Below are 57,671 nucleotides of genomic sequence, written 5' to 3' on the forward strand. Positions count from 1 at the left end.
GGATTTTTGCACAACTGCCGGATCGGTCAACCGATCCTTAACTGATCGGCATTACCGCTTACGCGACCCTTTTCAGAATGTGTGACCCGCAGATTATGCGTAGCCGTAGCTCATCAGACGCTGATAGCGACGATCCAGCAGTTCTTCTTTGCTCAGCACGTCGAGATCGGCCAGATCGGCCAGCAGCTGTGCTTTCAGAGATTCCGCCATCACTTCCGGATTACGGTGTGCGCCGCCAAGCGGCTCCGGGATCACGGTATCGATCAGCTTCAGCTCTTTCAGACGCGGCGCAATAATGCCCATGGCGTCTGCGGCAATCGGCGCTTTATCGGCGCTTTTCCACAGAATGGACGCGCAGCCTTCCGGCGAAATTACCGAATAGGTGCTGTATTGCAGCATGTTGACTTTGTCGCCCACACCAATCGCCAGCGCGCCGCCGGAACCGCCTTCACCGATAACGGTGCAGATGACCGGCACTTTAAGACGCGACATTTCACGCAAGTTACGTGCGATAGCTTCAGACTGGCCGCGCTCTTCCGCGCCCACGCCCGGGTACGCGCCAGGGGTGTCGATGAAGGTGATAATCGGCATGTTAAACCGTTCAGCCATTTCCATCAGACGCAGCGCTTTGCGATAGCCTTCCGGTGCCGGCATACCAAAGTTACGACGGATCTTCTCTTTGGTTTCACGGCCTTTCTGATGGCCGATGATCATCACCGGACGATCGTCCAGACGCGCAATACCGCCAACGATGGCTTTGTCATCCGCATAGGCGCGGTCGCCAGCCAGTTCGTCGAAATCGTCGAAAGCTAAACGCAGATAATCGAGGGTATACGGACGTTGTGGATGGCGCGCCAGCTGCGCAACCTGCCATGCCCCCAGATCGGCGAAGATTTTACGCGTCAGTTCTACGCTTTTTTCACGCAGACGATGCACTTCTTCGTCGATGTTAATATCCAGTTTTTCATCCTGACGGCTTACTGCGGTCAGGGAATCGATTTTCGCTTCCAGCTCGGCAATCGGCTGTTCGAAATCAAGGAAATTCAGACTCATAATATTCCTGTATTAGTCAAACTCCAGTTCCACCTGCTCCGAACCTATCAGGCCACGCAAATCGTTAAGTAAACGATCGCTCGGAGAGACACGCCACGTTGCGCCAAAACGCAACCTCGCGCGCGCATCCGCCCTCTGATAGTAGAGATGTACTGGAATGGTTCCCGAACGATGGGGTTCCAGAGACTGACGGAGTCGGTTTAAAAGCTGGTCATCAATTTGCCTGTCCGTCAGCGAGATAGCAAGCCCACGCGCATACTTTTCGCGGGCGTCTGCAATGTCCATCACTTCGCGGGCGGTCATTTTAAGGCCTCCGCTGAAGTCATCAAAGCTGACCTGTCCGCTGACGATTAGGATCCGGTCTTGTTCCAGCAGATGCTGGTATTTCTCCAGCGCATCGGTGAATAACATCACCTCAAGACGCCCGGAGCGGTCATCCAGGGTACAGATGCCGATACGATTGCCGCGCTTGGTGACCATAACCCGCGAAGCAATCACAAGCCCCGCAGCCGTGATAACTTTACCACGCTCTGTCGGGTGCATATCTTTCAGACGCATGCCGCCGACATAGCGTTCAATTTCTTTCAGATACTGATTGATGGGGTGCCCGGTCAGGTAAAGACCCAGGGTTTCCCGCTCGCCGTCCAGTACCGTTTGCTCCGGCCACGGCTGGCAGTTAGCGTAAGATTTTTCAATCTGTTCCGGCTCTTCCGCCAGTACGCCAAACATATCCGCCTGACCGATGGCTTCGGCTTTAGCGTGCTGATCCGCCGCTTTTAACGCGTCGCCCAATGAGTTCATCAGCGCGGCGCGGTGCGGGCCCAGGCGGTCAAATGCCCCGGACATAATCAGCTTTTCCAGCACCCGGCGGTTGAGCTTTTTGGTGTCGGTGCGCGCGCACAGGTCAAACAGTTCGCGGAAATAACCGTCCTTGTTACGCGCCTCAATGATGGCTTCAATTGGCCCCTCGCCCACGCCTTTAATCGCGCCGATGCCGTAAACAATCTCCCCGTCATCGTTAACGTGGAAATGATACAGCCCGGAGTTGATGTCCGGCGGCAGGATTTTGAGCCCCATGCGCCAGCACTCATCCACCAGTCCCACCACTTTGTCGGTGTTATCCATATCCGCCGTCATTACCGCCGCCATAAACTCCGCCGGGTAATGCGCCTTCAGCCAAAGCGTTTGGTAGGATACCAGAGCATAGGCCGCCGAGTGCGATTTGTTAAATCCATAACCCGCGAATTTCTCCACCAGGTCGAAGATTTTCATCGCCAGTTCGCCGTCAACGCCGTTATTTTTCGCGCCGTCTTCAAATACCGAGCGCTGTTTGGCCATCTCTTCGGGTTTCTTTTTACCCATGGCGCGACGCAGCATATCCGCGCCGCCCAGGGTATAACCCGACAGCACCTGAGCAATCTGCATCACCTGTTCCTGATACAGGATGATGCCATAGGTCGGCTCCAGAACTGGCTTCAGGCTTTCATGCTGCCACTGGATATCCGGGTAGGAGATGGCTTCACGGCCATGTTTACGGTCGATAAAGTTATCCACCATGCCCGATTGCAGCGGCCCCGGACGGAACAGCGCCACCAGTGCGATCATATCTTCAAAGCAGTCAGGCTGAAGACGCTTAATCAGATCTTTCATGCCGCGCGATTCAAGCTGGAATACCGCCGTGGTTTCCGAGCGTTGCAGCATATCGAAGCTTTTCTTGTCATCGAGCGGGATGGCGGCGATATCGATGGGCTCCAGGCCCTGCTTCGCCCGGCGCGGGTTGATCATCTTCAACGCCCAGTCGATGATGGTCAGCGTGCGCAGCCCCAGGAAGTCGAACTTCACCAGGCCCGCGTATTCCACGTCGTTTTTATCGAACTGGGTGACCGGATGCTGGCCCATTTCGTCGCAATACAGCGGCGCGAAGTCGGTAATTTTGGTCGGCGCAATCACCACGCCGCCCGCGTGTTTACCGGCGTTACGGGTGACCCCTTCCAGCTTGCGCGCCATGTCGATCAGCGCCCGGACCTCTTCGTCAGCTTCATAAATTTCAGGCAGTTGCGGCTCGGCCTCAAACGCTTTCGCCAGCGTCATACCCGGATCGGGCGGCACCAGCTTGGAAATGCGGTCAACGAAGCCGTACGGGTGGCCCAGTACGCGGCCCACGTCGCGGATCACCGCTTTCGCGGCCATGGTTCCGAAGGTGATAATCTGCGATACCGCCTCGCGCCCGTACATCTCCGCCACGTGATCGATAACCTGATCGCGCTTCTCCATACAGAAATCGACGTCGAAGTCGGGCATCGAGACACGTTCCGGGTTCAGGAAGCGTTCGAACAGCAGATCGAATTCCAGCGGGTCGAGGTCGGTGATTTTCAGCGCATAGGCCACCAGCGAACCTGCGCCGGAGCCACGGCCAGGACCAACCGGCACGCCGTTATCTTTCGACCACTGGATAAACTCCATCACGATCAGGAAGTAGCCAGGGAAACCCATCTGGTTGATCACCTGGAGTTCAATGTCCAGACGTTCATCGTATTCAAGGCGGCGCTTCGCCCGTTCTTCCGGGTCCGGGAACAGGAATTCCAGACGTTCTTCCAGACCTTCTTTTGACTTCGCCACCAGGAAATCTTCGGTGGTCATGTCGCCGGTGGGGAACTGCGGCAAGAAATACTCGCCGAGGCGCACCGTGACGTTACAGCGCCGGGCAATCTCAACGCTGTTTTCCAGCGCTTCCGGGATATCCGCGAACAGCTCGCACATCTCCTCTTCGCTGCGCATATATTGCTGCGTTGAGTAGTTGCGCGGGCGTTTAGGATCGTCGAGGGTAAAACCGTCATGAATGGCGACGCGGATTTCATGGGCGTCAAAATCACCGGTATCGATAAAACGCACATCGTTGGTGGCGACAACCGGCACGCCCTTCTCTTCCGCCAGCGCGACGGCGGCGTGCAGATAGCGCTCTTCATCGGTGCGCCCGGTGCGGATCAGCTCCAGATAAAACCGGTCGGCAAAATACTGCTGATAGAAACCCAGGCACTGATCCACCAGCGCCATATTGCCGCGCAGCAAACTTTTCCCGACGTCGCCGTTGCGCGCCCCGGAGAGCAGGATCAGGCCATGATTAAGTTCCGCCAGCCAGTCGATGTCGATAAACGGCCCGGCGGCACCATAGCCGCGCTGGTAAGCGCGCGAGATAAGTAACGTAAGATTCTGGTAGCCGTCATTGTTCGCGGCCAGGACGGTAATTTCATTAAGCTCATCGCCCATGATTGGGTTATGAACGTTGAAATCCGCGCCGATAATCGGCTTCATGCCCGCGCCGTGTGCGCCCCCGTAAAACTTAACCAGACCGCACAGGTTGGTGAAGTCGGTGATCGCCAGCGCAGGCATCCCCAGAGAGGCCGCCTTTTTCACCAGCGGCCCCGTCTTGGCAAGCCCATCGATCATGGAATAGTCACTGTGCACCCGCAGGTGCACAAAACGAGGTTCAGCCATCTTAGTATCCGAATAATTCTGTGCGTGGTGCTTAAGACACCAGATTGAGAGCGCGTTTCACCGGCGCGAAACTGCGGCGATGATGTTCTGTCGCGCCGTGCTCAGCCAGCCTTTCCAGATGGAAGGCGGTAGGGTAGCCCTTGTGTTGAGCAAAACCGTATTGCGGAAAGCTGATGTCCAACGCCGCCATTTCCGCATCGCGCGTGACTTTGGCAAGTATTGATGCTGCACTGATTTCCGCCACCCGGCTATCGCCTTTCACTACTGCCATTGACGGCATCGGCAGTTGCGGGCAACGGTTTCCGTCGATCAGCACATACTCTGGCGTCACCGACAGCCCGGCAACCGCGCGCTGCATCGCCAGCATGGTAGCGTGCAGAATATTCAACTCGTCGATTTCATGCGGTTCAGCCCGGCCCAGGCTCCAGCACAGCGCTTTTTCTGTGATTTCATCAAACAGCGCCAGACGACGCTTTTCAGATAACTTTTTGGAGTCGGCAAGCCCGGGGATCGGCCGACTGGGATCTAAAATCACCGCCGCCGTAACCACTGCGCCCACCAGCGGGCCGCGTCCGACTTCATCCACACCTGCCACAAGCTGGGTGTGCGGATAGATAAATTCGATCATTGGGCTAACTCCAGTACCGCATCCGCCGCCTGCTCGTCGGCATTGCAACGAATTTGCTGATGCAACTGACGGAAGGTTTCATGCATCTGCTCGCTCTTCGCGCCGCGGTCTAACAATGGCAGCAACGCGGCGTACAAGTTTTGCGGGGTACATTCGTCCTGAAGCAGTTCTTTAACCAGTTCGCGCCGCGCCAGCAGATTAGGCAGCGAGACATAATCGGTTTTGACCAGGCGCTTCGCCAGCCAGAAGGTGAACGGCTTCATGCGATAGCCCACCACCATCGGGCACTTCGCCAGCATACACTCCAGCGCGGCGGTGCCGGACGCCAGCAACGCGGCATCGCTGGCGATCATCGCTTCGCGCCCCATGCCATCCAGCAAATGGATTTGCATATCTGGCGCGACGTCCTGCTTAATTTTTTCAAACTGCTCGCGGCGCTTCGCATTGACCAGCGGAACGACCACCTGCAAATCGGGGAAGCGTTCGCGCAGCAGCAGCGCTGTTTTCAGGAAATCAGCGCTAAGCATTTCCACTTCTGCGCCACGGCTACCCGGTAACAGCGCCAGGCAGTGAGCATCCTCAGGAATGCCCAGCACCGCGCGGGCCGCCTGTTTATCCGGGTCCAGCGGCATCGCATCAGCCATAGTATGACCAATAAAACGGCACGGCACATTGAAGCGATCGTAAAACGCTTTTTCGAAAGGCAGAAACGCCAGCACCAGGTCGGTTGCTCTGCCGATTTTGAAAACCCGTTTTTGACGCCACGCCCACACTGATGGGCTGACGTAATGAATGGTTTTGATACCCTGCTTTTTCAGGTTGCCTTCAAGGGTAATATTGAAATCCGGCGCATCAATGCCGACAAACACATCCGGCTTAAGCTCGGTGAAACGGCGGGTGAGATCGGCACGAATATGCAGCAGGCGGCGCAGGCGGCCTAATACTTCCACCACGCCCATCACGGCCAGCTCTTCCATTTCGTACCAAGCTTCACAGCCTTCTGCCTGCATACGGGGACCCGCAACACCGACAAAGCGCGCATCCGGAACGCGCGCTTTTAATGCGCGGATCAGGCCAGCACCAAGAATATCGCCGGAGGTTTCTCCGGCGACGAGGGCAATCGTTAAGGGTCGTTTTACAGCCATTAACGAATCAGACCGCGCGTTGAACGTTCAAAGAACTCGGTGAACGCCTGCACGTCGGGATGTTGCTCCGCCAGCGCGGCGATCTCCGGTTTTGCTTCATCCAGCGTTTTCCCGCTGCGGTACAGTAATTTGTACGCGTTGCGGATCGCGATAATTGCTTCACGACTAAAGCCGCGGCGCTTAAGCCCTTCAATGTTGACGCCAAACGGCGTCGCGTGGTTACCCTGGGCAATCACATACGGAGGGACGTCCTGGGCAACGCCGGAGCAGCCGCCGACCATCACGTGCGCGCCAATGATGCAGAACTGATGCACCGCTGTCATGCCGCCGATGATAGCGAAATCACCCAACGATACGTGCCCGGCCAGCGTCGCATTGTTAGCCAGGATACAGCGGTTACCTACAGTACAATCATGCGCAACGTGTGCGTTGATCATCAACAGGTTATCGCTGCCTACCTTCGTCAGGCCGCCGCCTTGCTCGGTTCCACGATGAATGGTTACGCTTTCGCGGATGCGGTTACGGTCGCCGATTTCCACACGGGTTGGTTCGCCAGCGTATTTTAAATCCTGGTTTACTTCGCCAATGGATGCGAACTGATAGATCTCATTATCACGACCAATTTTGGTATGGCCGTTAACGACGACATGAGACTTCAGAACAGTACCTTCACCGATCTCAACATATGGACCGACGATGCAAAACGGACCAATGTGAACGTTAGCGCCGAGAACGGCACCGTCTTCCACAATGGCAGAGGGATGAACAAAGGCAGTTTTATCAATCACGTATCAGCTCTCCCGGCTGCGCGCGCACATCATCGTCGCTTCGCAGACAACTTTGCCATCGACCAGAGCGACGCCCTTAAAGCGCGTCAGGCCTCGGCGGGTTTTCTCAAAGGTGACTTCCATAATCATCTGGTCGCCCGGCACTACCGGACGTTTAAAACGTGCTTCATCGATACCCGCAAAGTAGTAAAGCTCGCCCGGTTCCAGTTTACCCACGCTTTTAAATGCCAGGATACCGGTGGCCTGCGCCATCGCTTCCAGAATCAGCACACCTGGGAAAATCGGTTTACCAGGGAAGTGGCCCTGGAAAAACGGTTCGTTTACCGTAACGTTTTTGACTGCCCGCAGGAAGCGACCTTCTTCAAAATCCAGCACGCGATCCACTAAAAGGAACGGAAAACGGTGCGGGAGAAGCTCTAAAATCTCTTCGATGTGCAGAGTATGAGTGTCAGTAGTCAAGATACTGGTCCTGTCTAAATATACTAAATGGCAATAATAACACGGCCTGCGGCAATCCAGAGAATGCCAACAGGCCGCTTAACTTTGTCGTATGCAGGCGTTAGCCAGAGGGCGTCAGTCTTCTTTAATGACTTTCCGCTCAACAGCTTTCAGGCGTTTATTCATTTCATCAATGTTCATTACCAACGCTGCTGTTTTACGCCAAACCTTATTAGGCTGTAGCGGAATACCTGAAGAATACACGCCAGGCTCAGAAATAGGACGCATCACCATGCCCATACCGGTCACAGTAACTTTGTCGCAAATTTCCATATGACCGTTGATTACGCTGGCACCGCCAATCATGCAGTAACGACCAATTTTCAGGCTACCCGCCATAATGACGCCACCCGCAACCGCGGTATTGTCGCCAATCACGACGTTATGCGCAATCTGACACTGGTTATCAATGATCACGCCGTTGCCGATAATGGTGTCATCCAGCGCGCCACGGTCAATGGTGGTGCATGCGCCGATCTCAACGCGATCGCCGATGATTACCCGTCCAAGCTGCGGGATCTTAATCCAGTTGCCGCGATCGTTAGCGTAGCCAAAGCCATCCGCGCCGATCACAGTGCTGGACTGGATCAGGCACTGTTCGCCGATCTGGATCTCATGATAGATGCTGACATTCGCCCACAGACGCGAACCCGCGCCAATGCGTGTATTTTTACCGATGAAGCAACCCGCGCCAATAATCACGTTATCGCCCAGCTCTACGCCGGATTCGATAACCGCATTCGCGCCAACGGAGACGTTGTTGCCCAGTTTCGCGCTGGCGTCAATGACTGCGCTGGGCGCGATATTCTGCGCAGGCTGAGGCGTGGTATCAAGAATTTGGGCCATGCGCGCATAGGTCAGGTAGGGATTTTTCACTACCAGCGCCGCGCTTTTGGCGAAAGGAAGATCGTCTGCGGTCATCACAACGGCAGACGCCTGGCATGCAGCCAGATGTTCACGGTAACGGGGATTTACCATGAAGGTGATTTGACCCTCACCCGCAGATTGCATTGAAGCAACGCCAGTGATGGCGATATCGCCATCACCGTGCAGTTCTGCATCCAACTGTTGGGCTAAATCAGCCAGTCGAATTGAAGGCATTACTTATTTAACCTGTTTCAGTACATCAGCGGTGATGTCTTTTACATCGCTACCGTTATACACAACGGTATTGGCGTCCAGCACCAAATCGACATCCTGGTCGGCTGCAACTTTTTTCACTGCTGCCTGAATACGGGAAACCAGCTTGCCACGTTCTTCGTTAGAACGGCGCGCACGGTCCTGCTCAAACTGCTGGGCTTTAGTACCGAAAGCCTGGCGCTGAGACATGATGTCTTTTTCCAGCTTGGTACGATCGCTCGCTTTCATCGTGGAACCGTCACGCTGTAAACGCTGCATTTTGGTCTGCAGATCGCTTTCTTGACGTTGCAGTTCGCTTCCGCGGCTTTTGAACTCATTTTCCAGCGTTTTAGATACGCCAGTGTTTTGAGCAACCTGCTGAAACAGACTTTGCATGTTCACAACAGCAACTTTATCTGCCGCCTGAGCGGACGCTGCCATTGCTAAACCGAGACCTGCAGCACATAACCACTTTTTCACAATAAACTCCTTACCATCCCATTAGTACCCGAAGGTACCGTTCTTTGCGTGGCCTGACGGGTGAAACACCCGTCTCAAGTCATCGCTACACTGCCAATGCATTCCTTCGCAACAAACAATTACCAGGTTTTACCGATGTTAAACTGGAACTGTTCTGCACTGTCTCCATCATACTTTTTAAACGGCTGCGCGTAAGAGAACACCAGCGGACCCAATGGTGACATCCACTGTAAGGCTATACCCGCAGACATACGGATGTTGGCGGGATCGCTGTAGTCCGGGACGCCTGCCGCACGCATATCCGCGGTGTTATCCCAGTTGGTATCCCACACGGTACCTGCATCAACAAACAGCGAAGTACGTACCGAGTTCGCATATTTATCGCTGAGGAACGGCGTCGGGGTGATGAATTCGAGGCTGGCGACACCCATCGCGTTCCCACCTACCGCATCGTCAGATGAACAGTATGCGCTATTTTCGCAGTTATCTTCGTTCGGGCCTTTATAAACCGCTTTAGGACCGATGTTGTTAGACTGGAAACCACGTACGGTGCTGGAACCACCCGCATAGAAGTTTTCATAGAACGGCATTTCTTTGCCGCCCAGTCCATCGCCATAGCCCCAACGGGTACGGCCCAGAACCACCCATTTGTGGTCATCGTCAATCGGCACATAGGTCGCCGTATCGAGAGTGAGCTTATAGAACTCGTTATCCGAGCCCGGGATCGTAACTTTACCGTTCAGGTTAACGCGCGAACCCTCGGTCGGGAAGAAGCCGCGGTCCAACTTGTTATAGGTCCAGCCGTAGTTGAAGGTGAAATCATCGGCGGTAAAGCCGCGATCGCTGCCATCTTTCTGGCCAAGCGAATCAAGATAACGATCCATCGCAACCTGCGGCTGCATGTTCGACAGGTCGTTATGGACGTAGCCTACACCTGCACGCAACGTGTTGTATTCGTTGATCGGGAAGCCCAGCGTGCCATCCACACCATAACTTTTGTTGGTGTAGGAGGACAGATCGGCGTCGTCCGCTTTAAAGTCATTATAGAAAATACGTCCGCCAAGACTAACACCATCTACCGTGAAGTACGGGTTAGTGACGGAGAATTCAGAATAGGTCTGATAGTCGTTTTTGGTGCCGTTAATGCCGACAGAATAGCCGGTACCTAGCCAGTTATCCTGCTGCACACCCACCTGGAAGCTGACGCCGCTTTCGGTACCGTAGCCCACACCAAAGTTGAAGCTACCGGTGTTACGCTCTTTCACTTTATAGACCACGTCTACCTGATCCGGCTGGCCCGGCACACGTTGGGTGTCGGTATCCACAGTTTCAAAGTAGCCCAGACGGTTCAAACGCTCTTTACCCTGGTCGACCAAATCGCTGCCCAACCATGCGCCTTCCATCTGGCGCATTTCACGACGCAGAACTTCATCTTTAGACGTGTCGTTACCTTCAAAACGGATTTTGCGCACGTAGAAGCGGTTGCCCGAATCGACGTTCACATGCAGTTTAACCGTTTTGTCATTTTCGTTAATTTCAGGCTGGGTTTGCACGCGCGGGTAGGCGTAACCATAGCGACCAAGAAGCTTTTTAATGTCATCTTCCATTTTGGTCACTTTGGTGCCGTTATAGAGCTCGCCCGGCTGCATTTTGGTCAGCGTTTCGATTTCTGCGGAGTGACCGGCCAGGTTGCCGCTCACTTCAACGCCGGAAATTTTGTACTGATCGCCTTCGGTGACGTTAACGGTCACGTAGATGCTCTTCTTGTCCGGCGTCAGGCTAACCTGGGTCGAATCAATGTTGAAACGCGCATAGCCGCGATCCAGATAGTAACTGCGCAGGGTTTCAAGGTCGCCCTGGAGTTTTTGCTTCTGGTATTTACGATCGCCCACCACGTTCCACCACGGCACTTCGTCGCGCAACTGGAAGTGAGAAATCAGTTCTTCGGTGGTGAACGCGTGGTTACCCACAATGTTGATTTGCTGGATGGTGGCGGAAACGCCTTCCTGGAAGACCAGTTTCAAGTCCACGCGGTTACGCGGCAGCGGAGTGACAACGGCTTTAACGCTCGCACTGTATTTACCCACGCTGTAGTAGAAATCTTCCAGACCCTTTTCGATGTCGGCAAGGGTGGTGCGGTCAAGAGATTCGCCGACGCGTACGCCGGAAGCCTCCAGGTTCTGCTTCAGCATGTCGTCTTTAACCGACTTGTTGCCGGAGAACGTGATGCTGGCAATGGTAGGCCGTTCCTTTACCTGGACAAGCAGCGTATCGCCGTCGCGCAGTACGCGAACGTCTTCAAAGTTGCCTGTGGCAAAGAGCGAACGGATCGTGTTACTGATGTCTTCATCATTAACCGTATCACCGACGCGGACCGGCATGCTGAGGAGGGCCGCACCAACGGCGACTCGCTGCAGCCCTTCGAAATGAATATCTCTCACTACGAAACCGTCTGCACCGTATACAGTAGCGCTGCTGAACAGCAGCGACGCTATGAGCAATTTTTTAATCGCCATCGTTGTAATGCGCTCTTCCTAACCTGGCTCTCTATAACCGAGAGAAATCATTGAAAAGTGCAAGCCCCATTAACAGCACCAGCAAAATAGAGCCAATGCGATAACTAAAGTCTTGAACTCGCTCGGAAACCGGCCCGCCCTTCAGCTTCTCTATCGCTAAAAAGAGCAAATGCCCACCGTCCAAAACGGGTAACGGGAACAGATTGATTATCCCTAAGTTCACGCTAATCAGCGCTAAGAACATCAGGTAATAAATCAACCCATACTCCGCTGACATCCCTGCCCCTTGAGCAATCGAAATTGGCCCACTGAGGTTGTTCAGTTTGACATCACCGGTTATCAATTTCCCCAGCATATTGACCGTCAGCTTCATCAACTGCCAGGTTTTGTCCGTGGCTTCGATAATAGCGGCAAACGGCCCATACTGGCGCACTGTTTTATACTCTTCTGGCAGCGGGATCACTTTCGGCACCACGCCGGCAAACCCTTCAGCCTTCCCATCACCGGCTTTTGTATCCGGGATCAGGGTTAACGACAAGGGACTCCCCTGCCGTTCAATCTCTACCACCAGCTTCTGCGCGGGGTTATCGCGCACCAACGTGACGAAAGCCATCCAGTTCGCCAGCGGCTGACCATCGACTTTAACGATCCTGTCGCCCGCTTGCAAACCCGCTTTACTGGCAGCGGAATCCTGTTGGACTTCAGCCAGCACCGGTTCAATCTTCGGCCCGTAGGGACGGATGCCTAAAGAAGCCACCGGATCTTGTTTATCGGGTTCAAAATGCCAGTTCTTCAAATCCAGCGTTTTGTCGGTTTGTTGGTGGCTGCCAAACGGTCCAACGCCTAACTTAACGCTGTCATCGCCGATTTTTGCCACCAGCTCAAGACGAACGCTATCCCAATCAGGCGTTTCGATACCCTCAACGGATTTAAGTTCCATGCCAGGCGCAATTTGTGCCTGGGCCGCGATAGAGTTGGGCGTTATTTCGCCAATTACCGGTTTAACGCTGGGAATGCCGATCATGAAAACCAGCCAGTAAGCGAAGATAGCAAACAGGAAGTTCGCTATCGGACCTGCTGCGATAATCGCTGCGCGCTGACCGACGGTTTTGTTGTTGAAAGCCTGGTGGCGCATTTCCGGAATAACCGTTTCAACGCGCTCATCCAGCATTTTGACATATCCCCCGAGAGGGATAACGGCAATAACGTATTCTGTGCCCTGGCGGTCGGTACGGCGCCACAGGGCTTTACCGAAGCCGATAGAGAAGCGTTCAACACGTACGCCCGCTTTGCGAGCCACCCAGAAATGGCCAAACTCATGCACGGTAATCAGAACACCCAGTGCGATGATGAAAGCGGCCAAATTCCAGAGAATGCTCAACATAGATTATTCCGTTAAATCGTTCTGAAAACTAACAGCATCAGACACGCGAACACCGGTACGGCAGCCGTCAGGCTATCGATACGATCGAGAATGCCGCCGTGGCCGGGGATCAGATTTCCACTGTCTTTAATCCCGGCTTCGCGCTTGAACATGCTTTCCGTTAAATCGCCCAGTACTGAAGCCAGCGCGGCAACCACCGAGCAGATAAGCAGGGTAGACAGCGTGACTTCAAGATTGAACACCATGCCGTAAATCCAGGAGATCACCGCTGCAGTAAACAGCCCGCCGATAAAGCCTTGCCAGGTTTTCCCCGGGGAAACTTTGGGTGCAAGCTTATGTTTGCCGAACAGTTTACCAAACATATACGCGCCGGAGTCCGCACCCCATACCAGGATCATCACGTACAGTAGCCATACTGCGCCATAGTAATGATTGGTATCGTAATGCCAGCCGCGCAACGCCACCATACCCCAGAAGAAAGGCACGATGGTCATTAATCCGAAAGCGAGTCGCAAGGCTTTAGAGTTACGCCAGAAGGCGGCAGAGGCTGGATAAAAAAGCACCAACAGTAACGCAGCAACCCACCAGAAAAGCGAAAGCCACAATGAACCCTGTACTACCGCGAGGTCGACCCCATGGGAATACTCAGGCAGTGTGAACAACATCAATGAAAGCAAGAGGCCACAAAGCACCGCCAGCCATACCCGCTGCGTACGGTTAACAAACCCGCTCAGTTGCCCCCACTCCCAGGCCGCCAGCATGCACACCACCAGCGTGGTGATAGCAAAGCCAATCAGCGGCAATAAGAAAAGTGCGGCAATGACGACCGGAATTAAAATGAAAGCAGAAATCAGGCGATACTTCAGCAAAAGCTACCCCCATCAGGCTTCATTGTCACCGGACACAGTCCCACCAAACCGACGCTCACGATTGGCAAAGGCATTCAATGCACCTTCAAAGTCTTGTTCATCAAAATCAGGCCAAAGAACATCGGTAAAATAAAGTTCCGCATAGGCAATCTGCCAAATCAGAAAGTTACTAATACGATGCTCTCCCCCTGTCCTAATCACTAAATCAACGGGAGCCAGCTCATGCATGCAGATCTGCTCGCTGAGCAAATCCTCACTAATCTGATCGGGGCGTAACAGCCCTTCCTGCACTTGCTCAGCTAAACGCTGTACTCCCTGAATAATATCCCAACGTCCGCCATAATTCGCGGCGATGTTGAGCGTAAGGCCGGTATTTTTACTGGTTAAGGCTTCGGCTTTATGAATACGCTCTTGCAAACGGGTGTTGAATCGACGGGTATCGCCAATAATGCGCAGGCGAACGTTATGACGATGTAAGTTCTTCACTTCACTGTCTAATGCCCAGACAAAAAGCTCCATCAAGGCGCTCACTTCCTGAGCCGGTCGATTCCAGTTTTCACTGCTGAATGCATACAGAGTCAGCGCATCAATACCATGATTCGCAGCAAACGAAACGGCGCGGCGAACCGACTTCGCCCCCGCTTTATGGCCAAAGGCGCGGATTTTTCCTTGCCGTTTCGCCCAGCGCCCGTTGCCATCCATAATAATAGCGACGTGGCGGGCCCCTGAAGCAGGCAGATTTTCGTTTACTGGTTGATTCGCAGACAACATAACGCGTTCTTATTTCCCGATAAGGAGTAAACGGTACTCAGAAATACTGAAGCCTCTACACAAAAACGCCGTGTTTACCACGGCGAACCCGGCCTTTACAGCCTTTTACCCCCTATTAGGGTGGCGCAGACTATATCACTGAAGCCAGACGCTAACAAATAGCACGGCCTTTGTGGGATGAATAATCATCAGCTTGCGAAGCGCATCACTTCCTGATGCGCAACCTTGCGCGCTTCCTCATCAACGCTTACTACCGCGTCCACCGAGGTGGGTTCAGACAACGCCATCATGCCCAAAACCTGGGCGTTAAGCGCAGCGATGTCAGTGAAGCGAATCTGCTTTTCGAGGAAAGCCTGCACGGTAATTTCATTCGCGGCGTTCAGGGCGGTGGTTGCCGCCTGGCCTTGCTCAAATGCATCCATCGCCAGTTTTAAGCACGGGTAGCGCTGGTAGTCAGGCTCAATGAAACTTAACGGACCCGCTTTGCAGAAATCCAACGGTTTCACGCCGGAACTGACGCGCGCCGGCCAGGCCATGGTATGGGCGATAGGGGTGCGCATATCCGGCTCCCCCAGTTGTGCAAGCACGCTGCCATCCACGTAGCGAACCATCGAATGAATCACAGACTGCGGATGGATCAGCACTTCCATACGACTGGCTGGCGCATTGAATAACCAGCGGGCTTCAATATATTCGAGACCTTTGTTCATCATCGTGGCGGAATCAACGGAGATTTTACGCCCCATTGACCAATTCGGATGCCGACAGGCTTGATCCGGCGTCATACCTGCCAGTTCAGCCAGTGCGGTTTCGCGAAAAGGCCCGCCCGACCCGGTAAGGATAATCGACGAAATGCCATTTTCCTCAAGGTCAGCGTACCCCAGTTGGCGCTGGATTGTTTCCGGTAAACTCTGAAAAATGGCGTTATGCTCGCTGTCTACCGGCAGAAGGCGGGCGCCGCTCTGCTTAACGGCATCCATGAACAATCGGCCACAGGTAACGAGCGATTCTTTATTCGCCAGCAAGATCGCTTTACCGGCGCGGATCGCCGCCAGCGTGGGTAATAATCCGGCCGCGCCGACAATCGCCGCCATCACCTGATCGACGTCATCGAGCGCGGCCATATCGCAGGCCGCCTGCCGCCCGGACAGCACCTTGGTCGCACTCCCCTTTTCACGCAGCAACGATTTCAGCGCCATAGCGCTGGCGTCATCATCCATTACCGCAAAGCGCGGGGTGAATTCCAGGCACTGCTCGGCCATACGCGTTACGTTTTTGCCCGCCACCAGCGCGGTAACGGCAAACTGTTGTGGGTTGTGGCGAACAACGTCAAGAGTGCTGCAACCGATAGATCCGGTAGAGCCAAGAATGGTCAAATGCTTCATCAGGCGCTCGGTGAGGAAAAGGGAAAAGTCATCACGCGTTTTAGGCGTGGATTAAATGCAAAACGCCGTAAGAAAACACCGCTAAGCGGCTTTCCTGTACGGCGTTCACATTCGCAAGACGAGAAATTAGAACTGCATTAACTCAGTTTCTTTCTCTGCCAGCGCGGCATCTACTTTCTTGATAGCGGCATCAGTAGCTTTCTGAACGTCGTCCTGGGAACGGCGATCGTCGTCTTCACTGATCTCTTTATCTTTCAGCAGCGCTTTCACTTTATCGTTGGCATCACGACGCACGTTGCGCACCGCAACACGCGCCTGCTCGGCTTCGCCGCGCACCACTTTAATCAGGTCTTTACGACGCTCTTCGGTCAGCGGAGGCAACGGAACACGGATATCAGAACCTGCAGAACTTGGATTCAGACCGAGGTCAGACGCCATAATCGCTTTCTCAACCGCAGGACCCATTGAACGATCAAATACGTTGATCTTCAGAGTACGGGTGTCTTCTACAGTAACGCTCGCCAGCTGACGCAAAGGCGTTGGCGTGCCGTAGTATTCTACGATGATACCATCCAGCAGGCTTGGGGAAGCACGGCCAGTACGGATTTTGCTGATTTGGTTTTTGAATGCTTCGACGCATTTTTCCATACGCACTTCAGCATCTTTTTTGATTTCGCTAATCACGTTACGAGTCCTTGAAAACTGATAGTTGGGCAGGCCACACACGCTCGCCTGACGACGTGAAACGCAGTGTGATAAGTATAGCCCGATTAATTCATGGCACCCGGCAGATAATCCGCCAACTGAACCGACAATGAAACGGAATTTTACCCGGAATTGTCGCTTACGGAAATTATTCCGTGATTAATGTGCCTTCTTTTTCACCCATCACCACCCGGCGCAGCGCGCCCGGCTTGTTCATATTGAACACGCGGATTGGCATTTTGTGGTCACGGGCCAGCGTAAACGCCGCTAAATCCATGACTTTCAGTTCTTTTTCCAGCACTTCCTGATAGCTCAACTGATCGTACAGGGTCGCCGCTGGATCTTTCATCGGGTCGGCGGAGAACACGCCGTCCACTTTGGTGGCTTTCAGTACCACATCGGCTTCGATTTCGATGCCGCGCAGGCAGGCTGCGGAGTCGGTGGTAAAGAACGGATTGCCGGTGCCCGCAGACAGGATCACCACGCGATTGTTGCGCAGCAGGCTGATGGCTTCCGCCCAGCTGTAATTATCGCATACGCCGTTCAGCGGAATGGCGGACATCAGGCGCGCGTTAACATAGGCGCGGTGCAGCGCGTCGCGCATCGCCAGGCCATTCATCACAGTCGCCAACATACCCATATGATCGCCAACCACACGGTTCATGCCCGCTTTCGCCAGCCCTGCTCCACGGAACAGGTTACCGCCACCGATCACCACACCGACCTGGACGCCGAGCTCAACCAGCTCTTTAACTTCCTGCGCCATGCGATCCAGTATGCTCGCATCAATACCGAAGCCCTCTGCCCCTTGCAGTGCTTCGCCACTCAGCTTGAGCAGAATGCGTTTATAGACGGGTTTTGCATTGGTAGCCATGTTTCTTTCCTGGAACTGTCAACGAATGGGATGGTTTGGAGGCGACATGATATGCCGCTTTTCAGTTCGCGCGCATTGGGAGCAAACTGAATGTTTAACTGATAAAACAGAGCCGCCCTCAGGCGGCTCCTTACTGCATTAAGACTGCTTGGACATTGCAGCAACTTCTGCTGCGAAGTCAGTCTCAACTTTCTCGATGCCTTCGCCCACTTCGAAGCGGATGAAGCCAGTTACGTCAGCGTTGTGCTCTTTCAGCAGCTGGGCAACAGATTTGCTCGGGTCCATTACGAACGGCTGGCCAGTCAGAGAAACTTCGCCGGTGAATTTCTTCATGCGGCCTTCAACCATTTTCTCTGCGATTTCTTTCGGCTTGCCAGACTGCATGGCGATGTCCAGCTGAACCTGGTACTCTTTTTCTACCACTTCAGCAGACACGTCTTCCGGCTTAACGAATTCCGGCTTGCTTGCAGCGATGTGCATAGCCAGCTGTTTAACCAGCTCTTCGTCAGCGCCTTTAGCAGCAACCAGAACGCCGATACGCGCGCCGTGCTGGTAAGAACCCAGAACGTCGCCTTCCAGGGAAGCAACGCGACGGATGTTGATGTTCTCACCGATTTTAGCAACCAGGGCAACACGCTCTTCTTCGAACTGTGCTTTCAGAACTTCAACGTCAGTGATTTTGCCTGCAACCGCTGCGTCCAGAACTTTGTTCGCGAACGCCTGGAAACCACCGTCTTTAGCAACGAAGTCAGTCTGGCAGTTAACTTCCAGAATGATACCGTAGTTGCCGTCGATCTTAGTGATGATCACGCCGTCAGCGGCAACGTTACCTGCTTTTTTCGCCGCTTTGATCGCGCCGGATTTACGCATGTTTTCGATTGCCAGCTCGATGTCGCCGTTAGCTTCAGTCAGCGCTTTTTTGCAATCCATCATGCCTGCGCCAGTACGCTCACGCAGCTCTTTTACCAGGGATGCGGTAATTTCAGCCATTCTAAAATCCTCGGGAGATTTGATTTGCCCGGCGGCTAACGCCAGGCAAATATAAAAGAGAAAAAGGGGCCATAAAAAGGCCCCTATCTATACACGGTCAAATAAGGGCTAAAACCTTATTATTCAGCTTCTACAAAGCTTTCTTCAGCCTGAGAAGCCAGGTCCTGAGAGCGTGCTTCGCGAACGGTAGTCGCTACAGCGTTCAGGTACAGGGTAACAGCACGGATCGCATCGTCGTTACCCGGGATAACGAAATCAACGCCATCCGGATCGGAGTTGGTATCAACGATAGCAAATACCGGGATACCCAGGTTGTTTGCTTCTTTGATAGCGATGTGTTCGTGGTCAGCATCGATAACAAACAGAGCGTCCGGCAGGCCACCCATGTCTTTAATACCGCCCAGGCTGTTTTCCAGTTTTTCCAGCTCACGGGTGCGCATCAGCGCTTCTTTCTTGGTCAGCTTTTCGAAAGTACCGTCCTGAGACTGAGTTTCCAGATCTTTCAGGCGCTTGATGGACTGACGAACGGTTTTCCAGTTAGTCAGCATGCCACCCAACCAGCGGTGGTTTACGAAGAACTGGTCGCAGCTTTCGGCAGCTTCTTTCACAGCTTCGCTTGCAGCGCGTTTAGTACCAACGAACAGGATTTTGCCTTTGCGAGCAGCAATTTTGTTCAGCTCAGCCAGGGCGTCGTTGAACATCGGTACAGTTTGCTCAAGGTTGATGATGTGAACTTTGTTACGCGCACCGAAGATGAACGGCTTCATTTTCGGGTTCCAGTAACGGGTCTGGTGACCGAAGTGAACACCAGCCTTGAGCATGTCGCGCATGGAAACAGTTGCCATGTTTAAAACCTCTATATAAAAGTTGGGGTTATGCCTCCACGTATCCCATATTACCGACCCCGAAGGGCACCCCGGAATATGTGCCGATACGTGTGTGTTGTTACACATAGTGAGAGTGTCGCTTCTGCGCCGCAGCGTGTAGTAAATGCGGAACAGAAGTCCGGCGCGCTTTATACCATAAAACCCGTTAAGACACCAACAGTAGTTCACGCTGCGTTAGTCTCGATAAACTGAATTTGGCTCAACCCAGCCGCCCTGTTAACATTGCTATTACTTGCATAATTCTTGTCGACGCAACGACAACAGCGGACTTTATTCATGGCTATTTCTATTAAAACCCCTGACGAAATCGAAAAAATGCGCATCGCCGGCCGCCTCGCCGCCGAGGTGCTGGAGATGATCGAACCTCACGTTAAGCCAGGGATCAGTACCGGCGAACTCGACCGGATCTGCAACGATTATATCGTCAACACCCAAAACGCGGTTTCCGCGTGTCTCGATTACCACGGTTTTCCGAAATCGGTTTGTATCTCGATTAACGAAGTGGTGTGCCACGGCATTCCCGACGATGAAAAAGTGCTGAAAGACGGCGACATCGTCAACATCGACGTTACCGTGATCAAAGATGAATACCACGGCGACACCTCGAAAATGTTTATCGTCGGCAAACCGACCATCCTGGGCGAGCGCCTGTGCCGCGTCACCCAGGAGAGCCTCTACCTGGCATTGCGTATGGTGAAGCCGGGTATCCGTCTGCGCACGCTGGGCGCGGCGATCCAGAAATTCGTCGAAGCGGAGGGTTTCTCCGTGGTGCGCGAATATTGCGGTCACGGCATTGGCCGCGTGTTCCACGAAGAGCCACAGGTGCTGCACTATGATGCTGACGACGGCGGCGTGGTGTTGCAGGCCGGTATGACCTTTACTATCGAGCCGATGGTCAATGCGGGCGATTACCGCATCCGCACCATGAAAGACGGTTGGACGGTAAAAACCAAAGACCGCAGCCTGTCAGCGCAGTACGAGCACACGATTGTGGTGACCGAAACCGGTTGCGAGATCCTGACGCTGCGTAAAGATGACACCATCCCGGCCGTACTGACCGCCGACGCGTAAGCGCACAAAAATGGCCCTGTTTCAGGGCCATTTTTTTATCTTTAACCCCGTATTCCGCCGTTGCCCTCGCCCATCACAAAATGATCCTTTCTATTTGCGCGTAACTTTTTTACTTTGTTGTCACAGACCCGGGTTCATTGAACCCTTGGGCAAACTTATTTTCTTTAGGGTGGCGCCATGAGTAATACCTTACCTGAACCCTTTGTCAGCACCATTATCCCCACCCTGCCCGGCCAGCCTGATAACCCTGGCGTCTGGCCGCAGGCGGACCTGCACTGCCAGGCCATCAAAGCGCATATCGATGAATTCCAGCAGTGGTTGGCAAGCGCCTTCGACAGCGGGCTATCCGCAGAAACGCTGATTGAGGCGCGTACTGAATTCATTGACCAGTTGCTACAGCGCCTGTGGATTGAATACGGTTTCGGCGAACTGAGCGAAGCGGCGTTAGTCGCGGTGGGCGGCTACGGGCGCGGCGAACTGCATCCTTTATCCGATATCGATTTGCTGATCCTGAGCCGCAAGCGGTTAAGCGAGGCGCAGTCGCAGAAAGTCGGCGAGCTACTAACCCTGCTGTGGGACGTAAAACTGGAAGTAGGCCACAGCGTGCGCACCCTTGAAGAGTGCCTGCTGGAAGGGCTGTCCGATCTCACCGTCGCCACTAACCTGATTGAATCCCGGCTGTTAACCGGCGACGTGGCGCTGTTTCTTGAACTTCATAAGCATATCTTTTCAGAAGGGTTCTGGCCTTCCGAGCGCTTTTTTGCCGCCAAAGTCGACGAACAGCAGGAGCGCCATAAGCGCTACCACGGCACCAGCTACAACCTTGAGCCTGACATTAAAAGCAGCCCTGGCGGCCTGCGCGATATCCACACGTTACAGTGGGTGGCGCGGCGGCACTTCGGCGCGACGTCGCTGAGCGAAATGGTCGGCTTCGGCTTTTTGACCGAGGCCGAGCGCAACGAGCTGGATGAGTGCCAGCACGTGTTGTGGCGCATTCGCTTCGCGCTGCATCTGGAACTCAATCGCTATGACAACCGCCTGCTGTTCGATCGTCAGCTTAGCGTGGCCCAGCGTCTGCACTATCAGGGCGACGGCAATGAGCCCGTTGAGCAGATGATGAAAGATTTTTACCGGGTGACGCGCCGGGTCGGCGAGTTGAACCATATGCTGTTACAGCTGTTTGATGAGGCGATTCTGGCGCTGCCCGCCGATGAAAAGCCGCGTCCGCTGGATGATGATTTCCAGTTACGCGGCACGCTTATCGATCTGCGTGATGAAAGCCTGTTTATCCGCGAGCCGCAGGCTATCTTGCGGATGTTCTACGCCATGGTGCGCAACCGCGACATCACCGGCATTTACTCCACCACGCTGCGCCATCTGCGCCACGCGCGCCGTCATCTAACCGAACCGCTGTGTTATATCCCGGAAGCCCGCAGCCTGTTTTTATCGATGCTGCGCCATCCGGGCGCGGTGAGCCGTGGGCTGCTGCCAATGCACCGCCACAGCGTGCTCGGTGCCTATATGCCGCAGTGGTCGCATATCGTCGGCCAGATGCAGTTCGACCTGTTCCACGCCTATACGGTGGATGAACACACCATCCGGGTGATGCAAAAACTGGAAAGCTTCGCGCTGGAAGCGACGCGCCTGAAGCATCCTTTATGCGTGGAGCTGTGGCCGCGCCTCACCCATCCGGAGCTGATCCTGATCGCCGCGCTGTTCCACGATATCGCCAAAGGCCGCGGCGGCGACCATTCAGTACTGGGCGCGCAGGACGTGCTGAAGTTCGCCGAACTTCATGGCCTGAACTCACGGGAAACGCAACTGGTGGCGTGGCTGGTACGTCATCATCTGCTGATGTCGGTTACTGCCCAGCGCCGGGATATTCAGGATCCGGAAGTAATCAAACAATTTGCCGAAGAGGTGCAAACCGAAAACCGTCTGCGCTTCCTGGTTTGCCTGACGGTGGCAGATATTTGCGCCACCAACGAAACCCTATGGAACAGCTGGAAGCAAAGCCTGCTGCGCGAACTCTATTTCGCCACCGAAAAACAACTGCGGCGCGGGATGCAGAACACGCCGGATATGCGCGAGCGGGTGCGCCATCACCAGCTTCAGGCGCTGGCGCTGCTGCGCATGGATAATATTGATGAAGAGGCGCTGCACCGCATCTGGGCTCGCTGCCGGGCCAACTACTTTGTTCGCCACAGCCCGAACCAGCTTGCCTGGCACGCGCGCCACCTGTTGCAACACGATCTCAGCAAGCCGTTAATCCTGCTGAGCCCGCAGGCGACGCGCGGCGGCACCGAAATCTTCATCTGGAGCCCGGACCGTCCTTATCTGTTTGCCGCCGTCTGTGCGGAACTCGACCGGCGCAACCTCAGCGTGCACGATGCGCAGATCTTCACCACCCGCGACGGCATGGCGATGGATACCTTTATTGTGCTGGAGCCGGACGGCAAACCGCTGGCGGCAGATCGCCACGAAGCGATTCGCTACGGCCTGGAGCAGGCGATTACCCAGCGTACCTGGCATCCACCGCAGCCGCGTCGCCAGGCGGCCAAACTGCGCCACTTTACCGTGGATACCGAGGTCAATTTTCTGCCGACCCATACCGACCGAAAATCGTTTTTGGAATTGATCGCCCTCGATCAGCCTGGGCTTCTGGCGCGCGTCGGCCAGGTGTTCGCGGACCTGGGAATTTCGCTTCACGGGGCGAGAATTACGACAATTGGTGAGCGAGTAGAAGATTTATTTATAATCGCGAATGCGGACCGGCGTGCCCTTAATAATGCCCTGCAGCAAGAGGTGCAACAACGGTTGACAGCCGCCCTCAATCCAAACGATAAAGGGTAACGAATTTTTTTACGCAATATGGATAGAGACAATGCAGCAGTTACAAAACGTTATTGAAGCCGCTTTCGAGCGTCGCGCCGACATCACTCCCGCCAATGTGGATACCGTTACCCGTGAAGCGGTGAACCAGGTTATCGCGCTTCTTGACTCCGGCGCGCTGCGCGTGGCGGAGAAGATCGACGGCCAGTGGGTGACGCATCAATGGCTGAAAAAAGCGGTGCTGCTTTCTTTCCGCATCAACGACAACCAGGTCATCGACGGTGCGGAAAGCCGCTACTTCGATAAAGTGCCGATGAAATTCGCCGACTACGATCAGGCGCGTTTCCAGAAAGAAGGTTTCCGCGTGGTGCCGCCGGCAGCGGTGCGCCAGGGCGCGTTTATCGCCCGCAACACCGTGCTGATGCCGTCCTATGTCAACATCGGCGCTTACGTGGATGAAGGCACCATGGTTGATACCTGGGCGACCGTCGGCTCCTGCGCGCAGATCGGTAAAAACGTTCACCTCTCCGGCGGCGTAGGCATCGGCGGCGTACTGGAACCGTTACAGGCTAACCCGACCATCATTGAAGACAACTGCTTTATCGGTGCGCGTTCTGAAGTGGTGGAAGGCGTGATCGTGGAAGAAGGTTCAGTGATCTCCATGGGCGTGTACATCGGCCAGAGCACCCGTATTTACGATCGTGAAACCGGCGAAGTGCATTATGGCCGCGTACCGGCGGGCTCCGTGGTGGTCTCCGGCAACCTGCCTTCGAAAGACGGCAAATACAGCCTATACTGTGCGGTAATCGTCAAAAAAGTCGATGCCAAAACGCGCGGCAAAGTGGGCATTAATGAGCTGCTTCGCACTATCGACTAAAGATGAATAAAAAAGGCGGGATAACCCGCCTTTTTTGTACCCGGTTGTGGCATTAACGGATTATTTCATTAATTATTTCTGGGTTAATGTTTCGCTAAGGATACCGCTATGTACGATAATCTGAAGAGTCTGGGGATCACGAATCCTGAAGAGATTGACCGGTACAGCCTCCGGCAGGAAGCCAACAACGACATCCTGAAAATCTACTTTCGTAAGGATAAAGGCGAGTTTTTTGCCAAGAGCGTGAAGTTTAAATATCCACGCCAGCGCAAAACCGTGGTGGCTGATGGCGTAGGGCAAGGTTACAAAGAAGTACAGGAGATCAGCCCAAATCTGCGTTACGTGATCGATGAGCTGGATCAGATCTGCATGCGCGACCGTACTGAAGTGGATTTAAAACGTAAGATCCTCGACGATTTGCGTCATCTCGAAAGCGTGGTTACCAATAAGATCAACGAAATCGAAGCCGATCTGGAAAAACTCACCCGTAAATAATTCTCTCAGGGCGGGCTCTCCCCCGCCCTGCTTTCTTGTCTAGCGCTGCTCATCAAGCTGTAACGCAATATACAGCAGCAGCCTGTCGTCAAAATTCCCCAAATCCAGCCCGGTCAGTTCCGATATCCGGTTCAGGCGATATTCCAGGGTATTACGGTGGATAAACAACGCCTTTGAGGTCGCCAGCGGCTGCACATTGTGGCGAAACCACGCGGTTAATGTACGGCGCAGCAGGCCATTGTTGTCCATCGCTTTCAGCTTGACCAGCGGGCGCGCCAGCTCGTTGGCTTGCCAGCCGCCGCGCAAGCTGTCCAATAGCACCGGCAGCATCAAATCCTGATAGAAATAGCTGCGCACGTCGGGCATACGCTGTTTGCCGACCATCATGGTGGTGCGCGCGGTACGCCAGGAGCGTGCAATGCTGCCAGGCCCGGTAAAATAGTTGCCGAGCGCCACGCGAAACCGCAAATGCCCACTCTCTTTCATCCGGGCGATAAGCTGCTCAACGCGGCGGCGGTGGTCTTCCGCATCCCAGCGGCCAAACGCATTCAGCGCAGGCTTCAGCACCACCATTTCGGTTAGCGAGACGATGGCTACCAGGTTATTGCGTTCAGGCGTAGTCAGGGCGGTTTGCAGCTGTTGCAGTTCCGCCATCGCGCTGTCGACGCCGAGCTGCCCGCTGTCCACTTCGACGACAGCAACCACGCGCGGCTGATTAAGATCGATGCCTAAACGCTGTGCCCATTCCATCAGCGCCGGGGTGTGCTCTTCCGTCTGGATCAGGTTCATTACCAGCTCTTCGCGCAGACGCGTATCCTGCGCCAGCATGTGCATCAGACGGGACTGCTCCAGCATCATCTCCGCCGTCATACACACCAGCTCGCCGTACTTGCGCAAATGCACCGGATCGCCCGTCAGGCCGATCACGCCGACGATTTCACCTTCGATACGCAGCGGCAGGTTAATCCCCTGGCGCACGCCGTGCAGGCTGCGGGCCACCGCATCGTCAATGTCTACCACGCGGCCCTGCGAAAGCACCAGCAGCGCGCCTTCGTGCAATTCACCAATACGCTCCTGGTCGCCGCTGCCGATAATCCGTCCCCGGGCATCCATAACGTTGATATTGGTATCAATGATCCGCATCGTGCGTGACACGATATCCTGCGCCATTTTGGTATCAAGATGCCAACCCGCCATTGTGCCCCCTCCTCATATCAATGATTCAGAATAAGGCACAAAAAAAACCCGCGCATTGGGCAATTGCACAATGCGCGGGGTCAGACTATGGAGTTGTGGAAAGGGTCACAAAAAACCCTTCAACAATTACTGCATCAGCAGGTAAAGCGTGGTATCGCCACGTTTCACGTTCAGCGCCAGTACAGATGGCTTGCTGTCGAGAATTTTGCGCAGTTCAGCGATGTTTTTCACCGGCTGCTGGTTAGCGCCCAGAATGACATCGCCTTTTTTCAGGCCGATACGCGCCGCCTGAGAACCGGTTTTCACGCTATTCACTACCACGCCCACGTTGCTGCCGGTCTGGTTACTCATCTCCGCGCCTTCAATCCCGTTGAAGATGGAAGAAGAGTCGACCTGATTCTGGCTGCTCTGCTGGAGTTCCAGCGTCACTGACGTCGGCTTGCCGTCGCGCAGCAGGCCCAGGGTGAGTTTGCTGCCTACTGGCATGGTGCCAACCTGGGCACGCAGCGCCGCAAAGCTGCTAATCGGCTTGTCGTTCAGCGAGACAATCACGTCGCCCGCCTTCACGCCCGCTTTGGCCGCAGAAGAGTTTGGCATTACCTGGCTGACGAATGCGCCGCGCTGGGCGTCGACTTTCATCGCTTTCGCCAGTTCGGAGTTCAGCTCAGTCCCCATAATGCCCAGTTCGCCGCGGCGTACCTGGCCATATTCCACCATCTGGCTGGTCAGGCTTTTCACCATGTTGCTGGGAATGGCGAAGCCGATACCGATGTTGCCGCCGTCCGGCGCGAGGATCGCGGTGTTAATCCCGATCAGTTCGCCGTTCAGGTTGACCAGCGCGCCGCCGGAGTTACCCCGGTTAATCGCCGCATCGGTCTGGATAAAGTTTTCGTAGTTTTCAGCGTTCAGGCCGCTACGGCCCAGCGCCGACACAATCCCGGACGTTACGGTTTCACCCAGGCCGAACGGGTTGCCGATCGCTACGGTATAGTCACCGACGCGCAGGGCATCAGAATCGGCCAGTTTAATCGCCGTCAGGTTTTTCGGATCCTGGATCTGGATCAGCGCGATATCAGAGCGCGGGTCTTTACCAACCATTTTGGCGTCCAGCTTACGGCCATCGCTAAGTTGCACTTTGATGCTGGTCGCGTTATCCACCACGTGGTTATTGGTCACCACATAGCCTTTAGCGGCATCAATAATTACCCCGGAACCCAGCGCCATAAATTTCTGTTGCTGGCCGCCTTGCGGACCGGCACCTCCGCCCTGACAGAACGGCGAGCTCTGGAACGGCGAACCGTCCTGGCAGAACGGGGAATCATCGCCGAAGAACTGCTGGAAGTTACGCGGCAGGCGCGGATTGTTTACCGCTGTCGTTCCTTCCACATTAATGCTCACCACTGAAGGCATCACTTTTTCAAGCATCGGCGCCAGGCTTGGCATCGGTTGAACAACCGGTGCCGCCGAAGCGGTTTCAGCAGCGACAGCGGAGACAGGACCCAGCGCCAGGCCCATGCTCAGAGCCAGCGCACTCAATGCTAACGTGGTTTTTTTCATCTGTTTCATTCTCAATTAATTAGTCAGGCAAAATTGCTGTAATCGTGACTATCAGAGTGATTTTATCGCGCGAAGTTCCACGCCTGAATTTCTTGAAAAGTAAAAATTTATTGGTCGTCTTTACAAAACTTTCAGATATTATTCAACCGCCATCAGCTTACGGTATTCATCCCATGCATAAAGATCGGTCATACCACTTATATAATCCTGGATAAGACGGCAGCGATAATAATATTCCCAAATCGGAAAATCAGCATCATTACGATTAACGTGGCTCATCGCCTCAATATAAGCCAGGCGGTGCCGACCCGACAACTTATGAAATAGCCGGGTTTCAATAGGTAACCGTCGCCCATTGGCTTCTTCCACTAATAGCCGGAAGTCGTCCGCGCCCAGCAGCAACAGCGGTTGATATATATCTAACAGCCCTTTAATCACCCGGTAACCCTGTAATTCGAGCTGCTCAACATCGGGATGGCTAAATACATGGCGAATCGCGACGTTTTTATAAAGTTTCAGGAGACGGCTATATGGACTGTCATCTTCCAGCAGCGCGTGATTAAAACAACCGGGGAAAATGGTCGGTAAGTTATCAATAAAACGCTGGGCGGCGTAAGGCACCAGTTTATTCAGCGTATTCACCCGCAAATACATAAAAAACTGATCTTCAACGCTGCGCTGCATGGAGTTAGTCATCGATTTATCCCAGGCATTTTGCACCACCTGGGCAAACAGATCGCCGGGTTGATGGTCGCCCCAGGCGTCGCGCAAATGCTGGTAAAGCTGCTCGGCACTGAAGATGCGTTTCTCTACTGCATCTTCTAAGTCGGCGACGCAATAAGAGATGTCGTCAGCGGCTTCCATAATCCAGGTCAGTGGAAATCGGCAATAGTCGTTCAGTGAAAGTTCTTTACGTAACCGTACAATGTACTCTTCTTCCGAGAGGTAAAAGCCCGGTTTTTTCATTAAGTAACTGTGGCTTTCCGGCGTGGGGCCGGTAAACCACGCCGGGCGGGTATATTTTAAAATCCCACCAACCTGCGCCCAGGTCAGGTTCATGCGCAGCAGCGTATGTACCAGACGAATTCCCTGCGCGTTGCCTTCAAACTGGCAGATGTCATTACGCACCTTGCGCCGCAGCGTATTGAGCGCCTCTTCGCCCTCATGCAATTGCAGCACCGCCACCTGGCAGCGATCACCGCTGAGCGGCTGGCTGGTGGCATCGGCAGGCACCAGGCGCTGGCGAAACCAGTCGTTAATCGCCGCTTCGCCAAAATGCCCGAACGGCGGATTGCCGATGTCATGCATCAGGCAGGACATTTCAACAATACTTTCGAACGGGCCGGTGAGCTCATCAAGCCCATATTCCGCCAGCAGCCTGCGCTCCTTCAGGCGGCTGAGCACCTCTTTGGCGATATAGCGCCCCACCTGTTGGACTTCCATGGAATGGGTCAAACGGGTGCGCACCGCAGCGTTGCGCTCAAGGGGAAAAACCTGGGTTTTCTGCTGGAGACGGCGAATGGCGGGAGAGTTGACGATGCGTCCGCGGTCGCTTTCAAAAATGCGCACAATCTCATGCTCGCTTTTCACGCCCTGTGGCGAGCGGTAGCGGCGACGCCAGTTAATCTTATTGCGAAAGTCGAACTCAGCCATAAGCCCTCCAGCTCTTAATCAGAAGCGAATTATTTCCCTGTCAATGCCATGATAGACTATGCCCCTGAATCTAACATTTAGCGAGTATCTCTATGAAAGCAGGCATCATTGGCGCAATGGAAGAAGAAGTTACCCTTCTGCGCGACAAAATCGAAAACCGTCAAACGCTGAACATTGCCGGTTGTGAAATTTATACCGGAACGTTAAACGGAACCGACGTGGCGCTGCTGAAATCGGGAATTGGTAAAGTTGCGGCGGCGATGGGCGCAACCCTGCTGCTGGAACACTGCAAACCCGACGTCATTATCAATACCGGCTCCGCAGGCGGCCTGGCGTCGACCCTGAAAGTGGGCGATATCGTGGTATCTGAAGATGTGCGCTACCACGACGCCGACGTCACCGCGTTTGGCTACGAATACGGCCAGTTGCCGGGCTGCCCGGCAGGCTTTAAAGCCGATGAAAAACTGATTGCCGCAGCCGAAGCCTGCATTCAGAAACTGGACCTTCACGCGGTACGTGGCCTGGTGGTAAGCGGTGATGCGTTTATTAACGGTGCGGAAAACCTGGCGAAAATCCGCCAGCACTTCCCGAATGCCATTGCGGTAGAAATGGAAGCCACCGCCGTGGCGCACGTTTGCCACAACTTCGGCGTGCCGTTTGTGGTGGTACGCGCCATTTCCGACGTGGCCGATCAGGAGTCCCACCTCAGCTTTGACGAGTTCCTGACGGTGGCGGCGAAGCAGTCCAGCCTGATGGTTGAAACGCTGCTCCAACAGCTCCAGCATGGCTAAGCTCAAACGCTTCGGGGCGCTGTGCGCCCTTTTCCTCTTCCCGGCGTGGCTGTTTGCCGCGCCGCGCGTGATCACTCTGTCACCCGGCAACACCGAACTGGCATTCGCCGCAGGGATCACGCCGATTGCCGTCAGCAACTATTCCGATTACCCGGAAGCCGCCAAAAAGCTTGAGCAGGTCGCCAACTGGCAGGGCATGAATTTCGAGCGCATCGTGGCGCTGAAACCGGATTTGGTCGTCGCCTGGCGCGGCGGTAATCCTGAACGCCAGGTTAACCAGCTTAACGCGCTAGGCATCGAGGTACTGTGGCTCGACCCGCTGACTGTAGAAGATATTGTCGCCGCGTTGCGCAAGCTGGCAACGTGGAGCCCGGCGCCAGAGCAGGCCAACGCCGCTGCCGATAAGCTTGAGCAGGAATTTGCCGCCCTGCGAAAACAGTATGCTGACAAACCGAAAACCCGCGTTTTTATGCAGTTCGGCGACCATCCGCTGTTTACCTCCGGTAAATCCTCCTTGCAAAACCAGATCCTGGAAGTGTGTGGCGGTGAAAATATCTTCGCCGACAGCCGCGTCCCCTGGCCGCAGGTGAGCCGTGAACAGGTACTAATGCGTAAACCGCAGGCCATCGTGGTGGCCGGGGAACAGCGCAATATCCCAAAAACATCGCAATTTTGGCATGACCAGCTCAAAGTTCCGGTTATTGCCCTTCACGACGACTGGTTTGAACGGTCAGGCCCGCGTATCATCCTCGCCGCAAAACAGCTCTGCCAGGCGATGGCGGAAACAACGAACTGAGGGTGAGCAATGCTGGTCTATTGGCTGGATATCATTGGTACTGCCGTTTTTGCTATTTCAGGGGTTTTACTGGCCGGTAAGCTGCGGATGGATCCGTTTGGCGTACTGGTGTTGGGCGTCGTCACGGCCGTAGGCGGAGGCACCATCCGCGATATGGCCCTTGCCCACGGCCCGGTGTTTTGGGTTAACGATCCCACCGATCTGGTGGTGGCGATGGTGACCTGTATGTTGACCATTGTGCTGGTGCGCCAGCCGCGCCGCCTGCCGAAATGGGTGCTGCCGGTGCTGGACGCCGTCGGGCTGGCGGTGTTTGTCGGCATCGGGGTGAACAAAGCTTTTATGGCCGGAACCGGCCCGCTGGTGGCGGTGTGTATGGGCGTGCTGACCGGCGTGGGCGGCGGGATTATCCGCGATGTGCTGGCGCGCGAAGTACCGATGATCCTGCGTACCGAAATCTACGCTACTGCCTGCATTATCGGCGGCATCGTTCATGCCAACGCCTTCTATCTGTTCGGCATGCCGTTAGAGCAGGCGAGTATGGTGGGGATGGTGGTGACGCTAACGATCCGCCTGGCGGCGATCCGCTGGCATTTAAAACTGCCGACGTTTGCGCTGGATGACCGCGCCTGAAAACAAAAAAGCCGTGATGCAATCACGGCTTTTTTTATCGGCATTACGGCTTAGATGCTGAATGAAGAACCGCAGCCGCAGGTGCTGGTGGCGTTCGGGTTAGTCACCACAAAACGGGAACCTTCCAGACCTTCGGTGTAATCCACCGCGCCGCCCACCAGATATTGCAGGCTCATCGGATCAACCACCAGCGCGACACCCTGTTTCTCAATGGTCATGTCGCCTTCGTTGATCTGGTCATCAAAGGTAAAACCATACTGGAAGCCGCTGCAACCACCACCGGTGATATATACACGCAGTTTCAGGTTCGGGTTCTCTTCATCGGCAACCAGGCTTTTTACTTTATTGGCTGCTGCATCGGTAAATTGCAGAGGCAGCGCTACGTCATCACTCATTATTTGCTCCCATTGATACGGCGATTCGGGTAATTAACCGAATCCTGGAGGCGGTCCCGGAACAGAAACGGCCAGAAGTATGACGGATATCACCCAATCTTTTGGTCATTATCTAATACCCTGGTAAATCGTTCAAGTATTCTCCGGTCGTGCGGCCTGCTGCTGCTCCGCTTCCTGTTTGGCTAATGTCCGCGCCAGGATAGTGGAATAGAGTGGCTTGCCGCCCAGGAACTGCGCCAGCAGTGTGGCACCCAGACAGGTAATAATCATTGGCAATATGAGCTGATAATTGTCGGTCATTTCCAGAACCAGCACGATACCGGTCAGCGGCGCGCGCACAGAGGCGGCGAACAGTGCCCCCATTCCGGCGATGGCAAAGGTGCCTGGCTCCAGTTGCCACGCCGGGAACCAGGCGATACAGACCATGCCGAACGCGGTACCCAGCAGCGTCCCCAGCGCCAACATCGGGGCGAAAATTCCGCCCGGCGCGCCAGAAGAAAAACATAGCACCGTGGTGATGATACGAGTGATAAAGATAAACAGCAGCATCCCAACGGTAAAATTGCCCGCCGCAGCAATCGGGATCAAATTAAAGCCGCCCCCCGCCGCACTGGGATCGATAAGCCCCAGCACGCCACAAAGCCCACCGATCATCCCACCGATTAACACCCACTTCGTGATATTCCCACCGTGGATTTTGGCGAACATATCCTGCGCCTTCAGCACCAGCGCGTTAAACAGCGGCCCGACAATGCCAAAAATCATCCCCAGCACCAGATACAGCCACAGGGTATGAATCGGCGCGTTGGAGAGTTGTCCCACATCGATGATTGCCGCTTCGCCGTTGAACACCCGGAACACAATGCTCGACATAATCACGCCGGTGAACACCGCTTTAATCGAGATCAGGCTGTAGCGAAACTGCGGGCGCATCTCTTCAATGATAAACAGAATGCCCGCCAGCGGCGCGTTAAAGGCGGCGGAAAGGCCCGCCGCCGCGCCGGTTGCCAGTAAGGTATGGCGTGCCTCTGCGCTGCGCATGCGGAAAACATCCAGCACCATGCGCCCGATATTGCCGCCAATCTGCACCGTCGGCCCTTCGCGCCCCAGCACCATGCCCGCGCCCAGCGTTCCCATGCCGCCGAAAAATTTCACCGGCAGCACGCGCCACCAGCGCACCGGGCGTAATTCTTCCATCGCGCCTTCGATTTCCGGGATGCCCGAGCCGCCCGCCTCCGGCGCAAAACGGCGCACCAGCCAGTAACCGAACATCGCTAACAGCGCCGAGACGATAAACGCCAGCGGCCAGACCAGCCATTCGCGGTCCGCCGTGCTGGCCAGCAGCATCATGCGATTTAGCTGGACCCATTCCACGGCTTTATCAAATGCCACGCCTGCCAGGCCGGTGAGCGTGCCTACAACGGCGGCCATTAACAGGATGGCGACGGGCGTTTTATCGCGATTGAGTAATTGCCGGATACGCTCGCGGCGCGTCAGGCGGACAAACTGCTGTGCTTCAAACGAGGAGTTTTCAGAATTCATACATCATCATTTTTAGGTAGATTTTTTACGCGCGGCATTTTACTCGCCCTGAACCCAGACGTCGCGAGGAAAATCCCTTCGAATTATGATGCTTTAATCGGGCAAAACTTTTATTACCTTCCGTGGATCCCTTAGAATAGCCCGTTGTTACCCATTCCACGAATCAGGAGCCGATTCATGAGTAAGTCTGAACATCTCTACGCTGCCGCACGCGAGCTTATCCCTGGCGGGGTTAATTCACCGGTACGCGCATTTACCGGCGTAGGGGGAACACCACTTTTCATTGAGCGCGCCGACGGGGCTTACCTGTATGACGCCGACGGAAAAGCCTATATCGACTACGTGGGCTCCTGGGGTCCGATGGTGCTGGGCCATAACCACCCCGCCATCCGCAACGCGGTAATCGAAGCCGCCCAGCGTGGTTTAAGCTTTGGCGCGCCCACCGAGATGGAAGTCAAAATGGCGCAACTGGTCACCGAACTGGTGCCGACGATGGATATGGTGCGAATGGTGAACTCCGGCACCGAAGCCACCATGAGCGCAATCCGCCTGGCGCGCGGTTACACCCATCGCGACAAGATCATCAAATTCGAAGGCTGCTACCACGGCCACGCCGATTGTCTGTTAGTGAAAGCCGGTTCCGGCGCGCTGACGCTCGGCCAGCCGAACTCACCAGGCGTGCCGGCGGATTTCGCCAAACACACCCTGACCTGCACCTACAACGATCTCGCTTCGGTGCGCGAGGCGTTTGAGCAGTATCCGCAGGACATCGCCTGCATCATCGTCGAGCCGGTCGCGGGCAATATGAACTGTATCCCGCCGCAGCCGGACTTCCTGCCGGGCCTGCGCGCGCTGTGCGACGAATTCGGCGCGCTGCTGATTATTGATGAAGTGATGACCGGCTTCCGCGTGGCGCTGGCTGGCGCGCAGTCTTATTACAGCGTGGAGCCGGATCTGACCTGCCTGGGTAAAATCATCGGCGGCGGTATGCCGGTGGGCGCGTTCGGCGGACGCCGTGAAATCATGGAAGCCCTGGCGCCGACCGGCCCGGTTTACCAGGCGGGTACACTGTCCGGCAACCCGATCGCCATGGCGGCGGGCTACGCCTGCCTGACCGAGGTGGCCCAGCCGGGTATTCACGCTACCCTGACCGACCTGACCACCCGTCTGGCGGAAGGCCTGCGCGAAGCGGCGCAGGAGGCGGGTATTCCGCTGGTGGTGAACCATGTCGGCGGGATGTTCGGCCTGTTCTTTACCGATGCGCCGAGCGTGACCTGCTATCAGGACGTGCTGGGCTGCGACGTTGAGCGATTTAAGCATTTCTTCCATCTGATGCTGGAAGAAGGCGTGTATCTGGCACCGTCGGCGTTTGAAGCGGGTTTTATGTCCGTGGCGCACAGCGAAGAAGATATTGATAACACCCTCGACGCGGCGCGCCAGGTGTTTGCCAAACTGTAATACTCAGGCCCGCGCTATTCGGCGCGGGCCGCTTTCCCTTCAGCGTTGCAGATGAACCCTAAATCCGCTCTCCCCTTCCGCCAGTTCCGGCCTGAGTATTAACGACGGGATCTGATAATCACCAAAGTTCTGGCGACGAAACGGCAGCGGCGCGGTCTGCTCCAGGGTTTTCAGCCGCGCGTCCAGTTTCTCGCACTCCACCTGAAAGCGCTGTTCATCCATCTTATGGGCGCGATAAATCATGTGCGGCGGCAGAACATCAAAACCCGGATACCACAACTTCGCCAAAGCGATCGCCCCAGTGGCTATCGGAATGCTCGCCCACGCCATAGGCAAAACCGTAAGCATACACGCGCTCAAACCAGCCCTTCATAATGGCAGGCATGGTGAACCACCACAGCGGGAACTGAAAAATAACCGTATCCGCCCAATGCAGTTTCTCCTGCTCGCGGGTGATATCCGGGGTCTGTAATCCCTGCTCGTAACCGGTCCGCGAATCGTTAGGCGATCCGCTACTGCTGCCGGGTCCACGCGGAATGCGCCCCACCGCGCGGGCCGAAGCGCTGCGGGAACCGTTGCGTAAGGCGCTCCGGGCACTGGATCACGCCATCGCCTCGCCGCTGCCCTTCGATCCTGCACAGGCGGCCATGACCTGGCGCATCGCCGCATCGGATTACAGTGAATATTCGGTATTGCTACCCGCGCTGGATGGGTTACGTAACGCCGCGCCGCATTGCCGTCTGGCGCTGCTGGAGGTTCCCTCGACCCGGCTTTCCGCCGCGATGGAGCATGACAAACTCGATCTGGCAATTTTCACCCGTACCTGCGCACCGCTGGAACTGCGCAGCCGCTTCCTGTTCTATGAAAATTACCGGCTGGTGTGCCGCCACGATCACCCTGAACTGCAACACGCTCCGGATCTTGCGCAGTTTTGCCAACTGGAACATGTAATCGTTTCGCCGGACGGCGGCGGATTTGTCGGCAGCACCGACGAGGCGCTGGCGGCGTTAGGGCTTACGCATAAGGTCGTGCTGTCCGTACCGCATTTTAGCTTTGTCAGCGCCGTGCTGAGCCGCACAAATCTGGTGGCGCTGTTGCCGGAACGGCTGGTACGTGACGATGCGGCGCTGCGCGTGCTGGACGCGCCAATTGAGATTGCCGGGTTTGAGAAGATGATGCTGTGGCCGGAGCGGATGCACCGCGACCCGGCGCATCAGTGGCTTCGCGAGTTTATCGCCAGCGCGGTTCCGACAGAATAGGACCCCTTTCAGGACGAAAGAGGCCATTTGCTTAACGGCTCTGCTTACGCAGCAGATACACAAAGTACGGCGCGCCGATAAAGGTCGATAGCAACCCGGCAGGGATCTGGTACGGGAACATCACCATTCGCCCACACCAGTCCGCCACCACCAGTAGCAGCCCGCCAAGCAGCGCGGAAATCACCATCTGCGGCAGCGCGCGACGGAAACCCATCATCCGGGTGATATGCGGGGCCATCAACCCAACAAAACTCAGCGGGCCGATGGTCATGGTCGCCGCCGCCGTCAGGCCGGATGCCAGCATCAACAACGCCACGCGCGACGGCGTAAGCGCCATCCCCACTGCCCGCGCCGTATCGCCGCCCAGCGGCAATACCGTTAACCAGCGGCGGCACAGCGGCGTCAGCGCCAGCAGTGCCGCCATCACGATAAAACTGTACACCGCGTGCTGGTCGGTGACGCTATAGGTCGAGCCGGAAATCCAGGTGATGACTTTCGCCATGCGCGGATCGCCACTGGCCTGGAGCATCATCAGCAGCATAGTAAAGGCGGTACTTAACGCCATCCCGGCAAGCAGCATCCGGTGCGGGGAAAACCCGCCGCGTCCGGCAGCGATCATGATAATCAGCAGCGTGGCAGCCGCCCCCAGGCTACCGGCGGGCAGCAACCAGCCAAAGGCGTCTCCCGGCACCAGGAACAGCATCAACACCACACCAAACGCCGCGCCGGAGCTGATGCCCAGCACTTCCGGGCTCGCCATGGCGTTGCCGGTCAGCCGCTGGATAATGCAGCCCGCCACCGCCAGCATACAGCCTGCGGTCATCGCTGCGAGTACGCGCGGCCAGCGCCACGGCAGCAGGTCCCGCAGCAGATCGCCGCTGGCCCAGGTCCAGCCATGCGCATCGCGGCCAAACGTCAGGGCAACGACAATCATCAGCAACAGCACCCCAACGCCCGCCAGGCTAAATAACAGCACGTACTGGCGTTCCGTGGGGATATGGTCGCCCGCATCGAGAGACGGCGCGCTCTGGGTGCGCAAACGCGGCAGCAGCCACAGCAGCAGCGGCGCGCCAATTAACGCCGTTACCGCGCCGGTCGAGACTTCCATCCACACCCGGGTCAGCCAGACAATCATCTGATCCGACAGCCACAGGATCAGCGCGCCGATCAACGGCGCGAGGATCAGCCGGGAAAGCAGGCGGCGCGCGCCGAGCATTTTCGCCAGCAGCGGCGCAAACAGACCGATGAAGCCGATAATCCCCACCGCGTTAACCAGCAAGGCGCTGATGGCGATTGCCAGCACCAGCGCCGCTAACCGCGCCATGGACAGCGCCAGGCCCAGGTTGCGCGCCACGCCGTCGTCGAGGCCCATCAGGGTGAGCGGGCGCAGCAGCAGCAGCGTCAGCATCACTCCGCCAAGCAGTTGCGGCCACAGCCGGGAAACAATGCTCCAGTCGGTCTGGTTAAGCGCCCCGGTACTCCACAAAAACACACTTTGCAGCTGGTCGTGATGGAAAATTACGATCAGCTGATTCACCGCGCCGCAGTACAGACTAACCACCAGACCCGCCAGAATCAGCGTGATCGGCGAAAGCCGTTTATTCCAGGCAACGCCGAAAACAATCAGCCCCACCAGCGCCGAGCCCGCCAGCGCCGCGAACTGCGAGGTCATATAACCGCCGGGCAGCGCCCACAGCGTGGTGATGGCGATACCCAACTGCGCGCCCGTCGCCACGCCGAGCGTGGTCGGTTCCGCCAGCGGGTTGCGCAGCACCTGCTGGAACAGCACGCCCACCAGCCCCAGCCCCGCGCCAACCAGCAGCGACAGCACCAGGCGCGGCAACGCGCTGTAGTGGAACAGCATCTGATCGAGGGCATCCTGGCTGGGATGCCACAGTGCCGCGCTCCACTGGTCGCGCGGCAGTTGATGATTGAGGTTAAACCAGGTGAGCCACAGCCCGGCCAGAAACATCACCGACAACAGTACCGGCGCGAACAGATTGCTTTTGGCCCTCATGCTTTGCCTCCCAGCGCCGCATCCAGCACCCGGCAGAAATGCATCGAGGAGAGGGTCGCGCCGTAGAACCACACGGCGGGCACGCGCTGGAAACGCTGCTGGCGGATAAACGGCATCGCCTTCCACAGCGGGGTGGCGGCGATACGCGCCATCAGCGCATCATCACCGTGCTCAAAACACAGCACATCGGCGTCTTTCACCGCCGCAAGGCGTTCAATACCCACCACGGCGCTGCCCCAGAAATTGGTTTCACCGTGCCAGGCGTTGGGAATATCCATCACGTCCATGACCTGCTGGAACAGGCTGTTTTCACCCATCACCAACACGTGGCGTTCGTCCATCAGGGTCATCATCAGGATCGGGCGATTGCCCCGTCCGGCAAAGCGCGGTTTCATCTGCGCCAGATAAGCGTCAAACTTATCCAGATGCGCGTGCGCCGCCTGGGAAAGCCCCAGCAGCTCGCCCATCTCCAGTAGTGAGTTACGCGCTTTGGTCAGCGGTTGTTTACCGTCGCTAAAGCTAAATCCGCGCCCCGGCGCGATAGGCCGCAACGTCTCTTCGGATGGGCCATAACCCGTGGACCAGACCAGCATGGACGGCTTCATTTGCGCCAGCAGTTCCAGATTCGGCTCGGTACGCAGCCCGACGTCGATCACCGAATCCGGCAGCGCGGGCTCATTGACCCACATTCTGTAGTTAACGATATCCGCCACGCCGTAAGGCATTACGCCGAGCGCCATCAGCAACTCTACCGGCAGCCATTCCAGCGCCACCACGCGATGCGGGTCGACCGTCGCGGCGCGGGCGGTGCCCATTTGCCACAGCAGCGGAGATAACGCCATCGCCGTTACCAGGCGACGACGGGAAATTAACGTTAAAAGGGAGTCTGACATCAGTAGACAAAGCTCACCGGGGCCGCGCCCGCGGGATGAGGGAGAATGCCCATAGGAAGACCGTAGATGCGCTCGAGGGTTTCGCTCTGCATCATGGCGGCGGGTTCGCCCTGGGCAATCATTTCGCCGCCGCGCAGGGCAACCAGATAATCGCAGTAGCGTGCCGCCATATTGATGTCATGCAGCACGGCAATCACCGTTAAGCCTTTTTGCTGGCTCAGACGGTGGATCAGCGCCAGCACGTCCACCTGATGGGCGATATCCAGCGCCGATGTCGGTTCATCCAGCAATAAACAGCGGCTGTCCTGGGCCACCAGCATCGCAATCCACACCCGCTGGCGTTCACCGCCCGACAGGCTGTCCACCAGGCGATGGGCGAACGGCTTCAGCCCTACCAGTTCGATAGCCTCTTCCACTTTCTCACGATCGGCGACGCCGAAACGCCCTAACGCACCGTGCCACGGATAGCGGCCAATCGCCACCAGTTCGCGTACCGTCATGCCTTCCGCGGGCGGTAGCTGTTGCGGCAAATAGGCCACCTGGCGGGCAAAGGCTTTGCTGCTCCACTGATCCAGGGGTAAATCGTTGAGCAGCAGATCGCCGTCGGACGGCTTCTGATGGCGGCCAAGCATTTTGAGCAGGGTGGATTTACCGGAACCGTTGTGGCCGATCAGGCCCGTCACCTTACCGACAGGAAAGGTCAATGAGAGCGGGTGAAGCAGGGTTCTGCCTGGCACCCGGAAAGTGATATCGCGCAGAGAAAAGGTGGTATCGGGATGCGTCTGTTTATCCTGCATAATCATCAACTTGATAAAGGGCACGGCGTACCGTGCCCGAAAACGGATCAGAAACGGAAGGTCGCGGTCGCGACAACCTGACGTTCCGCGCCCCAGAAGCAGCCATAGGTATTGAAGCAGCTGGCGACGTATTCACGATCGAACAGGTTGTTGACGTGAAGCGCCACGTTGGAGCCAGCCATGCCGACGCGAGCCAGGTCGTAGCGGACCAGCGCATCCACCAGGGTGTAGCTGCCGACTTTAAAGGAGTTCGCCGGATCGCCGTAACTGGTGCTGGTATAGCGCACGCCGGTGCCCAGAGTCAGGCCGGAGAGCGGGCCGTCAAACATCGTGTAATCACCCCACAGCGACGCCATGTGTTTTGGCACCTGAGCCGGGGTGTTGCCTTTGTAGTTGGTGTCGGTGGTGTATTCCGCATCGGTGTAGGTGTAAGAACCTACCATGTTGATGCTCGCGGAGAGCGCCGCTTTAGCTTCCAGCTCAACGCCGCGCGCACGGATTTCGCCGCCTTCAACCGAGAAGAACGAGCCCGCCGGGTCGGCCATCAGGTTGTTGGTTTTGGTCAGCTGATACACCGCGCCGGTCAGCACGATCGGACGATCTTCCGGTACGTATTTAACGCCCGCTTCGTACTGTTTGCCTTTAGACGGCGCGAAGATATTGGCATCCGCACCCACGGTAGAGGCCGGTTCAAACGATTCGCTGTAGCTAAAGTACGGGGTTACGCCGTTGTCGAATAGATAGTTCACGCCGCCACGCCAGGTGAACTCGTTATCATTACGCGAGTGCTGGACATTCGCTTCACGATCCAGCGAATCCTGCTCCGCCCAGTCGTAACGGCCGCCCAGGGTCACCAGCACCTTGTCCCACTGCGCCTGATCCTGCACGTAGACGCCGGTCTGTTTCTGCTTATTCAGCACACGGTAAGCGGCACCAGGACCAGGGTGAGCGCCGAAATCAAAGTCGCTGCGGTCGAGGTTATAGATATCCGATGACGCCACGGAACCCGCCCAACCAAACCAGGAGTTGATGTCGTTACGCATGCGCATAAAGTCGACGCCGGTTAACAGGGTGTGGTCCACGGAGCCGGTAGCGAAAGTGCTTTGCAGCTGGGTATCAACCGCGAAGTTCTCTAATTTCTCGTCGTCGTCTACATAGCGGCGCGTCAGGGTATGGCCCCATTCAGACGGCGCAATGGTTGCGCATGGGCCGCTAGCCGGATCGCCGGTGTACAGCGGATCGGAACACATGCCATAGCCGTAAACGCTGTTCTGCGAGGTTTTGTTCTGCGCATAACGCAGGTTCTGACGCACGGTGAAGGTGTCGTTAAAGCCGTGTTCGAAGCTGTAACCCACCATTTTCTCGTTACGCGAGTAGGTGTTGTTATCCGCGCCTTCGTTGAAATCGGTCGGCAGACGGCTACCGTTCGGCAGCGTAGATACCGTGCCCTCTTTCGGCAGCCAGCCGTAATAGCCAGTTTCCGGCTCGTTCTGGAAGTAAGAGAGGAAGGTAAAGTTGGTTTTGTCATCCGGACGCCAGCTAAATGACGGCGCGATGGCGTAACGCTGCTCTTCCGCACCCTTCTGCTGGGCGTTCGCCGAGCGCGCCAGGCCGGTTAAGCGCCAGGAGTAAACGCCGTCGTCATCCAGCGCATCGCTGAAATCGAAGCCGGTCTGATACAGGCTGTCGGTGCCCATTTTGAACTGGACTTCATACAGCGGCTCGGTGGTCGGGCGCTTGCTGACCATGTTCAGCAAGCCGCCAGGGTTGCTCTTTCCGTACAGTACGGAAACCGGACCGCGCAGCACTTCAGCGCGTTCCAGCATATAGGGGTCAATCACTGCATCATTATAGAAATTTCCCTGCATTTTCAGGCCGTTCAGATAGTTATTCTGGCTCTGGCCGTCGGCTGCGAAACCGCGAATGATCAGGTAATCATAGGTGTTGGATGCGCCACGGGTTCCCACGGCGACGCCCGGCGTGTAGCTCAGGGCTTCTTTCACGGATTTCGGCTGATGCAGCGCCATCTCTTCGGCAGTCACCACGGAAATAGACTGCGGTGCTTTCTGGATGGGGGTATCCGTTTTAGTGGCGGTGGCCGATTGTCTGGCCGCGATGGTAGCCGCCGGGCCCCATGCGCTTTCCTGCGGAGCCGCTGCGGTAACGGTGATGGTATCTTCTTTCTGGGTAGTGTCAGCCGCAAAAACCGGAGCAGAAATGCTGCCGACTGCTGTGGCTATCATCACTGCGACTTTACGCAGTGAGGTATTGACTGGCTGAGCAGTGTCTGGACGCGCCATTGGATTTTCTCTACGTGAATATGACGAATGATAACGTAAACGATAATTATTATTATGACCGCAGGATAATATGCGAAACGCTGTTTGCATAGCAAGCAGCACACGCCCCCGATTTCACTGAGGGAACAAGAAATAATCACCTTGCTAAAAGTGGGTTGTAGCGGGGTATTGAGGCAGTTACAGAGATGTGAAAAAAGGTGAGAGCCACGCAAAACAAAGGGCGGGATGATCCCGCCCTTATACGCGTTTTATGGCTGCGTTAGTTACTGCCGAACATGTCCTTGATCCAGCCTGCCACGCCATCGCTTTTCTGTTCCTGCGCCGGAGCCTGCTGCTGTTGCTGAGGCTGCTGCGGTTGCGACGGTGATGACTGGTCAAACGGGTTACCCGACGGCTCTACCGGGCGGCTCTGCTGGCAAAGCGCATCCGGGTTGGTGGTCCACACTGGCAGCGAACGCATTCCGCCGCCGCCGCACAGGAAGTAACCCTGGTCGTCCACGCCCATATTAACGATGTCTTCCGGCGGCGTCAGATCCAGCGCGATCGGCGACTGGTTGCTGAGGTAGCGCTGGTAAATCGACATCGCACCGCTGGCACCGTACAGCTTAGTCGGCTGGTTGTTGTCGCGCCCTACCCAGGTGATCACCACTTCACGGCCATCGATACCGGCAAACCAGGTGTCCACCTGATTGTTAGTAGTACCGGTTTTCCCGGCCAGATGCAGGCCAGGGAATTTCGCGCCCAACTGACGGCCGGTTCCGCGTTGCACGACCTGCTGCATGGTCCACAGCGTCATATACGCCGCTTGCGCCGGTACCGCACGTTCAGACTGCGGGAAACTCTGGAACAGCGCGGTGCCGTCTTCGGCAATCACCGAGCGTACTGCTGACAGCGTGGCGCGGTTGCCGCCGCTGGCGATGGTCTGGAACGCCTGGGCCACTTCAATCGGCGTCAGGTTCAGCGCGCCCAGCAGCATTGACGGAACCGGGTGCAGCTGATCTTTCGGCACGCCCAGTTTCAGCCAGGTTTCGGTGACCGCAGGCAGGCCAAGCGCCATCCCCAGATTCACCGTCGGTACGTTCATGGAGCGGGTCAGCGCATCCACCAGCATCACCTGGCCGCTGTAACGATGGTCATCGTTTTGCGGCGACCACACCTGGCCGTTCGGCTGACGCAGCGAAATCGGCGCATCGGCAATCCAGGTATTCAGGCGGTACTGGTTCGGCTGGCTGAGCGCGGTCAGATAGGTCGCCGGTTTAGCCAGTGAACCGATTGATCGGCGCGCCTGCATAGCGCGGTTATAGCCAGCAAACTGCGGATTCGCCCCGCCAACCATCGCGCGGACTTCGCCACTGAAGCGGTCGACCACCACCATCGCGGTTTCCAGATCGCTCAGCTTACGCTGTTTGATCAGCGCCGGAATGCCTTCGATAGCGGCTTTTTCCGCCGCATCCTGCGCCACTGAATCAAAGGTGGTGAAGATCTTCACGCCGGAGAGATCTTTCACTTTATCGCCCAGTTTGGTTTGCAGCTCCTGGCGCACCATCTGCATAAACGCCGGTTGCGGAGAGATCACCCCGCCGCGCGGCTGCACGCCCAGCGGACGAGCGCTCAGCATGTCATACAGCTCCTGGTCGATAACCTTCTGTTCCTGCAACAGACGCAGCACCAGATTACGGCGCTCCAGCGCCATTTTCGGGTTACGCCACGGGTTATAAATCGACGCGCCTTTCACCATGCCCACCAGCAGCGCCTGCTGGTCAAGGCTCAGTTCGTCGACCGGGCGGCCAAAGTAATACAGGCTGGCCAGCGGGAAACCGCGGATCTCGTTATCGCCGCTCTGGCCGAGATACACTTCGTTCAGATACAGCTCAAGGATGCGGTCTTTGCTGTAGCGGGCGTCCATGATCAGCGCCATATAGGCTTCGTTGGCCTTACGCCACAGGGTGCGCTCGCTCGACAGGAACAGGTTTTTCGCTAACTGCTGGGTCAGCGTACTCGCTCCCTGAACGGCGCGCCCGGCGGTCAGGTTCGCCAGCACCGCACGGCCAATCGAGTAGAGGCTAATGCCGTCATGCTCGTAGAAATGGCGGTCTTCGGTAGCGATCAGCGTATCCACCAGCAGATCCGGGTAGCCGCTGCGCGGTACGAACAGACGCTGCTCGCCATTCGGCGAAGAAAGCATGGTGATCAGGCGTGGATCGAGGCGGAAGAAGCCGAACTGCCGCTTGCTGTCGAGGTTCTCAATAGTTTCAAGACGATCTTTACTGAACGACAGACGCGCGCGCACCTGCCCTTCTTTGCTGTCCGGGAAATCGAACGGGCGGCGGATCATCTCAATGCTGTTGGCCTGCACGGTAAACTCGCCCGGGCGCGTCATTCGCGTCACCTGGCGATACTGCGTCGCCTCAAGCAGTTGCACCATCTCCTGCTTACTGACGGGCATATCCGGCTCAAGGTTGACCATCCGGCCATAGACCGCGGCGGGCAACTGCCAGACTTTACCGTCGATGCGGCTGCGGATTTTCTGGTCAAGATAGACACCGTAAATCACCAGCACCACAAGCAGCACCAGCAAGATTTTCAGCAATAGCCATAGCCAGCGGCGCTTTTTCTGCGGCTTTTTCCCTTTGCCTTTCCGTGGGGGCATTGGCTCCTCGTCTGCATCGTCTTCATATTCATCGTCGTACTCATCATCTCTGAGACGACGACGGGTCACTTTCTGTTTCACCGGACGTGAAGGTCGCCCTTTACGCCCGATGGGTTCGCGGTCATTCCCCGCCATGCTTTCTCTCCACTACGTTCAGGCGCGAGGGCCTGATTCTTGGTTCTTTCACGTCGCCGCGAAAGAAGAAATCTCTCAAAAGTACCGGCATCCCGTTACGGCTGATGCTTTTTGGTGCGGCGTGTCGGCAACGCGCTGGCTGGGTCGTCCGGCCAGGCGTGTTTTGGATAACGCCCCTTCATCTCTTTTTGTACTTCCCGGTACGATCCTTTCCAGAAAGCGCTCAAATCACGGGTGATTTGCAGCGGGCGCTGGGCGGGCGACAGCAGCTCCAGCGTTAGCGGAACGCGGCCTTCGGCAATCACCGGGGTCGCCGCTTCGCCGAACATTTCCTGCATCCGCACCGCCAGCACGGGCGGGTTTTCCTGATGATAGCGCACGGCTATCCGGCTTCCGGTGGGCACAGTGTAATGAGTTGGCAGCGCACTATCCAGATGTTGACGTTGCGACCACTCCAGCAGATTGCCGAGCGCCGCGCTTAAATCGACGTTCTGCAAAGCGCGCAGCGAGTGCACGCCGCTGAGTTGCGGCAGCAGCCAGCGCTCAAGTGTAGCCAAAAGTGCCGAATCTGAAACATCAGGCCAGCAATATTCAGGCAGCCATTGCGCGGCGCAGTGTAAGCGTAGCCGCAATTGCTCGGCTTGCGGGCTCCAGTTGAGTACCGCCAGCCCTTTTTCACGGATACCGTTAAGCATCGCCTGATGTAATTCTTCTTCCGACGGGCGCGCCAGCAGCTGGTTCCTGACCACCAACTCGCCGATTTGCTGGCGGCGAAACGCTCTCAGCGTGCCCTGGGCATCGTCCCACTCTACGCTGTCCTGCTGGCGCAGCAGCTGCGGGCACTGGGCGATCAGCGAGTCAATATCCAGCGCCAGCGCCTGCAACATGCGCGCGTCCGGCGAGTGGCTGCCCTGCAACAGCAGCGGAGCGATCAGCCAATCATAGCGGGTCAGCGCATCGTCAGGATCGAGCCGCGCCCCCATGCCGTTAGCGAGCTGATAGCGGCCATCCAGCCCGCGCCGCCGGGCGATTCGGTCGCCATACGCGATAGCTAACAGCTTCGGCACGAGGGCGATATCCCGCGCGCCGCCACGGCTGTCCATGCGCTTCAGCAACTGTTGGCTGCGGCTCTGCCAGTTGTGCTGGCTGCGCGAAAACGCGCTGGCTAAATCGCTATTACTGTTACGCGGTGGCTCTTCAAGCAGCGCGGCAAGCCAGGCGGCGGTGGCTTTTTCATCGGCGGAATCCGCTGCCGCCAGCATTGCCGCCAGCCGGGGATCGTTGCCGAATTTTGTCATCTGAAGACCGCGCGCGGTTAATCGCCCTTCCTTTATTGCACCTAACTGTTCGAGTAACATGCGGGCGGCGGCAAGGTTAACTTCGGATGGCGTATCCAGCCAGTTGAGCTGCGCGACATCCTGGCAGCCCCACTGCAACAACTCCAGCCATAATCCGCTGAGATCGCTTTGCAGGATTTCCGGCTCCGCCTGGGCCGCCGCGCGCTCGCCCTGCTCTTTCGCCGTGAGATGCAGACAGATGCCCGGCTCCAGCCGCCCGGCGCGACCGGCGCGCTGGATCATCGACGCCTGGCTGGCGCGCTGGGTGATAAGCCGCGTCAGGCCGCTGCGCGGGTCAAAACGCGCCACGCGCTCCAGGGTACTGTCTACCACCAGGCGAATACCTTCGATGGTCAAACTGGTTTCGGCAATATTGGTCGCCAGCACCACTTTGCGAAACCCGGCGGGCGCAGGGAGAATTGCTTTACGCTGCTCGCTGAGCGGCAGCGCGCCGTACAGCGGGCACAGCAGCACATCGCCAGGGACACGCTCAGCCAGCTGTTCCTGCACGCGCTGGATTTCCGCTATGCCGGGCAAAAACAGCAGCAGCGAGCCGGATTCTTCCCGCAGCAACTGCGCCGTCGCGATGGCAATCGCCTCTTCAGTGCGCAACTGGCTGGGCAACGGCTGCCAGCGCCGCTCTACCGGGAACGCGCGCCCCTCTGACGCCACAACCGGCGCGTCGGGCAACAGCGCTTCCAGACGAGCGTTGTCCAGGGTGGCAGACATAACCAGCAGTTTGAGATCGTCGCGCAGTCCCTGCTGTACATCCAGCAGCAGCGCCAGCGCCAGATCGGCTTGTAAGCTGCGCTCGTGGAATTCATCGAGGATCACCAGACTGATGCCGGTGAGTTCCGGGTCCTGCTGGATCAGGCGCGTCAAAATCCCTTCGGTGACCACTTCCAGGCGCGTTTTTGGCCCAACACAGGTTTCGCCGCGCATTCGGTAGCCAACGGTTTCACCGGGCGCTTCATCCAGCAATTCCGCCAGACGCTGGGCGACGTTACGCGCCGCCAGACGACGCGGCTCCAGCAAAAGAATTTTGCCATTGAGGCCCGCCGCCTTCAGCAGCTGTAGCGGCAGCCAGGTAGATTTGCCTGCGCCAGTGGGCGCACTGAGCAGGACCTGCGGGGCGGATTGCAGGGCATCCAGCAGATGGGGTAAAACGGCGGCGACCGGCAATGACGACACAGCGAGCTCCCTGGGGTTCACATCAAAAGGGTTAACATTAAAACGGGCGCATTGTAGCATCCCCTCAAACCATTACCGAGAACTGCCATGTCTGAGTCCAAACGGCTATTTTTCGCGCTTGAGATACCCGCTGCGATCCAACAGCAGGTGATCCAGTGGCGCGCCGCGCAGTTCGCCCCGGACGCGGGCCGCCCCATCGCGGCGGCGAATTTACACCTGACGCTGGCATTTTTAGGGGAAGTCAGCGAGCAAAAACAGCAAACGCTGATGACGCTGGCCGGGCGCATCCAGCAGCCTGCGTTTACCCTGACGCTGGACGATGCCGGGCACTGGCCGCGTTCGCGGGTGGTCTGGCTGGGCAGCCGCCAGCCGCCGCGCGGGTTATTGCAACTGGCTAATCTGCTGCGTGCCCAGGCCGCGCGCAGCGGCTGCTATCAAAGCCCGCAGCCGTTTCATCCGCATGTCACGCTACTGCGGAATGCTGCGCATCAGGTGGCGATCCCAGCGCCGGGCTTTCACTGGGCCTTTCCGGTGACCGAATTCGTGCTCTATTCCTCGCAGTTCAGCCAGGGCCGTACGCATTACCAGCCGCTGGAGCGCTGGTCGCTATTATAAAAAGGATCGATTATGGAGTTTTCTCCCCCGCTGCAATCCGCCACGCTGATTACGCGTTACAAACGTTTTCTGGCCGATGTCGTCACGCCCGACGGCGCGCTGCTGACCCTGCATTGCCCTAACACCGGCGCGATGACCGGCTGCGCCACGCCGGGCGATACCGTGTGGTATTCCACCTCGCCAAACCTGACGCGTAAGTATCCGCACACCTGGGAGTTAACCCAGACTCAGCAGGGGCATTTCATCTGCGTGAACACGCTGCGCGCCAACCAGCTGGTAAAAGAAGCCATACACGAAAAACGGCTGGGTGAATTTTCTGAATATTCGGCGGTCTTAAGCGAAGTTAAGTACGGCGCAGAACGCAGCCGTATTGATTTCATGTTACAGGCAGGTTGCAAGGTTAACTGCTATATTGAAGTGAAATCAGTAACGTTATCGGATAATTCGCAAGGGTATTTTCCCGACGCCGTCACGGTGCGGGGCCAAAAACACCTGCGTGAATTGATGAGTGTGGTGGAGAACGGCGAACGTGCCGTCCTGTTATTCGCCGTGTTGCATTCGGCGATTGAACAGGTCTCTCCGGCGCGCCACATCGACCCCCGATACGCGATGTTGCTCAGTGAAGCACAGCAAAAAGGGGTGGAAATCGTTGCCTGGAAGGCGACGTTAACCGCCGAGAAAATGCAATTAACGATACCCGTACCGGTCTGTTTGTAATGCCGGTTAACCGTTTGAGTCATTATTGTTTCAGGCGCATGCGCAAATACGCTTTTCCTCACAGGGTTGTCAAGTGTAACGTTTATACAATTGCTATCCCGAAAAGCTTCTGCTATTTATAGCGGCCTGATTTTTCCCCCGACAAGGGGATCGATAGTGCGTGTTAAGGAGAAGCAACATGCAAGAAGGGCAAAAACGTAAAACATCGTCCCTGAGTATTCTCGCCATCGCTGGGGTGGAGCCGTATCAAGAGAAGCCGGGCGAAGAGTATATGAATGAAGCCCAGCTGGCACACTTCAAGCGCATTCTTGAAGCATGGCGTAATCAACTTAGGGATGAAGTCGATCGCACCGTTACGCATATGCAGGATGAAGCGGCTAACTTCCCGGACCCGGTCGACCGTGCCGCCCAGGAAGAAGAGTTCAGCCTCGAACTGCGTAACCGCGACCGTGAGCGTAAACTGATCAAGAAAATCGAGAAGACTCTCAAAAAAGTAGAAGACGAAGACTTCGGCTTCTGCGAATCATGTGGAGTGGAAATCGGTATTCGTCGTCTTGAAGCACGTCCGACCGCGGACCTGTGCATTGACTGCAAGACGCTGGCCGAAATCCGCGAAAAACAGATGGCTGGCTAAGACCGGCTCATATCCATCAATAACAAAGGCGGGGTCTTTCCCGCCTTGTTTTTTAGCGCTATGTCCACAGCTTATATCGGGCGTTTTGCCCCTTCTCCTTCTGGTGAACTTCACTTCGGCTCGCTGATCGCCGCGCTGGGCAGCTATTTGCAGGCCCGCGCGCAGCACGGCGTCTGGCGGGTGCGCATTGAAGATATCGACCCGCCGCGCGAAGTGCCCGGCGCTGCCGATACCATTTTGCGCCAGCTTGAACACTATAATCTGCACTGGGACGGCGAGGTGCTGTACCAGTCCGCACGCCACGACGCCTACCGCGACGCCCTTGCCTGGCTACGCGAACATCAGCGCAGCTATTACTGCACCTGCACCCGCAGCCGCATCCAGCAGATCGGCGGCATTTACGACGGCCACTGCCGTGATTTACATCATGGCCCGGAAAACGCCGCCGTGCGTTTACGCCAGTCCCAGCCGGTCATGGCTTTTACCGATCGGCTGCGCGGCGACATCGTCGCCGACCCGGCGCTGGCCCGTGAAGATTTTATTATTCACCGCCGCGACGGGCTGTTTGCCTATAACCTTGCGGTGGTGGTGGACGATCATTTTCAGGGTATTACCGAAATTGTACGCGGGGCGGATTTAATTGAACCCACCGTGCGACAGGTGTCGTTGTATCATCAGTTCGGCTGGCAGCCGCCTGAGTGGTTTCATCTGCCGCTGGCGCTCAACGCCGACGGGAATAAATTGTCAAAACAGAACCATGCTCCTGCTTTGCCGCACGGCGATCCGAAACCGATGCTGGTTGCCGCTTTGCAGTTTTTGAACCAGCCTGTAACAGAGCACTGGCGGGATTTATCTACCGATGCGTTGCTGCGCGAAGCGGCGATTAACTGGTCTCCCCATCGGATACCCGTGAATCCAGCATTCTCAAATGCGTTGCGCTGAGCTATGATTAGCCGCTATTTTTTGTCCAGAGTCTGACACACTACCGAGGTGCACCATTTTTACCCGAGTCGCTAATTTTTGCCGCAAGGTGTTAAATCGCGAGGAAAGCGAGGTTGACGATATCGTCAGCCAGCCCACGATTACCGTCATCCCGCGCGAACAGCACGCTATTTCCCGCAAAGATATCAGTGAAAACGCCCTCAAGGTGATGTACCGCCTGAATAAAGCGGGCTATGAAGCGTGGCTGGTCGGCGGCGGCGTGCGCGATCTGTTGCTGGGCAAAAAACCGAAAGATTTCGATGTGACGACCAACGCCACGCCGGATCAGGTCCGCAAACTGTTTCGCAACTGCCGTCTGGTTGGCCGCCGTTTCCGCCTGGCGCACGTGATGTTCGGCCCGGAAATTATCGAAGTGGCAACCTTTCGCGGTCATCACGAAGAAAATGTCAGCGATCGCGCGATTTCGCAACGTGGCCAGAACGGCATGCTGCTGCGCGATAACATTTTCGGTTCCATCGAAGAAGACGCCCAGCGCCGCGATTTCACTATCAACAGCCTGTATTACAGCGTGGCGGATTTTACCGTGCGCGATTACGTCGGCGGATTGCAGGACTTAAAACTCGGCATCATCCGTCTGATTGGCGATCCGGAAACCCGCTACCGTGAAGATCCGGTGCGTATGCTGCGCGCGGTGCGTTTTGCTGCCCGCCTGGATATGCAGATCAGCCCGGAAACCGGCGAGCCGATCCCCCGTCTGGCGACGCTGCTGAACGATGTGCCGCCCGCGCGCCTGTTTGAAGAAGCGTTAAAGCTGTTGCAGATGGGCTACGGCTACAATACCTATCTGCTGTTGCGCGAATATTCCCTGTTCCAGCCGCTGTTCCCGACGATTACCCGCTTCTTTACTGAGCAGGGCGACAGCCCAATGGAACGCATCATCGCCCAGGTGTTGAAGAACACCGATACCCGCATTCACAACGACATGCGCGTGAATCCGGCGTTCCTGTTCGCTGCCCTGTTCTGGTATCCGCAAATTGAAACCGCGCAAAAAATCGCGCAGGAAAGCGGCCTGAGCTGGAACGATGCTTTCGCGCTGGCGATGAACGATGTGCTTGATGAAGCCTGCCGTTCGCTGGCTATCCCGAAACGTATCACCGCGCTAATCCGCGATATCTGGCAGTTGCAGTTACGCATGTCGCGCCGTCAGGGTAAACGCGCCTGGAAGCTGATGGAGCATCCAAAATTCCGCGCGGCTTACGACCTGCTGGCACTGCGCGCCGAAGCGGAAAACAACGCCGAACTACAGCGTCTGACCCGCTGGTGGGGCGAGTTTCAGGTTTCCGCGCCGCCTGCACAGAAAGATATGCTTAACGATTTGGATGATGAACCGGCCACGCGCCGCCGTCCACGCCGCCCGCGCCGTCGTGCGCCTCGCCGTGAGGACAACGCGTGACCCGCGTTTATATCGCTATCGGCAGCAACCTTGCGTCCCCGCTTGAACAAGTGAATGCTGCCCTGGCGGCGCTGGCTGAGATCCCCGAAAGCCAGATCGTCGCGGTTTCCGACTTTTATCGCACCCCACCGCTTGGCCCGCAGGATCAGCCTGATTATCTCAACGCCGCCGTGGCGCTGGATACCGCGCTGGCCCCGGAAGTACTGCTGGATCATACCCAGCGTATTGAGCTACAGCAGGGGCGCGAGCGTAAAGCCCATCGCTGGGGGCCGCGTACCCTCGATCTGGACATCATGCTGTTTGGCGAGCTGCAAATGAATACTCCCCGCCTGACCGTCCCGCATTACGACATGAAAAACCGCGCCTTTATGCTGTTGCCGCTGGCCCAGATCGCCCCGAATTTGCACTTCCCGGATGGCGATAACGTGACCGATCTGCTGGCAAATCTTGATCCTTCCGGCATTTCCCGCTGGTAGTGGCTTCCTCCCTGAACCCCGGCTACTCAGCCTGAAAACTATCGTTTACACTGTTCGCCATTTTCAGTTCAGGGGACAGCCATGAAACCAACCACCATTGCCCAACTACTACGTCTCAAGGCCAGCGGCCAGAAATTCGCGACTATCACGGCTTATGATTTCAGCTTCGCCAAACTGTTTGCCGACGAAGGCATCGGCGTGATGCTGGTGGGCGACTCGCTGGGAATGACGGTACAGGGACATGATTCCACCCTGCCCGTCACCGTTGACGATATTGCCTATCACACCCGTGCGGTACGTCGCGGTGCCCCGCATTGCCTGCTGCTGGCCGACCTGCCGTTTATGGCCTACGCCACGCCGGAACAGACGTTTGCCAACGCCAGCGTGGTGATGCGCGCCGGCGCCAATATGGTGAAAATCGAAGGTGGCCGCTGGCTGGTGGATACCGTGCGGATGCTGACCGAACGCGCCGTGCCGGTGTGCGGCCATCTGGGTCTGACCCCGCAGTCGGTGAATATTTTCGGCGGCTATAAAGTGCAGGGCCGGGATGAAGCCGCCGCGCAAACGCTACTGGACGATGCGCTGGCGCTGGAAGCCGCCGGGGCGCAGTTGCTGGTGCTGGAATGCGTACCGGTTGAGCTGGCGAAGCGCGTTACCGACGCATTACGCATCCCGGTAATCGGCATCGGCGCGGGCAACGTCACCGACGGGCAAATCCTGGTGATGCACGACGCCTTTGGCATCACCGGCGGCCATATCCCGAAATTCGCTAAAAATTTCCTTGCCGACGCGGGCGACATGCGTGCCGCCGTGCGCCAGTATATTACTGAGGTCGAATCCGGGGCTTATCCGGGTGAAGAACACAGTTTCCACTGACAGGAGTATGGGTTGTGCTGATTATTGAAACCGTATTGATGCTGCGCCAGCAGATTCGCCGTCTGCGCCTTGAAGGCAAACGGATTGCGCTGGTGCCGACGATGGGAAATCTTCATGACGGCCATATGAAGCTGGTTGATGAAGCGAAAGCGCGCGCCGACGTGGTGGTGGTCAGCATTTTCGTTAATCCGATGCAGTTCGATCGCCCGGACGATCTGGCGCGTTATCCGCGCACCCTCCAGGAAGATTGCGAAAAACTGAACCGTCGTGGCGTGGAGTTCGTCTTTTCCCCGACGCCGGAAGAAGTGTATCCGCGCGGCATGGGCGAGCAAACCTATGTCGACGTGCCGGGTATCTCCACCATGCTGGAAGGCGCGAGCCGTCCGGGTCATTTCCGCGGCGTGTCCACCGTGGTCAGCAAGCTGTTTAACCTGGTGCAACCGGATATCGCCTGCTTCGGCGAGAAGGATTACCAGCAGTTGGCGCTGATCCGCAAAATGGTCGCCGATATGAGCTACGACATCGAAATTGTTGGCGTACCGACCGTGCGAGCCAAAGACGGCCTGGCGCTCAGCTCGCGCAACGGCTACCTCACCAGCGACCAGCGTAAAATCGCGCCGGGACTCAGCAAAGTGATGAACGGCATCGGCGAAAAATTAAAAGCTGGCGAGCGCAACGTGGAAGAGATTCTTGCAGCCGCCGCGCTGGAGCTGAACGAAAAAGGCTTCCGCAGCGATGATTTGCAGATCCGCGATGCCGATACCCTGCTGGCGCTGACGCCACAGAGCCAGCGCGCCGTGGTGCTGATGGCGGCATGGCTCGGCCAGGCGCGCCTGATTGATAATCTGACGGTCGATCTGGCGTAACGGAACGGGGATAGACAGCGTTTATAAAACGGGCAATACTGCCTGGGTAAAATTCCTGGAGCGGGCGTCCCCGCTCTGACAGCGTTGGTGTTAACAGGGTTAAATTTATGATTCGTACAATGTTGCAGGGCAAACTGCATCGCGTCAAAGTGACTCAGGCAGACTTGCACTATGAAGGTTCCTGCGCCATTGATCAGGATTTTCTTGAAGCGGCTGGCATTCTGGAATACGAAGCCATCGATATTTATAACGTGACCAACGGTAAGCGTTTTTCTACTTACGCCATTTCCGGCGAGCGCGGTTCGAAAATCATCTCCGTTAACGGGGCGGCGGCGCACTGCGCCGATGTGGGCGATATTTTGATTATTGCCAGCTACGTCACCATGCCGGATGAGCAGGCCCGCAGCTGGCAGCCGAAAGTGGCGTACTTTGACGGCGATAACGAGATGAAACGCACCGCCAAAGCGGTTCCGGTTCAGGTTGCCTGATGTTTTTGCGCCCGTTCGCGGGCGCTATTACCCCTGCGGCTGATTACTGATCAAGCGCGCCATATCCTCCAGCGAATCGGTTCTCAGAATATACAGCCGCTTCAGCAAGTATGGGTTATCCCCCGGTTTCACCTTCCCTTTCACCGTCGTTACCGCTAAATGAAAACCGGCATCATGGGCCGCTTTAACCGCCTTCTGGTCGTAACCGCCAAACGGGTACGAGAGATACAGCACGTGGGGGTTGAATTGCGCCAGCGCCCGGCGCGAACGCTCAAAATCAAACAGAATATTGTGATAGCTGCGGCTAAGCATAATCGGGTGGCGTAAGCCATCAATGCGGTGCAAAAAGTGGGTATGCGACTGAATATCAAACACGTCCTGAATGGATTGCAGTTCCGCCAGGCTCATGAACTGTAGAAATTTCGGGTCCCATTTTTGCGGATGGCGCTTGATGCGCGAAGAGATAATAAACGCCGTGGCGGTAAATCCGTACTGCTTCAGCACCGGATACGCATAGCGTGACACCGACTTCAGGCCATCGTCGAAGGTGATCGCCACCGCTCTGGCGGGCAAATTCATACGGTTATTCACGTAGCCCTCAAGCTGGTACAGCGAGAGCGTGGTATAGCCCATGTCGCGCAGCCAGGTCATCTGGTTGCTGAAGGCGCGCACCGACGTGGTGGTGGACGTATGGCGAAAACGGGTATTCTCTTCGTCGCGCAGGATATGGTGCCAGGTCAGCACCGGAATACCGTTGTCTTCCTGGGCGTCGAGGCTGCTCACCCACGCCAGCCGGTTGCCGATGCGGATCTGAAACCAGGTTTGGTTAAGCCGATCTTTGAGTTTAGAAATAATCGGATAACGCAGATTCTCCGCCAGGATGCCCAGCGGTTCGCTCTTATTGTCTGGCTCGTTATACAGCGTGACGGCTTGCCAGGTGAGCAGGTTCTGATTGCTGAGCGGCTTGTGTAGATCCCCCAGCCGATCCTGAATCCGCAGTTTGCCCTGTACCGGTTTCAGATGCTGTTTATCAATAAACCCGGTGCCAAAACCAAAGCTGAACTCGTAGTAATCGGCGTCGGTCGGCACGACCGCCAGCACCTGGCCCTGCTCGATTCTGCCAACGGAAATCACCCGGTTGCCAATATGCGCCCAGATATCCGCATCTTCCGTGGTTTGCATATAGCGCGGCGGATTAAACGTCGGATTCACCAGGATCGCCCCGGCTGGCGCGGCCAGTAACAGCACAAAGCAGAAAATCAGGCGAGGCAGCATAGTTAACCGAAGCGGAGAGAAAGTTTCGCTTATTTTGACAAAAAGTGCCTTTCACACCAAGCGGTAAACCGCAGGTTATGCATGATGCAGTAACACGAAGGGGGGATTTTTTTGCTGCTGGTGCCAGAGACTGCTCACGCCGTCGCCGCCGCGCTCGACGATGGTATGGCGAAAGGCGCGACTGCTTAAGCAGAAACGCAGCGGATAAAGTTCGCCAAGAAGGTGGGCGGTGACGCCGGAAATCACTTCACAATTATCGTGCTTGTGGCTCATCAGTGCAGCAACGCGATACGGCGCGCCGCCATTGCAGTCGGTGAGAAAAATCACCCCGTCGCCTGAGTCTGCATGATGAAGCGCATCGCACATCATTCGGCTAAGCATGTTAGTACCAATACCATGCCAGTAGTTCACCACCCGGCACTGCGGAATGTGGCCAAAGCGTTTTTCCAGGTGTTCCAGTATGCATTGCGCCTTGTCGTCATGACAGGCGATGACCCATCCCAGCATTCGCAGCCCCCTATCCAAAAGAGGTAGTTTAGCGAAGTGACGAGCTGCTGTTGTGATACGAATCATGGGAAAATAAAAGGCCCTCAAAATGAGAGCCTCGTTTTACTTTCAGAAGTAACGCGATCAGGTGCGCAAGCCGCGTCCGCGCTGGATTAAGTACCAGCACAGCATATAAAACGCCAGGATAAATACCACCAGTACGCCCATCGTAAAGCCGAGCGGCACATCGTTAATGCCCAGGAAGCCGTAACGGAAGCCGCTGATCATATACACGATGGGGTTGAGGTGAGACAGCGCCTGCCAGAACGGCGGCAGCAGCGTCAGGGAATAAAACACCCCGCCCAGATAGGTTAGCGGCGTCAGTACAAAGGTCGGGATCAGGCTGATGTCGTCAAACGTAGTGGCGAAAACGGCATTCAGCAGCCCCGCCAGCGAGAACAATATGGCGGTAAACAGCAGCGTTACACCGACAAACAGCCACGAATGCACCTGAAACGGCACGAAAAACAGCGAGATAGCGGTCACCAGAATACCAACGCACAAACCGCGCGCCACGCCGCCGCCGACGTAACCAATAATGATCACATGGGTCGGCACCGGTGCCACCAGCAACTCTTCGATGTTGCGCTGGAATTTGGCGCTAAAAAACGATGACGCCACGTTGGCGTAGGCGTTGGTGATCACCGCCATCATGATCAGCCCGGGGACGATAAACTGCATATAGGTAAAGCCATGCATTTCGCCGATGCGCGAGCCGATCAGGTTGCCGAAGATAATAAAATAGAGCGTCATGGTGATGACGGGCGGAACCAGCGTCTGGATCCAGATGCGCATAAAACGGTGGATCTCTTTGGTCCAGATACTTTTCAGCGCCACCCAATACAGCTGCATCATGCGTGGTCTCCTTGCTTTTCATTCACCAGAGTTACGAACAGTTCCTCCAGGCGGTTGGCTTTATTACGCATACTCAGGATCTGAATGCCCTGTGCGGTCAGTTGGTTAAAGACGCTGTTGATGCCCTGCTCGCGCAGCACTTCCACCTCCAGCGTTGAGGTATCCACCAGGCGGTACTGGTAGCCTTCCAGCTTCGGCAGCGGGCTTTTCGGTGCTAAATCGAGGATAAACGTTTCTGATTTCAGCTTGGACAGCAGTGATTTCATCGAGGTGTTTTCCACCAGTTCACCGCGCTGGATAATGCCGATATTGCGGCACAGCATCTCCGCTTCTTCCAGGTAGTGGGTAGTGAGGATAATGGTGGTGCCTTTGTCGTTGAGATCCTTGAGAAACCCCCACATCGACCGGCGCAGTTCGATATCCACCCCGGCGGTAGGTTCGTCGAGGATCAGCAGTTTCGGCTCATGC

At 56.4% G+C, this 57,671-nt stretch carries 50 protein-coding genes and 1 pseudogene (1 of these 51 running past the window's edge); 18 read left to right on the top strand and 33 right to left on the bottom strand.

Going from position 1 to position 57,671, the window contains the following annotated elements; genetic code table 11:
• Positions 1–93: 93 nt before the first annotated feature.
• The 17 genes from accA to rpsB all read right to left on the bottom strand — a co-directional run bounded on the left by accA (position 94) and on the right by rpsB (position 19,545).
• The gene (accA, locus tag RT120_RS18235; RefSeq protein ID WP_312984844.1) at positions 94–1,053 is read right to left on the bottom strand and encodes an acetyl-CoA carboxylase carboxyl transferase subunit alpha; all 960 of its coding nucleotides are present in this window, start codon (positions 1,051–1,053) and stop codon (positions 94–96) included.
• A gap of 12 nt (positions 1,054–1,065) precedes the next feature.
• Positions 1,066–4,548 (bottom strand): DNA polymerase III subunit alpha, encoded by a 3,483-nt coding sequence (gene dnaE / locus RT120_RS18240; RefSeq protein WP_312984846.1) that lies wholly within the window; start codon positions 4,546–4,548, stop codon positions 1,066–1,068.
• A gap of 31 nt (positions 4,549–4,579) precedes the next feature.
• Entirely contained in the window at positions 4,580–5,176 is a 597-nt protein-coding gene (rnhB, locus tag RT120_RS18245) for a ribonuclease HII (RefSeq protein ID WP_312984848.1), read from the bottom strand.
• Positions 5,173–6,321: a lipid-A-disaccharide synthase gene (gene lpxB / locus RT120_RS18250; protein ID WP_312984850.1), complete on the bottom strand. Its 1,149-nt coding sequence runs from the start codon at positions 6,319–6,321 to the stop codon at positions 5,173–5,175. The genes rnhB and lpxB overlap by 4 nt, the downstream gene beginning before the upstream one ends.
• Positions 6,321–7,109 (bottom strand): acyl-ACP--UDP-N-acetylglucosamine O-acyltransferase, encoded by a 789-nt coding sequence (gene lpxA / locus RT120_RS18255; RefSeq protein ID WP_312984852.1) that lies wholly within the window; start codon positions 7,107–7,109, stop codon positions 6,321–6,323. The genes lpxB and lpxA overlap by 1 nt, the downstream gene beginning before the upstream one ends.
• A gap of 3 nt (positions 7,110–7,112) precedes the next feature.
• On the bottom strand, positions 7,113–7,568 hold the full coding sequence (fabZ, locus tag RT120_RS18260) for a 3-hydroxyacyl-ACP dehydratase FabZ (protein ID WP_002436969.1): 456 nt from the start codon (positions 7,566–7,568) through the stop codon (positions 7,113–7,115).
• A gap of 114 nt (positions 7,569–7,682) precedes the next feature.
• Positions 7,683–8,708: a UDP-3-O-(3-hydroxymyristoyl)glucosamine N-acyltransferase gene (lpxD, locus tag RT120_RS18265; RefSeq protein WP_312984854.1), complete on the bottom strand. Its 1,026-nt coding sequence runs from the start codon at positions 8,706–8,708 to the stop codon at positions 7,683–7,685.
• A 3-nt stretch (positions 8,709–8,711) separates the two neighbouring features.
• Entirely contained in the window at positions 8,712–9,206 is a 495-nt protein-coding gene (gene skp, locus RT120_RS18270) for a molecular chaperone Skp (RefSeq protein ID WP_312984856.1), read from the bottom strand.
• Between the two features lie 119 nt (positions 9,207–9,325).
• Entirely contained in the window at positions 9,326–11,722 is a 2,397-nt protein-coding gene (bamA, locus tag RT120_RS18275) for an outer membrane protein assembly factor BamA (protein WP_312984858.1), read from the bottom strand.
• Between the two features lie 31 nt (positions 11,723–11,753).
• On the bottom strand, positions 11,754–13,106 hold the full coding sequence (gene rseP, locus RT120_RS18280; RefSeq protein WP_312984860.1) for a sigma E protease regulator RseP: 1,353 nt from the start codon (positions 13,104–13,106) through the stop codon (positions 11,754–11,756).
• 11 nt (positions 13,107–13,117) lie between these two features.
• Positions 13,118–13,975, bottom strand: a complete 858-nt coding sequence (cdsA, locus tag RT120_RS18285; RefSeq protein WP_312984862.1) for a phosphatidate cytidylyltransferase — start codon at positions 13,973–13,975, stop codon at positions 13,118–13,120.
• Between the two features lie 12 nt (positions 13,976–13,987).
• Positions 13,988–14,746 carry a (2E,6E)-farnesyl-diphosphate-specific ditrans,polycis-undecaprenyl-diphosphate synthase gene (gene ispU, locus RT120_RS18290; RefSeq protein WP_312984864.1) on the bottom strand — a complete coding sequence of 253 codons (759 nt, stop codon included), beginning with the start codon at positions 14,744–14,746 and terminating at the stop codon, positions 13,988–13,990.
• A 188-nt stretch (positions 14,747–14,934) separates the two neighbouring features.
• On the bottom strand, positions 14,935–16,131 hold the full coding sequence (ispC, locus tag RT120_RS18295; protein WP_312984866.1) for a 1-deoxy-D-xylulose-5-phosphate reductoisomerase: 1,197 nt from the start codon (positions 16,129–16,131) through the stop codon (positions 14,935–14,937).
• Positions 16,132–16,257: 126 nt separating this feature from the next.
• Complete coding sequence (frr, locus tag RT120_RS18300) at positions 16,258–16,815, bottom strand: ribosome recycling factor (protein WP_002436957.1); 558 nt, start codon at positions 16,813–16,815, stop codon at positions 16,258–16,260.
• A gap of 169 nt (positions 16,816–16,984) precedes the next feature.
• Entirely contained in the window at positions 16,985–17,710 is a 726-nt protein-coding gene (gene pyrH, locus RT120_RS18305; protein ID WP_125293603.1) for a UMP kinase, read from the bottom strand.
• 138 nt (positions 17,711–17,848) lie between these two features.
• Entirely contained in the window at positions 17,849–18,700 is an 852-nt protein-coding gene (gene tsf / locus RT120_RS18310) for a translation elongation factor Ts (protein WP_008501911.1), read from the bottom strand.
• 119 nt (positions 18,701–18,819) lie between these two features.
• The gene (gene rpsB / locus RT120_RS18315; RefSeq protein ID WP_312984869.1) at positions 18,820–19,545 is read right to left on the bottom strand and encodes a 30S ribosomal protein S2; all 726 of its coding nucleotides are present in this window, start codon (positions 19,543–19,545) and stop codon (positions 18,820–18,822) included.
• Between the two features lie 318 nt (positions 19,546–19,863).
• Here rpsB and map point away from each other — a divergent pair, with 318 nt between their 5' ends.
• The 4 genes from map to RT120_RS18335 all read left to right on the top strand — a co-directional run bounded on the left by map (position 19,864) and on the right by RT120_RS18335 (position 24,862).
• Positions 19,864–20,658, top strand: a complete 795-nt coding sequence (gene map, locus RT120_RS18320; protein ID WP_312984871.1) for a type I methionyl aminopeptidase — start codon at positions 19,864–19,866, stop codon at positions 20,656–20,658.
• 177 nt (positions 20,659–20,835) lie between these two features.
• On the top strand, positions 20,836–23,511 hold the full coding sequence (gene glnD / locus RT120_RS18325; protein ID WP_312984873.1) for a bifunctional uridylyltransferase/uridylyl-removing protein GlnD: 2,676 nt from the start codon (positions 20,836–20,838) through the stop codon (positions 23,509–23,511).
• A gap of 31 nt (positions 23,512–23,542) precedes the next feature.
• Positions 23,543–24,367 (top strand): 2,3,4,5-tetrahydropyridine-2,6-dicarboxylate N-succinyltransferase, encoded by an 825-nt coding sequence (gene dapD / locus RT120_RS18330; protein ID WP_161660827.1) that lies wholly within the window; start codon positions 23,543–23,545, stop codon positions 24,365–24,367.
• A gap of 108 nt (positions 24,368–24,475) precedes the next feature.
• On the top strand, positions 24,476–24,862 hold the full coding sequence (locus RT120_RS18335; protein ID WP_125293607.1) for a DUF3461 family protein: 387 nt from the start codon (positions 24,476–24,478) through the stop codon (positions 24,860–24,862).
• Between the two features lie 39 nt (positions 24,863–24,901).
• Here the strand turns inward: RT120_RS18335 and RT120_RS18340 are convergent, their stop codons facing one another.
• From RT120_RS18340 to dgt, 3 genes are all read right to left on the bottom strand, one after another.
• Positions 24,902–26,059, bottom strand: a complete 1,158-nt coding sequence (locus RT120_RS18340) for a CdaR family transcriptional regulator (RefSeq protein WP_312984877.1) — start codon at positions 26,057–26,059, stop codon at positions 24,902–24,904.
• 126 nt (positions 26,060–26,185) lie between these two features.
• Positions 26,186–27,616: a serine endoprotease DegP gene (gene degP, locus RT120_RS18345; RefSeq protein ID WP_312984879.1), complete on the bottom strand. Its 1,431-nt coding sequence runs from the start codon at positions 27,614–27,616 to the stop codon at positions 26,186–26,188.
• A 138-nt stretch (positions 27,617–27,754) separates the two neighbouring features.
• Complete coding sequence (gene dgt, locus RT120_RS18350; protein ID WP_312984881.1) at positions 27,755–29,269, bottom strand: dGTPase; 1,515 nt, start codon at positions 29,267–29,269, stop codon at positions 27,755–27,757.
• 92 nt (positions 29,270–29,361) lie between these two features.
• Between dgt and mtnN the strand changes: the two genes are divergently transcribed.
• From mtnN to RT120_RS18365, 3 genes are read left to right on the top strand one after another with little or no spacing between them, the layout of a single operon-like run.
• The gene (gene mtnN / locus RT120_RS18355; protein WP_312984883.1) at positions 29,362–30,060 is read left to right on the top strand and encodes a 5'-methylthioadenosine/S-adenosylhomocysteine nucleosidase; all 699 of its coding nucleotides are present in this window, start codon (positions 29,362–29,364) and stop codon (positions 30,058–30,060) included.
• On the top strand, positions 30,053–30,856 hold the full coding sequence (gene btuF, locus RT120_RS18360; RefSeq protein WP_312984885.1) for a vitamin B12 ABC transporter substrate-binding protein BtuF: 804 nt from the start codon (positions 30,053–30,055) through the stop codon (positions 30,854–30,856). The genes mtnN and btuF overlap by 8 nt, the downstream gene beginning before the upstream one ends.
• Before the next feature lie 9 nt (positions 30,857–30,865).
• Complete coding sequence (locus RT120_RS18365; protein WP_312984887.1) at positions 30,866–31,486, top strand: TRIC cation channel family protein; 621 nt, start codon at positions 30,866–30,868, stop codon at positions 31,484–31,486.
• Positions 31,487–31,536: 50 nt separating this feature from the next.
• Here RT120_RS18365 and erpA read toward each other — a convergent pair whose 3' ends face one another.
• Both erpA and clcA read right to left on the bottom strand, forming a co-directional pair.
• The gene (gene erpA, locus RT120_RS18370; RefSeq protein WP_125293614.1) at positions 31,537–31,881 is read right to left on the bottom strand and encodes an iron-sulfur cluster insertion protein ErpA; all 345 of its coding nucleotides are present in this window, start codon (positions 31,879–31,881) and stop codon (positions 31,537–31,539) included.
• A 132-nt stretch (positions 31,882–32,013) separates the two neighbouring features.
• Positions 32,014–33,423 carry a H(+)/Cl(-) exchange transporter ClcA gene (clcA, locus tag RT120_RS18375; RefSeq protein WP_312984890.1) on the bottom strand — a complete coding sequence of 470 codons (1,410 nt, stop codon included), beginning with the start codon at positions 33,421–33,423 and terminating at the stop codon, positions 32,014–32,016.
• A 177-nt stretch (positions 33,424–33,600) separates the two neighbouring features.
• Here clcA and hemL point away from each other — a divergent pair, with 177 nt between their 5' ends.
• Positions 33,601–34,881 carry a glutamate-1-semialdehyde 2,1-aminomutase gene (gene hemL / locus RT120_RS18380; protein ID WP_312984892.1) on the top strand — a complete coding sequence of 427 codons (1,281 nt, stop codon included), beginning with the start codon at positions 33,601–33,603 and terminating at the stop codon, positions 34,879–34,881.
• Between the two features lie 39 nt (positions 34,882–34,920).
• On the opposite strand, the pseudogene RT120_RS18385 reads toward hemL, so the two are convergent.
• Positions 34,921–35,380: pseudogene (locus RT120_RS18385) on the bottom strand (NAD(P)H-dependent oxidoreductase); the annotation flags it as partial.
• Positions 35,381–35,417: 37 nt separating this feature from the next.
• Here RT120_RS18385 and RT120_RS18390 point away from each other — a divergent pair.
• Positions 35,418–36,140, top strand: coding sequence for a LysR substrate-binding domain-containing protein (locus RT120_RS18390; protein ID WP_312984894.1), 723 nt, complete (start codon positions 35,418–35,420; stop codon positions 36,138–36,140).
• Positions 36,141–36,171: 31 nt separating this feature from the next.
• On the opposite strand, the gene fhuB is transcribed toward RT120_RS18390, so the two are convergent.
• The 6 genes from fhuB to hrpB all read right to left on the bottom strand — a co-directional run bounded on the left by fhuB (position 36,172) and on the right by hrpB (position 47,460).
• A complete protein-coding gene (fhuB, locus tag RT120_RS18395; protein ID WP_312984896.1) occupies positions 36,172–38,157 on the bottom strand; it encodes a Fe(3+)-hydroxamate ABC transporter permease FhuB in 1,986 nt (661 codons plus the stop codon).
• Positions 38,154–39,050 carry a Fe(3+)-hydroxamate ABC transporter substrate-binding protein FhuD gene (gene fhuD / locus RT120_RS18400; protein WP_312984898.1) on the bottom strand — a complete coding sequence of 299 codons (897 nt, stop codon included), beginning with the start codon at positions 39,048–39,050 and terminating at the stop codon, positions 38,154–38,156. The genes fhuB and fhuD overlap by 4 nt, the downstream gene beginning before the upstream one ends.
• A complete protein-coding gene (gene fhuC, locus RT120_RS18405) occupies positions 39,050–39,847 on the bottom strand; it encodes a Fe3+-hydroxamate ABC transporter ATP-binding protein FhuC (RefSeq protein ID WP_312984900.1) in 798 nt (265 codons plus the stop codon). The genes fhuD and fhuC overlap by 1 nt, the downstream gene beginning before the upstream one ends.
• 47 nt (positions 39,848–39,894) lie before the next feature.
• The gene (fhuA, locus tag RT120_RS18410) at positions 39,895–42,147 is read right to left on the bottom strand and encodes a ferrichrome porin FhuA (protein ID WP_312984902.1); all 2,253 of its coding nucleotides are present in this window, start codon (positions 42,145–42,147) and stop codon (positions 39,895–39,897) included.
• A gap of 259 nt (positions 42,148–42,406) precedes the next feature.
• Positions 42,407–44,932 (bottom strand): bifunctional glycosyl transferase/transpeptidase, encoded by a 2,526-nt coding sequence (mrcB, locus tag RT120_RS18415; protein ID WP_312984904.1) that lies wholly within the window; start codon positions 44,930–44,932, stop codon positions 42,407–42,409.
• A gap of 95 nt (positions 44,933–45,027) precedes the next feature.
• Entirely contained in the window at positions 45,028–47,460 is a 2,433-nt protein-coding gene (gene hrpB / locus RT120_RS18420) for an ATP-dependent helicase HrpB (protein WP_312984905.1), read from the bottom strand.
• An 87-nt stretch (positions 47,461–47,547) separates the two neighbouring features.
• Here hrpB and thpR point away from each other — a divergent pair, with 87 nt between their 5' ends.
• From thpR to panD, 9 genes are all read left to right on the top strand, one after another.
• Positions 47,548–48,075, top strand: a complete 528-nt coding sequence (gene thpR / locus RT120_RS18425; protein ID WP_312984907.1) for an RNA 2',3'-cyclic phosphodiesterase — start codon at positions 47,548–47,550, stop codon at positions 48,073–48,075.
• A gap of 12 nt (positions 48,076–48,087) precedes the next feature.
• The gene (gene sfsA, locus RT120_RS18430; protein ID WP_312984909.1) at positions 48,088–48,792 is read left to right on the top strand and encodes a DNA/RNA nuclease SfsA; all 705 of its coding nucleotides are present in this window, start codon (positions 48,088–48,090) and stop codon (positions 48,790–48,792) included.
• 178 nt (positions 48,793–48,970) lie between these two features.
• Positions 48,971–49,426 carry an RNA polymerase-binding protein DksA gene (gene dksA / locus RT120_RS18435; RefSeq protein ID WP_002436912.1) on the top strand — a complete coding sequence of 152 codons (456 nt, stop codon included), beginning with the start codon at positions 48,971–48,973 and terminating at the stop codon, positions 49,424–49,426.
• 60 nt (positions 49,427–49,486) lie between these two features.
• Entirely contained in the window at positions 49,487–50,368 is an 882-nt protein-coding gene (gene gluQRS / locus RT120_RS18440; protein ID WP_409515071.1) for a tRNA glutamyl-Q(34) synthetase GluQRS, read from the top strand.
• 55 nt (positions 50,369–50,423) lie between these two features.
• The gene (pcnB, locus tag RT120_RS18445; protein WP_312984948.1) at positions 50,424–51,821 is read left to right on the top strand and encodes a polynucleotide adenylyltransferase PcnB; all 1,398 of its coding nucleotides are present in this window, start codon (positions 50,424–50,426) and stop codon (positions 51,819–51,821) included.
• Positions 51,818–52,297 (top strand): 2-amino-4-hydroxy-6-hydroxymethyldihydropteridine diphosphokinase, encoded by a 480-nt coding sequence (gene folK, locus RT120_RS18450; RefSeq protein ID WP_312984911.1) that lies wholly within the window; start codon positions 51,818–51,820, stop codon positions 52,295–52,297. Before pcnB ends, folK begins: the two co-directional genes overlap by 4 nt.
• An 81-nt stretch (positions 52,298–52,378) precedes the next feature.
• The gene (gene panB / locus RT120_RS18455) at positions 52,379–53,173 is read left to right on the top strand and encodes a 3-methyl-2-oxobutanoate hydroxymethyltransferase (protein ID WP_312984913.1); all 795 of its coding nucleotides are present in this window, start codon (positions 52,379–52,381) and stop codon (positions 53,171–53,173) included.
• Positions 53,174–53,187: 14 nt separating this feature from the next.
• On the top strand, positions 53,188–54,039 hold the full coding sequence (gene panC / locus RT120_RS18460) for a pantoate--beta-alanine ligase (protein ID WP_312984916.1): 852 nt from the start codon (positions 53,188–53,190) through the stop codon (positions 54,037–54,039).
• A 107-nt stretch (positions 54,040–54,146) separates the two neighbouring features.
• Entirely contained in the window at positions 54,147–54,527 is a 381-nt protein-coding gene (gene panD, locus RT120_RS18465) for an aspartate 1-decarboxylase (protein WP_002436899.1), read from the top strand.
• A 27-nt stretch (positions 54,528–54,554) separates the two neighbouring features.
• On the opposite strand, the gene RT120_RS18470 is transcribed toward panD, so the two are convergent.
• The 4 genes from RT120_RS18470 to RT120_RS18485 all read right to left on the bottom strand — a co-directional run.
• Positions 54,555–55,802, bottom strand: a complete 1,248-nt coding sequence (locus RT120_RS18470) for a polysaccharide deacetylase family protein (protein WP_312984918.1) — start codon at positions 55,800–55,802, stop codon at positions 54,555–54,557.
• Positions 55,803–55,877: 75 nt separating this feature from the next.
• Entirely contained in the window at positions 55,878–56,309 is a 432-nt protein-coding gene (locus tag RT120_RS18475; RefSeq protein WP_312984920.1) for a PTS sugar transporter subunit IIA, read from the bottom strand.
• 123 nt (positions 56,310–56,432) lie between these two features.
• Positions 56,433–57,203 (bottom strand): ABC transporter permease, encoded by a 771-nt coding sequence (locus RT120_RS18480; protein ID WP_312984923.1) that lies wholly within the window; start codon positions 57,201–57,203, stop codon positions 56,433–56,435.
• Positions 57,200–57,671, bottom strand: the 3' portion of a protein-coding gene (locus tag RT120_RS18485) for an ABC transporter ATP-binding protein (RefSeq protein ID WP_312984925.1). It continues 455 nt past the right edge of the window; only the last 472 of its 927 coding nucleotides appear in the window; the start codon falls outside the window, past its right edge; it ends in the stop codon at positions 57,200–57,202. Before RT120_RS18485 ends, RT120_RS18480 begins: the two co-directional genes overlap by 4 nt.

Origin of the sequence: Atlantibacter sp., from assembly GCF_032062175.1 — a bacterium.
Taxonomy (GTDB): domain Bacteria; phylum Pseudomonadota; class Gammaproteobacteria; order Enterobacterales; family Enterobacteriaceae; genus Atlantibacter.

Coding starts and splice junctions, on each gene's coding strand:
- sfsA (WP_312984909.1), top strand. CDS start 48,088: ATGGAGTTTTCTCCCCCGCTGCAATCCGCCACGCTGATTACGCGTTAC.
- gluQRS (WP_409515071.1), top strand. CDS start 49,487: ATGTCCACAGCTTATATCGGGCGTTTTGCCCCTTCTCCTTCTGGTGAA.
- lpxD (WP_312984854.1), bottom strand. CDS start 8,708: ATGCCTTCAATTCGACTGGCTGATTTAGCCCAACAGTTGGATGCAGAA.
- lpxB (WP_312984850.1), bottom strand. CDS start 6,321: ATGGCTGTAAAACGACCCTTAACGATTGCCCTCGTCGCCGGAGAAACC.
- dgt (WP_312984881.1), bottom strand. CDS start 29,269: ATGGCTGAGTTCGACTTTCGCAATAAGATTAACTGGCGTCGCCGCTAC.
- fhuB (WP_312984896.1), bottom strand. CDS start 38,157: ATGAGGGCCAAAAGCAATCTGTTCGCGCCGGTACTGTTGTCGGTGATG.
- bamA (WP_312984858.1), bottom strand. CDS start 11,722: ATGGCGATTAAAAAATTGCTCATAGCGTCGCTGCTGTTCAGCAGCGCT.
- accA (WP_312984844.1), bottom strand. CDS start 1,053: ATGAGTCTGAATTTCCTTGATTTCGAACAGCCGATTGCCGAGCTGGAA.
- fhuD (WP_312984898.1), bottom strand. CDS start 39,050: ATGTCAGACTCCCTTTTAACGTTAATTTCCCGTCGTCGCCTGGTAACG.
- clcA (WP_312984890.1), bottom strand. CDS start 33,423: ATGAATTCTGAAAACTCCTCGTTTGAAGCACAGCAGTTTGTCCGCCTG.
- rpsB (WP_312984869.1), bottom strand. CDS start 19,545: ATGGCAACTGTTTCCATGCGCGACATGCTCAAGGCTGGTGTTCACTTC.
- mtnN (WP_312984883.1), top strand. CDS start 29,362: ATGAAAGCAGGCATCATTGGCGCAATGGAAGAAGAAGTTACCCTTCTG.
- ispU (WP_312984864.1), bottom strand. CDS start 14,746: ATGTTGTCTGCGAATCAACCAGTAAACGAAAATCTGCCTGCTTCAGGG.
- RT120_RS18390 (WP_312984894.1), top strand. CDS start 35,418: ATGCGCCCCACCGCGCGGGCCGAAGCGCTGCGGGAACCGTTGCGTAAG.
- dksA (WP_002436912.1), top strand. CDS start 48,971: ATGCAAGAAGGGCAAAAACGTAAAACATCGTCCCTGAGTATTCTCGCC.
- ispC (WP_312984866.1), bottom strand. CDS start 16,131: ATGAAGCATTTGACCATTCTTGGCTCTACCGGATCTATCGGTTGCAGC.
- dnaE (WP_312984846.1), bottom strand. CDS start 4,548: ATGGCTGAACCTCGTTTTGTGCACCTGCGGGTGCACAGTGACTATTCC.
- RT120_RS18335 (WP_125293607.1), top strand. CDS start 24,476: ATGTACGATAATCTGAAGAGTCTGGGGATCACGAATCCTGAAGAGATT.
- erpA (WP_125293614.1), bottom strand. CDS start 31,881: ATGAGTGATGACGTAGCGCTGCCTCTGCAATTTACCGATGCAGCAGCC.
- degP (WP_312984879.1), bottom strand. CDS start 27,616: ATGAAAAAAACCACGTTAGCATTGAGTGCGCTGGCTCTGAGCATGGGC.
- RT120_RS18480 (WP_312984923.1), bottom strand. CDS start 57,203: ATGATGCAGCTGTATTGGGTGGCGCTGAAAAGTATCTGGACCAAAGAG.
- RT120_RS18340 (WP_312984877.1), bottom strand. CDS start 26,059: ATGGCGGGTTGGCATCTTGATACCAAAATGGCGCAGGATATCGTGTCA.
- thpR (WP_312984907.1), top strand. CDS start 47,548: ATGTCTGAGTCCAAACGGCTATTTTTCGCGCTTGAGATACCCGCTGCG.
- rnhB (WP_312984848.1), bottom strand. CDS start 5,176: ATGATCGAATTTATCTATCCGCACACCCAGCTTGTGGCAGGTGTGGAT.
- RT120_RS18475 (WP_312984920.1), bottom strand. CDS start 56,309: ATGCTGGGATGGGTCATCGCCTGTCATGACGACAAGGCGCAATGCATA.
- panD (WP_002436899.1), top strand. CDS start 54,147: ATGATTCGTACAATGTTGCAGGGCAAACTGCATCGCGTCAAAGTGACT.
- map (WP_312984871.1), top strand. CDS start 19,864: ATGGCTATTTCTATTAAAACCCCTGACGAAATCGAAAAAATGCGCATC.
- rseP (WP_312984860.1), bottom strand. CDS start 13,106: ATGTTGAGCATTCTCTGGAATTTGGCCGCTTTCATCATCGCACTGGGT.
- RT120_RS18365 (WP_312984887.1), top strand. CDS start 30,866: ATGCTGGTCTATTGGCTGGATATCATTGGTACTGCCGTTTTTGCTATT.
- fhuC (WP_312984900.1), bottom strand. CDS start 39,847: ATGCAGGATAAACAGACGCATCCCGATACCACCTTTTCTCTGCGCGAT.
- hemL (WP_312984892.1), top strand. CDS start 33,601: ATGAGTAAGTCTGAACATCTCTACGCTGCCGCACGCGAGCTTATCCCT.
- btuF (WP_312984885.1), top strand. CDS start 30,053: ATGGCTAAGCTCAAACGCTTCGGGGCGCTGTGCGCCCTTTTCCTCTTC.
- glnD (WP_312984873.1), top strand. CDS start 20,836: ATGAGTAATACCTTACCTGAACCCTTTGTCAGCACCATTATCCCCACC.
- panB (WP_312984913.1), top strand. CDS start 52,379: ATGAAACCAACCACCATTGCCCAACTACTACGTCTCAAGGCCAGCGGC.
- mrcB (WP_312984904.1), bottom strand. CDS start 44,932: ATGGCGGGGAATGACCGCGAACCCATCGGGCGTAAAGGGCGACCTTCA.
- tsf (WP_008501911.1), bottom strand. CDS start 18,700: ATGGCTGAAATTACCGCATCCCTGGTAAAAGAGCTGCGTGAGCGTACT.
- dapD (WP_161660827.1), top strand. CDS start 23,543: ATGCAGCAGTTACAAAACGTTATTGAAGCCGCTTTCGAGCGTCGCGCC.
- fhuA (WP_312984902.1), bottom strand. CDS start 42,147: ATGGCGCGTCCAGACACTGCTCAGCCAGTCAATACCTCACTGCGTAAA.
- pyrH (WP_125293603.1), bottom strand. CDS start 17,710: ATGGCTACCAATGCAAAACCCGTCTATAAACGCATTCTGCTCAAGCTG.
- RT120_RS18470 (WP_312984918.1), bottom strand. CDS start 55,802: ATGCTGCCTCGCCTGATTTTCTGCTTTGTGCTGTTACTGGCCGCGCCA.